The 55,385-nt window shown below is 65.0% G+C and carries 52 protein-coding genes; 27 read left to right on the top strand and 25 right to left on the bottom strand.

Annotated features, from left to right (window positions below; translation table 11 throughout):
• The 3 genes from ACK4SV_RS13730 to ACK4SV_RS13720 form a co-directional block, all read right to left on the bottom strand.
• Positions 1–124, bottom strand: a 124-nt coding sequence (locus ACK4SV_RS13730; RefSeq protein ID WP_409918410.1) for a transposase, incomplete at its 3' end; no start/stop codon positions are given.
• 166 nt (positions 125–290) lie between these two features.
• Complete coding sequence (locus ACK4SV_RS13725; RefSeq protein ID WP_409918407.1) at positions 291–2,246, bottom strand: beta-galactosidase; 1,956 nt, start codon at positions 2,244–2,246, stop codon at positions 291–293.
• A gap of 8 nt (positions 2,247–2,254) precedes the next feature.
• Positions 2,255–4,324, bottom strand: a complete 2,070-nt coding sequence (locus ACK4SV_RS13720; RefSeq protein WP_409918406.1) for an alpha-galactosidase — start codon at positions 4,322–4,324, stop codon at positions 2,255–2,257.
• A 163-nt stretch (positions 4,325–4,487) separates the two neighbouring features.
• Here ACK4SV_RS13720 and ACK4SV_RS13715 point away from each other — a divergent pair, with 163 nt between their 5' ends.
• Complete coding sequence (locus tag ACK4SV_RS13715) at positions 4,488–5,519, top strand: galactose-1-phosphate uridylyltransferase (RefSeq protein ID WP_409918405.1); 1,032 nt, start codon at positions 4,488–4,490, stop codon at positions 5,517–5,519.
• Positions 5,516–6,526, top strand: a complete 1,011-nt coding sequence (gene galK / locus ACK4SV_RS13710; RefSeq protein WP_409918404.1) for a galactokinase — start codon at positions 5,516–5,518, stop codon at positions 6,524–6,526. The genes ACK4SV_RS13715 and galK overlap by 4 nt, the downstream gene beginning before the upstream one ends.
• Positions 6,527–7,108: 582 nt before the next feature.
• Here galK and murC read toward each other — a convergent pair.
• A complete protein-coding gene (murC, locus tag ACK4SV_RS13705; RefSeq protein ID WP_409918403.1) occupies positions 7,109–8,533 on the bottom strand; it encodes a UDP-N-acetylmuramate--L-alanine ligase in 1,425 nt (474 codons plus the stop codon).
• 55 nt (positions 8,534–8,588) lie between these two features.
• Here murC and ACK4SV_RS13700 point away from each other — a divergent pair, with 55 nt between their 5' ends.
• On the top strand, positions 8,589–9,428 hold the full coding sequence (locus ACK4SV_RS13700; protein WP_409918402.1) for an LD-carboxypeptidase: 840 nt from the start codon (positions 8,589–8,591) through the stop codon (positions 9,426–9,428).
• Between the two features lie 6 nt (positions 9,429–9,434).
• Here ACK4SV_RS13700 and ACK4SV_RS13695 read toward each other — a convergent pair whose 3' ends face one another.
• On the bottom strand, positions 9,435–11,036 hold the full coding sequence (locus ACK4SV_RS13695) for a stimulus-sensing domain-containing protein (RefSeq protein WP_409918401.1): 1,602 nt from the start codon (positions 11,034–11,036) through the stop codon (positions 9,435–9,437).
• Positions 11,037–11,077: 41 nt separating this feature from the next.
• On the bottom strand, positions 11,078–11,542 hold the full coding sequence (locus ACK4SV_RS13690; RefSeq protein WP_409918400.1) for a peptidylprolyl isomerase: 465 nt from the start codon (positions 11,540–11,542) through the stop codon (positions 11,078–11,080).
• A 140-nt stretch (positions 11,543–11,682) separates the two neighbouring features.
• Here ACK4SV_RS13690 and ACK4SV_RS13685 point away from each other — a divergent pair, with 140 nt between their 5' ends.
• Positions 11,683–12,162, top strand: coding sequence for a DUF3995 domain-containing protein (locus tag ACK4SV_RS13685; protein ID WP_409918399.1), 480 nt, complete (start codon positions 11,683–11,685; stop codon positions 12,160–12,162).
• On the opposite strand, the gene ACK4SV_RS13680 is transcribed toward ACK4SV_RS13685, so the two are convergent.
• The 6 genes from ACK4SV_RS13680 to purM all read right to left on the bottom strand — a co-directional run bounded on the left by ACK4SV_RS13680 (position 12,147) and on the right by purM (position 16,778).
• Complete coding sequence (locus ACK4SV_RS13680; protein ID WP_409918398.1) at positions 12,147–12,758, bottom strand: hypothetical protein; 612 nt, start codon at positions 12,756–12,758, stop codon at positions 12,147–12,149. The two genes, ACK4SV_RS13685 and ACK4SV_RS13680, sit on opposite strands and share 16 nt — an antisense overlap.
• Positions 12,703–13,395: a response regulator transcription factor gene (locus ACK4SV_RS13675; RefSeq protein ID WP_409918409.1), complete on the bottom strand. Its 693-nt coding sequence runs from the start codon at positions 13,393–13,395 to the stop codon at positions 12,703–12,705. Before ACK4SV_RS13675 ends, ACK4SV_RS13680 begins: the two co-directional genes overlap by 56 nt.
• 211 nt (positions 13,396–13,606) lie before the next feature.
• Positions 13,607–14,620 (bottom strand): NADP-dependent oxidoreductase, encoded by a 1,014-nt coding sequence (locus tag ACK4SV_RS13670; protein ID WP_409918397.1) that lies wholly within the window; start codon positions 14,618–14,620, stop codon positions 13,607–13,609.
• Between the two features lie 14 nt (positions 14,621–14,634).
• Positions 14,635–14,949, bottom strand: coding sequence for a GNAT family N-acetyltransferase (locus ACK4SV_RS13665; RefSeq protein WP_409918396.1), 315 nt, complete (start codon positions 14,947–14,949; stop codon positions 14,635–14,637).
• Positions 14,950–15,168: 219 nt separating this feature from the next.
• Entirely contained in the window at positions 15,169–15,753 is a 585-nt protein-coding gene (gene purN, locus ACK4SV_RS13660; protein WP_409918395.1) for a phosphoribosylglycinamide formyltransferase, read from the bottom strand.
• On the bottom strand, positions 15,750–16,778 hold the full coding sequence (gene purM / locus ACK4SV_RS13655) for a phosphoribosylformylglycinamidine cyclo-ligase (RefSeq protein WP_409918394.1): 1,029 nt from the start codon (positions 16,776–16,778) through the stop codon (positions 15,750–15,752). Before purM ends, purN begins: the two co-directional genes overlap by 4 nt.
• A gap of 206 nt (positions 16,779–16,984) precedes the next feature.
• Between purM and ACK4SV_RS13650 the strand changes: the two genes are divergently transcribed.
• Genes ACK4SV_RS13650 through ACK4SV_RS13630 form a run of 5 tightly spaced genes read left to right on the top strand, consistent with a single transcriptional unit; the run spans position 16,985 to position 22,957 of the window.
• Positions 16,985–18,007, top strand: a complete 1,023-nt coding sequence (locus tag ACK4SV_RS13650; RefSeq protein ID WP_409918393.1) for a hypothetical protein — start codon at positions 16,985–16,987, stop codon at positions 18,005–18,007.
• Positions 18,004–18,747: a chromosomal replication initiator DnaA gene (locus ACK4SV_RS13645; RefSeq protein ID WP_409918392.1), complete on the top strand. Its 744-nt coding sequence runs from the start codon at positions 18,004–18,006 to the stop codon at positions 18,745–18,747. Before ACK4SV_RS13650 ends, ACK4SV_RS13645 begins: the two co-directional genes overlap by 4 nt.
• 32 nt (positions 18,748–18,779) lie before the next feature.
• A complete protein-coding gene (locus ACK4SV_RS13640; protein WP_409918391.1) occupies positions 18,780–20,954 on the top strand; it encodes an RNA degradosome polyphosphate kinase in 2,175 nt (724 codons plus the stop codon).
• Entirely contained in the window at positions 20,951–22,441 is a 1,491-nt protein-coding gene (locus tag ACK4SV_RS13635; RefSeq protein ID WP_409918390.1) for a Ppx/GppA family phosphatase, read from the top strand. Before ACK4SV_RS13640 ends, ACK4SV_RS13635 begins: the two co-directional genes overlap by 4 nt.
• A 48-nt stretch (positions 22,442–22,489) precedes the next feature.
• Positions 22,490–22,957: a cupin domain-containing protein gene (locus ACK4SV_RS13630; protein WP_409918389.1), complete on the top strand. Its 468-nt coding sequence runs from the start codon at positions 22,490–22,492 to the stop codon at positions 22,955–22,957.
• Positions 22,958–22,961: 4 nt separating this feature from the next.
• Here ACK4SV_RS13630 and ACK4SV_RS13625 read toward each other — a convergent pair whose 3' ends face one another.
• A complete protein-coding gene (locus ACK4SV_RS13625; protein WP_409918388.1) occupies positions 22,962–23,780 on the bottom strand; it encodes an SDR family NAD(P)-dependent oxidoreductase in 819 nt (272 codons plus the stop codon).
• 176 nt (positions 23,781–23,956) lie between these two features.
• On the opposite strand from ACK4SV_RS13625, the gene rpsD reads away from it, so the two are divergent.
• Entirely contained in the window at positions 23,957–24,574 is a 618-nt protein-coding gene (gene rpsD, locus ACK4SV_RS13620; RefSeq protein ID WP_409918387.1) for a 30S ribosomal protein S4, read from the top strand.
• A 78-nt stretch (positions 24,575–24,652) separates the two neighbouring features.
• Entirely contained in the window at positions 24,653–25,477 is an 825-nt protein-coding gene (locus tag ACK4SV_RS13615) for a polyphosphate kinase 2 family protein (RefSeq protein WP_409918386.1), read from the top strand.
• A 12-nt stretch (positions 25,478–25,489) separates the two neighbouring features.
• Here ACK4SV_RS13615 and ACK4SV_RS13610 read toward each other — a convergent pair whose 3' ends face one another.
• Positions 25,490–26,431, bottom strand: a complete 942-nt coding sequence (locus ACK4SV_RS13610) for a GIN domain-containing protein (RefSeq protein WP_409918385.1) — start codon at positions 26,429–26,431, stop codon at positions 25,490–25,492.
• Positions 26,432–26,633: 202 nt separating this feature from the next.
• Here ACK4SV_RS13610 and ACK4SV_RS13605 point away from each other — a divergent pair, with 202 nt between their 5' ends.
• Positions 26,634–28,016, top strand: a complete 1,383-nt coding sequence (locus ACK4SV_RS13605) for an alginate export family protein (protein ID WP_409918384.1) — start codon at positions 26,634–26,636, stop codon at positions 28,014–28,016.
• Here ACK4SV_RS13605 and ACK4SV_RS13600 read toward each other — a convergent pair.
• Entirely contained in the window at positions 28,006–28,980 is a 975-nt protein-coding gene (locus ACK4SV_RS13600; RefSeq protein WP_409918383.1) for a GlxA family transcriptional regulator, read from the bottom strand. The two genes, ACK4SV_RS13605 and ACK4SV_RS13600, sit on opposite strands and share 11 nt — an antisense overlap.
• Before the next feature lie 66 nt (positions 28,981–29,046).
• Between ACK4SV_RS13600 and ACK4SV_RS13595 the strand changes: the two genes are divergently transcribed.
• On the top strand, positions 29,047–29,754 hold the full coding sequence (locus tag ACK4SV_RS13595) for a DJ-1/PfpI family protein (RefSeq protein WP_409918382.1): 708 nt from the start codon (positions 29,047–29,049) through the stop codon (positions 29,752–29,754).
• On the opposite strand, the gene rimO is transcribed toward ACK4SV_RS13595, so the two are convergent.
• On the bottom strand, positions 29,736–31,091 hold the full coding sequence (gene rimO, locus ACK4SV_RS13590; RefSeq protein WP_409918381.1) for a 30S ribosomal protein S12 methylthiotransferase RimO: 1,356 nt from the start codon (positions 31,089–31,091) through the stop codon (positions 29,736–29,738). The genes ACK4SV_RS13595 and rimO overlap by 19 nt on opposite strands.
• Positions 31,092–31,135: 44 nt before the next feature.
• Here rimO and ACK4SV_RS13585 point away from each other — a divergent pair, with 44 nt between their 5' ends.
• Positions 31,136–31,537 (top strand): hypothetical protein, encoded by a 402-nt coding sequence (locus ACK4SV_RS13585; RefSeq protein WP_409918380.1) that lies wholly within the window; start codon positions 31,136–31,138, stop codon positions 31,535–31,537.
• Positions 31,538–31,545: 8 nt separating this feature from the next.
• Here the strand turns inward: ACK4SV_RS13585 and grxD are convergent, their stop codons facing one another.
• Complete coding sequence (gene grxD, locus ACK4SV_RS13580; protein WP_409918379.1) at positions 31,546–31,881, bottom strand: Grx4 family monothiol glutaredoxin; 336 nt, start codon at positions 31,879–31,881, stop codon at positions 31,546–31,548.
• Between the two features lie 50 nt (positions 31,882–31,931).
• Positions 31,932–32,162 (bottom strand): BolA/IbaG family iron-sulfur metabolism protein, encoded by a 231-nt coding sequence (locus ACK4SV_RS13575; protein WP_409918378.1) that lies wholly within the window; start codon positions 32,160–32,162, stop codon positions 31,932–31,934.
• Between the two features lie 88 nt (positions 32,163–32,250).
• Between ACK4SV_RS13575 and ACK4SV_RS13570 the strand changes: the two genes are divergently transcribed.
• A complete protein-coding gene (locus tag ACK4SV_RS13570; protein ID WP_409918377.1) occupies positions 32,251–33,300 on the top strand; it encodes a M28 family peptidase in 1,050 nt (349 codons plus the stop codon).
• On the top strand, positions 33,297–33,803 hold the full coding sequence (locus ACK4SV_RS13565; protein WP_409918376.1) for a DUF1993 family protein: 507 nt from the start codon (positions 33,297–33,299) through the stop codon (positions 33,801–33,803). Before ACK4SV_RS13570 ends, ACK4SV_RS13565 begins: the two co-directional genes overlap by 4 nt.
• Positions 33,804–33,823: 20 nt before the next feature.
• Here the strand turns inward: ACK4SV_RS13565 and topA are convergent, their stop codons facing one another.
• The 3 genes from topA to ACK4SV_RS13550 form a co-directional block, all read right to left on the bottom strand.
• On the bottom strand, positions 33,824–36,421 hold the full coding sequence (gene topA, locus ACK4SV_RS13560) for a type I DNA topoisomerase (protein WP_409918375.1): 2,598 nt from the start codon (positions 36,419–36,421) through the stop codon (positions 33,824–33,826).
• A gap of 68 nt (positions 36,422–36,489) precedes the next feature.
• A complete protein-coding gene (lptG, locus tag ACK4SV_RS13555; protein WP_409918374.1) occupies positions 36,490–37,611 on the bottom strand; it encodes an LPS export ABC transporter permease LptG in 1,122 nt (373 codons plus the stop codon).
• Positions 37,611–38,753, bottom strand: coding sequence for an LptF/LptG family permease (locus ACK4SV_RS13550; RefSeq protein WP_409918373.1), 1,143 nt, complete (start codon positions 38,751–38,753; stop codon positions 37,611–37,613). The genes lptG and ACK4SV_RS13550 overlap by 1 nt, the downstream gene beginning before the upstream one ends.
• Positions 38,754–38,852: 99 nt before the next feature.
• Here ACK4SV_RS13550 and ACK4SV_RS13545 point away from each other — a divergent pair, with 99 nt between their 5' ends.
• The 3 genes from ACK4SV_RS13545 (at position 38,853) to ndk (ending at position 41,825) form a co-directional block, all read left to right on the top strand.
• Entirely contained in the window at positions 38,853–40,337 is a 1,485-nt protein-coding gene (locus ACK4SV_RS13545) for a leucyl aminopeptidase (RefSeq protein WP_409918408.1), read from the top strand.
• A 91-nt stretch (positions 40,338–40,428) separates the two neighbouring features.
• Positions 40,429–40,902, top strand: coding sequence for a DNA polymerase III subunit chi (locus ACK4SV_RS13540; RefSeq protein ID WP_409918372.1), 474 nt, complete (start codon positions 40,429–40,431; stop codon positions 40,900–40,902).
• Between the two features lie 500 nt (positions 40,903–41,402).
• Positions 41,403–41,825, top strand: a complete 423-nt coding sequence (gene ndk, locus ACK4SV_RS13535; protein WP_409918371.1) for a nucleoside-diphosphate kinase — start codon at positions 41,403–41,405, stop codon at positions 41,823–41,825.
• A 69-nt stretch (positions 41,826–41,894) separates the two neighbouring features.
• Here the strand turns inward: ndk and polA are convergent, their stop codons facing one another.
• Positions 41,895–44,684, bottom strand: coding sequence for a DNA polymerase I (gene polA, locus ACK4SV_RS13530; RefSeq protein WP_409918370.1), 2,790 nt, complete (start codon positions 44,682–44,684; stop codon positions 41,895–41,897).
• Positions 44,685–44,831: 147 nt separating this feature from the next.
• On the opposite strand from polA, the gene ACK4SV_RS13525 reads away from it, so the two are divergent.
• The 5 genes from ACK4SV_RS13525 (at position 44,832) to ACK4SV_RS13505 (ending at position 48,284) form a co-directional block, all read left to right on the top strand.
• Positions 44,832–45,302, top strand: a complete 471-nt coding sequence (locus ACK4SV_RS13525) for a hypothetical protein (RefSeq protein WP_409918369.1) — start codon at positions 44,832–44,834, stop codon at positions 45,300–45,302.
• 46 nt (positions 45,303–45,348) lie between these two features.
• The gene (locus ACK4SV_RS13520) at positions 45,349–46,371 is read left to right on the top strand and encodes an NADP-dependent oxidoreductase (protein WP_409918368.1); all 1,023 of its coding nucleotides are present in this window, start codon (positions 45,349–45,351) and stop codon (positions 46,369–46,371) included.
• An 82-nt stretch (positions 46,372–46,453) separates the two neighbouring features.
• The gene (locus ACK4SV_RS13515) at positions 46,454–46,828 is read left to right on the top strand and encodes a hypothetical protein (RefSeq protein WP_409918367.1); all 375 of its coding nucleotides are present in this window, start codon (positions 46,454–46,456) and stop codon (positions 46,826–46,828) included.
• 90 nt (positions 46,829–46,918) lie between these two features.
• Positions 46,919–47,746 (top strand): C13 family peptidase, encoded by an 828-nt coding sequence (locus ACK4SV_RS13510; RefSeq protein ID WP_409918366.1) that lies wholly within the window; start codon positions 46,919–46,921, stop codon positions 47,744–47,746.
• A gap of 184 nt (positions 47,747–47,930) precedes the next feature.
• Entirely contained in the window at positions 47,931–48,284 is a 354-nt protein-coding gene (locus ACK4SV_RS13505) for a hypothetical protein (RefSeq protein WP_409918365.1), read from the top strand.
• Here the strand turns inward: ACK4SV_RS13505 and metC are convergent.
• Genes metC through ACK4SV_RS13490 form a run of 3 tightly spaced genes read right to left on the bottom strand, consistent with a single transcriptional unit; the run spans position 48,281 to position 51,307 of the window.
• Positions 48,281–49,456: a cystathionine beta-lyase gene (gene metC, locus ACK4SV_RS13500; protein WP_409918364.1), complete on the bottom strand. Its 1,176-nt coding sequence runs from the start codon at positions 49,454–49,456 to the stop codon at positions 48,281–48,283. The two genes, ACK4SV_RS13505 and metC, sit on opposite strands and share 4 nt — an antisense overlap.
• Positions 49,453–50,301, bottom strand: coding sequence for a sulfurtransferase (locus ACK4SV_RS13495; RefSeq protein WP_409918363.1), 849 nt, complete (start codon positions 50,299–50,301; stop codon positions 49,453–49,455). The genes metC and ACK4SV_RS13495 overlap by 4 nt, the downstream gene beginning before the upstream one ends.
• The gene (locus ACK4SV_RS13490; RefSeq protein WP_409918362.1) at positions 50,294–51,307 is read right to left on the bottom strand and encodes a cysteine synthase A; all 1,014 of its coding nucleotides are present in this window, start codon (positions 51,305–51,307) and stop codon (positions 50,294–50,296) included. Before ACK4SV_RS13490 ends, ACK4SV_RS13495 begins: the two co-directional genes overlap by 8 nt.
• Before the next feature lie 147 nt (positions 51,308–51,454).
• Between ACK4SV_RS13490 and ACK4SV_RS13485 the strand changes: the two genes are divergently transcribed.
• The 3 genes from ACK4SV_RS13485 to ACK4SV_RS13475 form a co-directional block, all read left to right on the top strand.
• Entirely contained in the window at positions 51,455–52,153 is a 699-nt protein-coding gene (locus tag ACK4SV_RS13485; protein ID WP_409918361.1) for a DUF6134 family protein, read from the top strand.
• Between the two features lie 28 nt (positions 52,154–52,181).
• Positions 52,182–53,741: a cryptochrome/photolyase family protein gene (locus tag ACK4SV_RS13480; RefSeq protein ID WP_409918360.1), complete on the top strand. Its 1,560-nt coding sequence runs from the start codon at positions 52,182–52,184 to the stop codon at positions 53,739–53,741.
• A gap of 92 nt (positions 53,742–53,833) precedes the next feature.
• A partial coding sequence (locus ACK4SV_RS13475; RefSeq protein ID WP_409918359.1) for a diguanylate cyclase domain-containing protein occupies positions 53,834–55,385 on the top strand: 1,552 nt, incomplete at its 3' end.

Here is a 55,385-nt window from a genome sequence, read left to right as displayed (position 1 = left end):
TCCAGTTAAAATACGTCGCCTGGCTGATCCCCGCCTTGCGGCATATCTCCGCCACCGGAATCCCAGACTCGCCCTGCTTGATAATGAACGCCTTCTGCGCGTCCGTGAACTTCGATGCTCGTATCCTTCTGTCTCCTCCCAGCCAGGTTCCAGGATACCGGAAACTCCAAGCCGAAACGATCCAGTTTGTTGGGGGCAGAGCAAACCCCGAAAACGCTGCGACGATTCAGAAAATGCGAACATTGACCTGATTCAAGTTGGCGGCCCGGTTTGTAACTCACATCAACTTTTCATGGACCCGAGATCGTCCAGACTGCAACGCCAGCAGCGGGCAGGCACTGAGCCCCAATAATCCACGTCTCGTCCTCCGGCCCGATGCCCCTTGCCCCAAGATCCTCAGTATCCGGACCATAATTGAATGCGAACATCATCTGTCCGGCTTTAACCAGTCTGAGGTCAGGCCCCGTTTCGACATGGTCGATCCCAAGGCTCTCGAAGATCTGCCGGAGCAACGCGATCCAGGAATCCTCATCCAGCCAGAAGGCCAGATAATGGAAGTTCCCTGAGACGGAATAGGCGGGCGCGCGGTCCTCAAACCAGCCGCGGACCTCGGCTATCGTCTCAATGCGTTCTTTCCAGATGTGGCCGGTGAGTTTTGAGTCCGCTGTCTGCACTGCAAATGCAGCTTCCTTTGGCAGGCTTTCGAATGAGAGGACACGCGTCCCCGTGAGGTTTGCCAGCGGTCCCGGGGGCAGGGGCGCTGCCGTCCGGCCGCTTTCATCCCGGGCGCCGGTGAGCGGTGTGGCAAGGATGAGCGCGCCTGAACGCGCGAGCTTATCAGCAAGGGCTTCCGTGAGCACGGTCAGGGCCGGCACAAGGATCAGGTGATAGCCTTCAAACTCCTGGTCGGGGAACAGGATGTCGATCGTCTGGCCAAGCATCCGGCAGGCCTTGTAACAGGTCCGGGCGGGCCATAGGGGGCCCTGCCTGTTTCCCTGCGGCTGAATTTCCAGCTGCCAGAGGCTCGGATAGTCGATGAGAAGTCCGATCCTCGATTGGTCCTTCCGGATCTCCGGAATGCCGCCCAGTTCATCCGTCACCTGACGGATCTCGTCGCATACTGGCTGCGGCGCTCGGTCGTTCGCCAGCAGGCCTGCATGCATCTGTTCCTGCGCAAAGGACGCCTGACGCCACCTGAAATAGCTGACAAAATCTGCCCCATGCGCAAACGCCTCCCAGCTCCAAAGGCGCACCGCGCCCGGTGCGGGCGCGGCATTGTAGCCCGCCCAGTTCACAGGGCCCGGCTGCTGCTCCATGATCCCCCATTTTGGGGCGCAGGCCCTGAAGACATCATGGTTGAAGGCGGCAAAATCCGGATCGCCATATCTCAGCCTGCGGAGTTTTTCTTCCTTCGGCGCTGAACCTTCGCTCAGGAGGCCAATCGGGTAGCTGTCCCAGGAGGCATAGTCGAGATCACGCCCCATCTTCCGGTGATCGAGCCGGGTATAGTCGCCGATGAAATTATGCGTCACGGGACGGTTCGGGCTCAGCCGGCGGATGATGTCGACCTGCTCACGATTGAAGTCGCACATCTGGTCAGAGCAGAAGCGCCGCCAGTCCAGACGGTGCGACGGGTTTGCCTCCGTCACAGTGGCCTGCGGCGGGTCCACTTCGCTGAAGTCTGCGTATTCCTGCGACCAGAACACCGTCCCCCAGGCTGCATTCAGCGCCGCCACCGATCCATACCGCGCCGCCAGCCAGTTGCGGAAAGCCGAAACGGCATCGGCAGAAAAGCTTTCATCACTGCCATGATGGCCATACTCGTTATCGGTCTGCCACATGATGACGGCGGGGTGCTCTCCGTAGCGCCCTGCCACCGCCTCGGTGATCCGGCGGCTCTCGGCGCGGTAGGTGCGCGAGGAGAAACAATAATGGCGCCGCGAGCCGAACCGCCGTGGCCGGCCATGTTCGTCGCAGGGCAGGATGTCCGGCTTCAGGTCAACGAGCCACTTCGGCGGCGTGGCGGTCGGGGTACACATCACGACGCCGAGGCCTGCATCGCCAAGCACTTTGATGGCCCGGTCCAGCCAGCCCCAGTCAAACCCGCCCGGCGCCGGCTCGATCCGGGACCAGGCAAACTCTCCGATCCGCACCATCGACAGGCCGAGGCTGCGCATCCGGCGCGCGTCGTCGGCCCAGTCGGCCTCCGGCCAGTGTTCAGGATAGTAGCAGACGCCGAGCTTCATGACGGGACTCAATCGATGGGAGTGAAGTGGAACAGGCGTCCGTGATGCGGCAGGCGAGGATCCCCGTGAAAGCCGCCCCAGGCGAGTGCCTCGGCTGTATGGACGCCGAGATCCTTTCCGGCAGCGTCGTCGGGCAGAAGTTCCCGCACGTCATAGCGCGCGCCGTGTGGCAAGCCCGGAATGGCGATGCGGGATTGCAACGGCCAGGCGGACATGCCGGTCCTGAGCGTTCTCAGCAGGAAGTCGCCTTTGGCCGGGCGAAACACCGCGGAGACGTGCAGCGCTGGATCCCGGGACTCCAGCACTCTATAGACCCCTGCCTGCAGAACGGGCCGCACCTGTTTGTGCAGCGTGATCATCCTGGCAAGCATCGCACGGTCGTCTTCGCTGAGCTTTGCCGGGTCAAGTTCGACACCAAAATGGCCAAACACTGAAACAAGCCCCCGGAAGGCCATCGGGAAGGCGCGGCCCGTGATGGGATTTGGGGAAGGGCCCACATGGCTCCCGGTCATCTCTGTCGGAACGTGGCGGGACAGGGTGTCCTGGATCCGGATCCGGTCGAGCGCGTCGGTGGCATCGCTTGCCCAGAAGCGCATCACGCGCGGCAGTATCCCGAAATCAATCCGCCCGCCCCCGCTGGCGCAGCTTTCGATGTCGAGATCCGGAAACTCCGCCTGCAGACGGTCGAGAAGAGCATACAGGCCATGGACCTGCGCCGTCGCCCGCATACGGCCGGCATGCGAGGCTGGATAAAGCTCCCGGTTACAGTCCCATTTCAGGTAATCGATATCGCCGGGGCGCAGCAGGGCCGCCAGAGCATCGAACAGGTAGTCGCGAACCTCCGGATTGGACAGATCGAGCACAAGCTGGTTGCGCCCGGTCGGCGCATGCTCATCCGGGTAACCCAGCGCCCAGTCCGGATGAGCGCGGTACAGCCGGCTGTCACGGCTCACCATTTCCGGCTCGACCCAGAGTCCGAAAGACATGCCGAGCCCGTTCACCGCGCGGATCAGCGGGCCAAGCCCATTCGGGAAGCGAACGGGATCCGGCGTCCAGTCGCCCAGCGATGTCGTGTCATTGCGGCGCCCAGCAAACCAGCCATCATCCAGCACGAAACGCTCGATGCCGAGTTCGGCCGCCTGTCCGGCGAGTTCAATCAGGCTCGCTTCATCGAAATCGAAGTAGCGCGCTTCCCAGGTGTTGAAATGCACCGGCCGGTTCGCTGAGCGGGTCCGTGGCCGGACCAGCCTGCGCGCGTGGGCATGCCAGACGTCTCGAAGCCCGTCAAAGCCCCGTCCGGAGACTGCAACAAGCGCTTCGGGGCTCTCGAACTGAGCGCCGGGTTCGAGGATGATTTCTCCTGCTTCATAGAGCGCCTCGGCGCAGAGCTCCGCAGAGCCGTCCCGAAGCCGCTCTGCCCGGATGAGATGGCTGCCGCTCCAGGCAAGCTGGATGCCAAGTGCGCGTCCCGTTTCATCGCGCGTGCCGGCTTCGCAGATCACGAGACCCGGTGGCCCGCCAAATCCGGACCGACCGAGCCGTGCAGCCCTGCCGGTGAAGCCGGATTCAATTGGCCGTCGCGCCTTGTGCCCTTCGCGCGCCCAGGCCCCATGGGCCGAAACGGTTTCGTCCGCCCAGTCGGGCAGGGGCAGGAGCAGCGCCGCGCACCTCAGGAGCAGGAGTGTCTCCTGCCCGTCATTTTGCACCCGCGTACGCATGTGCAGCAGGCCGTGCGCGAGACGGATCTCAACCTCGGCGCCAAGACCAAGCGTGGGATCGGCCGATCGCAGGATCAGGCCCGCGTGCGCAATCTGCTCCATCGTTACCGGTCGCAGCGTGACTGCGCGCCCGTCGCCCATTCGGACGGCTTCGACGAGGGAGGGCCCGTCATACCCATTGCCTCGCTGGGCGAGCAGCAGTGGACCGGGCGGCGCGTCAGGCCCGGCGGGCAGGACCGGCGCCGGCCCCGCCGGATGTGCGGCGGGCGCAGGGCCGAGGAAGCCAAGCCTGAACCCGCCTGGCGAATGAACCACCTCGAGCGCCAGATGGCCGTCGGAAAGAAACGCTCTGTCAGTCATACGCTCCGCACCCGGCCCCTCGCGCCTCGTCATTGCTTCTAGGATCATTCTGGCGGACGCGGTAGCTATCGGGAATCGAATTGATTCAAACGCGCAAGGCAGTTTGCTGGGCCAGATGTCATCCAGAGCGTCAATAATCAGGCTTGAGGGCAGGACCGGCCAGGTGTTCCGCAGGGACCATCTCAAGGCGGATGGCCGCCGCCTTGCCCTCTATGGCTACGCGCCGCATGACGGCCCCGTGCTGGATGAACTGCTGAGGCCAGAGACCGCACCGGGAGAATTGCGCCGGGATCCCTTGCGCAACAGTTGGGCCATCTACGCGCCGCACCGCCAATCCCGCACATTCCTGCCCTCGGCGGCAGACGATCCGCTGGCCCCCGCGCGGCAAGGCGGGCCGCTGACGGAGATTCCCTTCGAGGATTTCGAGCTCGCTGTTTTCGAAAACAGGTTTCCGAGCCTCGCCTCATCCGGGGCGGCCGGGCCGCTCAGCGCCTGGGCATCCGGCCCCGCCCAAGGGCAGTGTGACGTCGTGGTGTTCTCGAAAGAACCGGCCGGAAGCCTCGGCACGCTGACCCATGCACGCCGGGTCCTGCTCATCGAGGCGCTGATTGATCGCTACAGGAGCCTCCACGCGGCGGGCTTCGCCTATGTGATGCCGTTCGAGAACCGCGGCGAGCAGGTCGGTGTCACGCTGCCCCATCCGCATGGGCAGATCTATGCCTTCGGGGATATTCCGGCGCCTCAATTGTCGGCGGCGAAAGCGTTCGAGGCCGGCTTCGACCTCATCGCCGAGCACGCCTCCTGGGATGGTGCCTTTGACGTTACCTCGGACGGCGATCTCACCGCCTTCTGCCCGCCCTTTGCAAGGTTTCCCTATGAAACCTGGATCATGCCGGGGAAACCGTGCGCTGGCCCGTGGGAGATGGACAGCGACAGCATCCACGCCCTCGCGCGCCTCCTCGGCGAAATCCCCCGCCGTCTCGATGCGCTGTTTGCGGAGCCCATGCCCTACATGATGAGTTTCCAGGCCGCGCCGCGCGGGATGACCGAAAAGTTCCAGTTCACCGTCCAGTTCTTTCCCATCCTCAGATCGGCTGGCCGGCTCAAGTTTCTTGCCAGCGTCGAACAGTTCACCGGCGTTTTCACTGTAGACGTTGTCCCTGAGGCCGCGGCCGGAAGGCTGAGATTACTATGACACGTGCAAGGGTTCCCGGCCGCGTCAACCTGATCGGCGAATGGATCGATTTCAATGGCGGCACCGTCCTGCCGATGGCCTTGCCGCAATGCGTCGATCTTGAAATGTGCACCAACGGTCGCGGGTATGACCGGGTGAAGTCAGCAGAATTCCCGGACACTGCGGACTTTGCCATCGACGCGCCCGCATCAGGGCATTGGTCGGACTATGTCCGCGGCGGCCTGCACTATGCGCGCCGAAGGGGCTGGATCAGCGGCGGGCAGGATGTGATGCTGAGCAGCGCTGTTCCGGTCGGGGCTGGCCTGTCTTCATCGGCGGCCACGATCGTCGCAACCCTGAAGGCGGCGAGTGCTCATGTGCCGGGACTTGATCCTGCCGAGATCGCGTTTGCGGCAAAATCTGTCGAGAATGATTTCATCGGCGTGCCCTGCGGTATCATGGATCAGATGGCCGTGGCTGTCGGAACAGCGGGGCACGCTCTGGCGCTCGATACAAGGGACTGCAGTTATCAACTCATCCCCGTTCCGGCAGGCTGGACATTTGCCGTGATCCATTCAGGCATCGCGCGGGCGCTGGCAGACGGGCGGTACAAGGCGCGCCGGGAAGAGTGCCTCAAGGCGGCCGAGGCACTTGGTGTCGCCCATCTCTGCGATGGCGACCCCGGCCTTGCCGAAGCCCTGCCGGGCCCGCTTGCCAGGCGGGCGCGGCATGTCGTCTCCGAAGGGCGCCGCGCGCTGGACGCCGCCGCGGCCCTCCGGTCTGGCGATTTTCTGGCCTTCGGCGCGCTGATGAATGCCAGTCACGCCTCCCTGCGGGAAGATTTCGAAGTGTCGGTGCCCGAGATGGACGCCATGGTTCGCGACGCGGTCGATCTTGGCGCCGCGGGCGCGCGCATCACCGGTGCCGGCTTTGGCGGGTGTTTCGTCTGCCTCATCGAGGCACCGCTGGCAGACGCCTGGTGGCGCGGCCTGCACTCACGTCATCCGGGGACGTCCCGGATCGCCTGAATGGCCTTCAATGATCCTCAGGAATCTCACCTGGACAAACAACGCGCCGACCTCGATGCGATCCGGACGGGCGTATTCGAGGCTGCCCGTGGCGCAATTGGCTCCTGCGACAAACGGATGGCCAGCGTCTCATCGGGGCCAAAGCGTGTCCGCATCGCGCCGCGCTTTTCCGCCTCGTAATCATGGCGCGCATGGACGCCGATGACGCCCGGCACTTTGTGCTGTGTCAGCGCCCGGATATGATTGATCGGGACGCCGCCGCGCCCCCGACAAAAGCCGAGGCAGAAAGCCGCGACACGGCAAGCGCAGACATCGGATACAGCCGGCTCGTCATGCATGCCCTTTCGAATGACAGGTTCAGTGTGCCAAGAATGTGCCAAAGTGTGCCAATTGAGGCGACCGCGAGCGAACATCAGCACGCATGAAAAGTCAAATAAATATGTGTAAAACAATGAGATACCGAACGCCCAAGAAAACCCGCGAACACCGAATTTTATCACTTTTAATCCGTAGGCCGCAGGTTCGAATCCTGCTGGGCACACCAAGTTTCCCGCACCAGACAGCAGTATGTGGCGCACGCCATCAGGCGGGCTCGGCTGCGTCCGGGCGGCGGGCCGCGAGGCGCGCCAGAAGCTCCTCTGCAAAGGTCGTCAGCGTGTCATCCCGCGCGCCCATGACCAGGATGCGGTCGCCGGGCTCCGCCAGTTCCATCAGCCGCGCGCCGCAGGCGGCCCTGTCACCCAATGCTTCAGCATGGCGGCCAAGGGCGCGGATATCGGCGGCAAGGTCTGCGCTGCTGACAGATCGGTCCACCGTGCCGCCGAAATAGGCCGGCTCCGGCATCAGCAGGATATCCTCCGCATCCAGATTTTCCGCGAAGCATTCGGCAAACTCCCGCCGCATGTTGCGCAACGGCCCGAAGCCGTGCGGCTGGAACATCACCAGCACGCGGCCGGGAAACTGGTTCACGGTGCGCAAGGTGGCGGCGATCTTGTCGGGGTTGTGGCCGAAATCGTCGATGACCGTCACGCCGCCTTCCGTGCCGATCACATCGAAGCGGCGCGCAATGCCCGTAAACTCGCGCAGCGCGGCGGCCGCCTCACCCAGACGCACGCCGCAAGCCATCGCGGCGGCAATGGCCGCCAGCGCATTGGAGGCATTGTGAAGTCCCGGCGTCTTCAGGCGGATGTCAGCCTCGGTGTTCGATGTCCGGTCGCATACGGAGAAATTGATGCCATCCGCACCCGGAAAGATACGGCTCGCGAAAAGCTGCGCCTCCGGATGGCTGAGGCTGTAGGTGATCGCCTCGGGAAAGTCCCCGGCCATCCGGGCGGTCTCGTCATTGTCCAGGTTCAGCACCACCGTCTCTGCCCGCGCCGCGAAGCCGCCGAACAGCGCACGCAGCTCGTCCATGGATTTATGGTCGAGCGAGATGTTGGAGACGACCGCCACGCGCGGATTGTATCCCGCAATCGAGCCGTCGCTTTCGTCCACTTCCGACACAAAGATGCCGCTGCTTCCCACGAGCGAGCTGGCAAACAATGCCTCCGGCGTCTGAAAATTCTTCATCACCGCGCCGTTCATCACGGTCGGGCTCTTGCCGGCATGGTGCAGGATCCAGGCGATCATGCCGGTGGTGGTGGATTTCCCGCTCGTGCCCGCCACGCCGATGGCCGTGGGCGCGGCATTGAACAGCGCCGACAGCATCTGCGCCCGGCTCATCCGCTTGGCGCCGACGCGCAGGGCGGCGGCAATATCGGGCACGGTGTCTTCGACTGCTGCCGAGGCGACGACGACCTGTTCGGGGCTGGTCACCCCGCTGCCATCCTGCGGGTAAAGCCGGATGCCGCGTGCGCGCAGATACTCAAACTTCGCCGGCGTCCGCCCCTGATCCAGCGACCGGTCAGAGCCTTCGATAATGTGGCCCTGATCCGCCAGGATCAACGCCAACGGCAACATGCCGGAGCCGCCAATGCCGCAGAAGAAATAACGTTTGGGATCTGTCATGAAACGCACTCTAATTAGGATTCTGTCTGCCCCAATGCATGCCCGGGAGTGAAAGTTGACACAACGCAAAACACGCATCGGCATCGTCGCCCCCGGCCGTGCATTGGACCAGTCCATTGCGGCTCGCGTGACCGCTGTTGCAGGCAACTCCGCCGAGCTCGTCTTCCACCCCCAATGCTTCCTCAGCCACGGCCATTTCGCCGGGCCGGACGGCGCGCGGGCTGACGCTTTCGCGAAGTTCGCAAATGACCCCAGCCTCGATGCGATCTGGTTTGCGCGGGGCGGGTATGGGGCTTGCCGGCTGCTGGACCTTGCCTTTGAGCGCCTCGGCGAGGCGGCGCGGGCGAAGACCTATCTCGGCTACAGCGACACCGGCTTCCTGCTGGCGCAGCTCGCGAAGCGCGGCATTGGCCGGGTGGCGCATGGGCCGATGCCGGCGGACATCCTGCGGGAGGGCGGCGAGGCGGCTGTGCGCCGGGCCATCGGCTTCCTGACAGGCGCGGACAGCGAGGCGGGCGTCGAGCCCTCAACCCGCGCGCCGGGCAAATATGCCGCCTTCAATATCAGCGTGCTGGCGAGCCTCACCGGCACCGTCCATGCACCGGACCTTGCCGGCCATACGCTGCTGATCGAGGATGTCGGCGAGTATCATTACCGGCTCGACCGGCTGATCTTTATACTGACGAACAGCGAGACCGTGCGCAGCGTCGTCGGCATCCGGCTCGGCCGCTGCGGGCCGATCCCGGTGAATGATGTGGACTTCGGCATGACCGAAGCGGAAATCGCGGCATATTGGTGCCAGAAGAATGGCATCCCCTATCTCGGCCGCGCCGATATCGGCCATGATGCGGAGAACAAGATCGTCGTCTTCGGCGACCGGCGCCCCTCTGCCTGAAGCGCCCTAGATGGCCGGCAGGTCCACAGTAAAACGCGCGCCGCCTTCGGGCCGGTTGGTGGCATGGACGCTGCCGCGATGCGTCGCCGCGATCTGGCGGACAATGGAGAGTCCCAGCCCCGAATTGTTGCCAAAGGCGGTGCCCTTGGGGCGATCCGTATAGAAACGGTTGAAGATCGTCTCCAGCTTGTCTTCCGGAATGCCGGGCCCGAAATCCTCGACGATCAGCCGGGCCAGCGTGCGCGGGCCATCGGCGGCCTGTTCAAGGCGCACTTCCACCCGGCCCGAAGCCGGCGAGAAAGAGCGCGCATTGTCAATCAGGTTGCGGAGCACCTGTCCCAGAGGCCCCTCCCGCCCGCGCACCAGAAGGCGCGCGCCCAGCGTGTCATCGACAAAGGCAACCTGCACGCCCTGGCCGCCATCCTCGAGCACTTCATAGGTGTGCACAATGTCCCGCGCGAAGCGGGCAATGTCGATGGCCTCGGTCGGCAGGCGGCTCATCTCCGCTTCGAGGCGCGAGGCGTTCGAGATGTCCGTAATCAGACGGTCGAGGCGTTTGACATCCGAGGCGATCACCTGCCTCAGCCGCGCCGCCGCGTCCGGGTCCTTCACCCGCTCCAGCGTCTCCACGGCGGAGCGGATGGAGGTCAGCGGGTTCTTCAGCTCATGCGCCACATCGGCGGCGAATTGCTCGTTCGCCTCGATCCGCTCGATCAGCGCCTCAGTCATGGACTGGAGCGAGACAGCAAGGTCGCCGATCTCGTCGGTTCGCTTCGTCAGCTGCGGCAGGTCCATCCGCGCCGATGCGCCCGAGCGCACCCGGTCCGCCGCGACCGACAGCCGCCGCATCGGCCGCGCAATCACGAGGGTCAGCAGGATCGAGGTCACAAAAGCCGTCAGCACCGCCACGCCAATGAACGGCACCAGCGCCACCCGCTCGGCCCGGATGATCTCGTCAATATCGCTGCCCTCGACGATCAGCACACCGACGACCGCAGACACTCGCTGCACGGGCAGCGCGACGGAAATGACCCGCTGGCCGCGATCTGAAAAACGCTGGCTGGAAGCGGCGTCGCCCCGCGCCGCGCTCCGAAATTCTTCTTCGAATGTCTGTGCCCGGAGCGCCTCGGCGCTGCGCCGGGGCGAGAAGACATCGAACACTTCGCCCGCCCATTCGGAAAGATCGCGGCCCATCCGGGCGAACCAGTCCGGCTCGCGCAGGGGCGGCAGAGCGCTGACATCAACGGCATCTGACAGGAAGTAACTGTCGGCCACCATCTCGCCGGAGGGCGTAAAGATACGCGCCCGGATCCTGTCCGGCAGGTTCAGCCGCGCAAGTGTCTCGCGGGCGGCTTCCTGGTTCAGCGAGGGTTCCGGCGTGGTGGCAGCATCCGACAGGAGGCTCGAGAACACCTGCGCCTGCGCAATCAGGTCCTGTTTCTTCGAGGCGACGAAGCCGGCGCGCATCTCATTGAGAACCATCGCGCCGGCAATCAGGATGGCGAGGCCGGCAAGGTTTGACGCAAAGATCAGCCGCGCAATGCGCGAGCCGAGGATCGAGGCGCTGCGCCGTCCGTTGGTCCTGCGAGGTGGGCTGGTGCCGGCCATGAATGTTCCCGTTGTCCCTTCGGGGCCGCGCCCTTGCCCGGTCAGACGTCGGCGCCGACCCGCATCGTGATGATCCGGTCCGGATTGCGCGGCGGCTCGCCCTTGGCAAGCTGGTCCACCACCTCCATCCCTTCGGTCACCTGGCCCCAGACCGTGTATTGCCGGTCAAGGAAGCGGGCATCCTTGAAGCAGATGAAGAACTGGCTGTTGGCCGAATGCGGCGCCGAGGTGCGGGCCATCGAACAGGTGCCGCGCACATGCGGCTCGGTGTTGAACTCGGCTTTCAGGTCCGGCTTCTTCGAGCCGCCGGTGCCGGTGCCCTTGGGGCAGCCGGTCTGGGCCATGAAGCCGTCGATCACGCGGTGGAAGACAATCCCGTCATAGAATTTCTCACGGGCGAGTTCCTTGATCCGCGCGACATGGCCGGGCGCTAAGTCCGGGCGCAGGGTAATGGTGACATTTCCCTTGGAGGTTTCAAGCAGGAGCGTGTTTTCTGGATCGGTCATCGTCTTTTGTCGTCTTCCCTTGTCGCGGCGGTCTCTCGCCGTCATTCTGGCTATTCAATCGCGCTTCTGGCGGCAAGCGCGGCCAGCATGTTATATAGGGGCTCGGTAGCCCTGCTGACGAGGATTTCCGATTGTCTGCAATGCTTGGGACCCTTCTGGCAACCATTCTCGCCCTCGCGGGCCTGCTGCATATCGGCTGGGCGGCGGGGCTCAGCTTCCCGTTTGCCAATGAACAGGCCCTGGCCCGCTCGGTCGTCGGCCGGCGGGGCATCACGGTACTGCCCTCACGCGCAGGCACGGGATTTGTCGGTGTCCTGCTGCTGGCCGCTGCGCTGGCGGCATGGATTATGGGGCAGGACCCCGAGGCGCTGCCGCGCGAGGCGAAGCTGCTGCTGCTGCCTTCGGGGCTGCTGCTGACAGCGGTGTTCCTTGTCCGCGCGGTCGCAGGCATCCTGCCGGCCTTTGAGCGCTCGGCGCCGGAGGAGCCCTACCTGACGCTGAACCGGCGGCTCTACTCCCCGCTCTGCGCCTTTATTGCAGCGGGCTTCCTTGTGCTGACATTCCGGCTGCCGAACTGGAACTGGTGGCTGGCACAGATCGGGTTTCAGACGGCGCCCTGAGTATCCAAGGCCGCAAGCCAGTCTTCGGCTGAGCGGCCATCCTCGCCGGGCGCACGCATCATGCCCTCGAAGTTCCAGTGATTGAAGTGTGTGCGGATATGGGCGCCGGCCTGCCGGAAGGCGCGGGGCACGCCGCCGCCGGTGACATATCCCGCCGCCCGCACGAAGTCTGAACGGTCGGGCGCCTCGGCGCGGGCGGTGATGTGGAGGATGCCGCGCGCCGCGCTCTGGCTTCCGCCAAGAGCCAGAAAGGGCAGGGCCGGCTTTGCAACCGGGTCCGCACCGACCAGCCAGAAGGCCTGCCCGTCCAGCTCGCCCGCCACCCGCAGCACTGTATCAGCGCCCCAGCTATGTCCGATCAGGGCCAGCCGGTGGCCGGCCCCGGCAAGGTCCAGCGCCGTGCGCCGGGCGGCGGCGTGCGCATAATGCGGAAAATATTCCACCGGCCGGGCGCCTGCCGCTGCCCGCGCGCGGGCATAGGACAGGACGATCCGCGACACCTCATCGCCCGCCCCGCCGATATAAAGCTCGGCGAGGGGCTTATTCCGTATAGCGGTAGCCGACACCGTAGAGGGTTTCGATGGCATCGAATTCATCGGTCACTTCCCGGAACTTCTTGCGCAGCCGCTTGATATGGCTGTCGATGGTCCGGTCGTCGACATAGATCTGGTCGTCATAGGCGGCGTCCATCAGCTGGTCGCGGCTTTTCACATAGCCGGGCCGGGCGGCGAGCGCCTGCAGGATCAGGAATTCGGTGACCGTCAGGCGCACCGGCTTGCCATCCCAGGTGCAGGCATGGCGGTTGGGGTCCAGCACCAGCTTGCCGCGCACGATGGGCTTCACATCGCCTTCCTCAGGCGTGGAGGACGCACCCCGGCCCCGGCGCAACACGGCTTTCACGCGCTCGGCCAGAAGTCGGTTCGAGCAGGGTTTGCGCACGAAATCATCGGCGCCGATATTGAAGCCGATCACCTCGTCGATCTCCTCATCCTTGGAGGTCAGGAAGATCACCGGCAGTTCGGAGGTCTGGCGCAGGCGGCGCAGCAGCTCCATCCCGTCCATGCGCGGCATCTTGATGTCGAGGATGGCGATATCGGGCGGAGAATCCGTCAGCGCCTGCAGCGCGCTCTCGCCGTCATGATAGGCGCGCACCTGATAGCCCTCGGCCTCGAAAAACATCTTGAGCGACGCCACGATGTTCTCGTCGTCGTCTACAAGCGCCAGCTTCGTCATGCCTTCGTCCTTCATGTCCGTTTTCGCGGCCGCCAGCGGGCCGGCAGCCTTCGTCCATGGGTGTTCAATCACAGCTCGCGTCATAGCAAAAGCCCTCCTGTCCGCCACTCCAGTAAAATCAACGGACTGGGGCGGGGTGAGGCCGGGATTGCGGCAGTTTGACGATGGATTGCGGCGGCGCCTGCCCGAAATGTGAAGGCGCCGGGGCAGGCTACTCCGCGCCGACCTTCACGACGCGCCGCCCGGTATTCTCGCCCCGGAACAGCCCGCAGAACGCCTCCGGCATCGCGGCGATGCCCTCGAAACGCTCCTCCTGCAGCTTCAGGCTGCCGCCCGCGATCATCTTTGCCATGCTGCCGAGCGCTTCTGGGAAGCCGCGCGCAAAGTCGAACACGACGAGGCCCTGCATATTCACCCGGTGGGTAATGAAGGGCTTGGTATTGACGATGCCGGGGGTCTCTTCCGGCGTCAGATTATAGTCTGCCACCTGTCCGGAAATGCAGATCCGGCCGTTCAGCGCCATCAGCGGCAGCACGCGGTTGACCATCGCATTGCCGACATTGTCGAACAGGATGTCGACACCCTTTGGAAACTCGGCAGCAATGGCGGCGGTGAGGTCTTCGGCAGACTTGTAATTGATCGCCGCGTCGAAGCCGGCCACCTCCGTCAGCCAGCGGCATTTCTCGTCCGATCCGGCCACGCCGACGACTTTCGAGGCGCCCCAGCTTTTCGCAAGCTGGCCAGCGGTCGCGCCGACCGGCCCCGCCGCAGAGGTGACGAGCACCGCGTCGCCCTCCTTGAAGCGCGCCACATCCTTCACGCCGAACCAGGCCGTCAGCCCGGGCACACCCAGCACGCCGATCCAGGCCGACAGCGGCACGCCCGGCGCATCCGCGACCTTGCCGATAAACCCCTTGCCGGACTGGAGGGAATGGGTCTTCCAGCCGCCCGCGCAGAACACTTTCGTGCCCACCGGCCAGTCGGGATGGTTCGAGGCGTCGACGATGCCCGCGCTGAAACCGTCAATCGGTTTGCCGAGCGGCAGGGCGGCGGCATAGCTGTCCCCGCCCGACAGGCGCGAACGTGTGCCGGGATCGACCGAGCACCAGGCATGGGCCACGCGGAACTGGCCGTCTTTTGGCTCGGGCAGCGGCAGGGTCTCCAGCCGGAAGTCGGACGGCTTCGGCGCGCCCTCGCAATATTGGGCCAGCACGATCTGTTGCATGATGGGGTCGCTCCTCAGGGATCTTCGCCGGGCTTGGTGGTGAACAGGTCAGCCCATTCGGGATGCTTGGCATACTGGCCGCGCACATAGGGGCAGACCGGAACGATCCTGAAGCCGTTAGTGCGGGCGTCTTCCAGCATGAAATCGAGCAGCGCGCGGGCGACGCCGCGTCCGCCCATAACTTCGGGAACGCGCGTATGTTTGGCGCTTATGATGCCGGGGGCCGGATAGGTGAACTCGATCTCGGCCACCGCATCAATGCCATCGATGCGCGCGGCATACCGGCCTTTAGGGTCGCCATCCTCGCGGGTGATCAGGATGTCGCTCAAGCCGGTCTCCGATGCCGTGTTCCGCAATCCCTTCGGGGATAGCGGCTGGGGGAGGCGGTGTCCACAAGGGCGCGGAACCGCCTCATGCATCCAGACTGAACCAACCTCTCGAACGGCTCATCCTGAGCGAAGTCGAAGGACGAGCTGGGGCGTGGGACAGATTGTCTTGGGCCATCCTTCGACTTCGCTCAGGATGAGCGTTGCGCTGGGTGGCTTTGGTCAGGCCTTCAGCCGCGCGCAGGCAATCGCAAGCGCGCGCGGATACAGCCGGTGCTCCTCCGGCAGCAGGCGCGCGGCGAGGGTATCCGCCGTATCGCCAGGCAGGATCGGGATGGCGGCCTGCGCAATGATCTCGCCCTCATCCACCCCGGCGCTGACCCAGTGAACGGTGCAGCCGGCCTCGCGGTCGCCCGCCTCGATGGCGCGCTGATGGGTGTCGAGGCCCTTGTATTTCGGCAGCAGCGACGGGTGGATATTTACCATCCGGCCTTCCCAGCGCGTCACGAACCACGGCGTCAGCACACGCATGAAACCGGCCAGCGCGATGATCTCGATGCCAGCGTCCGTCAGCGCAGCATCGAGCTCCCGCTCGAAGGCTTCGCGGTCCTTGCCGTAGAGCTTGTGGTCGATCGCGCGGGTGGGGATGCCTGCGGCCGCAGCCGTTTCGAGCCCCTTTGCCTCCGGGCGGTTGGAGAGGACGAGGACAGGCTCCGCCGGATAGGAGGGATCCTCCGCCGCCTTCAGCAGCGCTTCCATATTGGAGCCGCGCCCCGAAATCAGGATCGCAAGGCGGAAGCGGCTCATGCCTGTGCCAGGTCGCCCAGGATGCGCGGGTCTTCCCCGGCGGCAGTCAGCTCAGCCATCACCGAATCCGCGTCTTCCGGCGCCACCGCCAGCACGAGCCCGATGCCCATATTGAAGGTGCGGTGCATCTCTTCGAGGTCGACCTTGCCGGCATCCTGCAGCCATTGGAACACCGGGGGCGGGGTCCAGCCCGCGCGGTCGATGCGGGGGACAAGCTCATCCGGGCACATGCGCGGCGTGTTCTCGGTCAGGCCGCCGCCGGTGATATGGGCGAGGCCCTTGACCTTGCCCGAGCGGATCAGCGGCATCACCATCGGGGCATAGAGCCGTGTCGGCGTCAGCAACGCTTCGCCGAGTGTTTCAGAGTTTGAGAAGGGCGAGGGGCCGCCATAGAACAGGCCCTCGCGCTCGACGATCCGGCGGATCAGCGAATAGCCATTGGAATGGGGGCCGGAGGAAGCGACGCCGATCAGCACATCGCCCGGTTTCATGTCGCCCATGCGGGGCAGCACCTTGTCCCGGTCCACAGCGCCGACGATGAAGCCGGCGAGGTCATAATGGCCGGGGGGGTACATGCCGGGCATTTCGGCGGTTTCCCCGCCTACGAGGGCGCAGCCAGACCGGCGGCAGCCTTCCGCGATGCCGGCAATCACGGCTTCAGCGATGCCGCCCTCCAGCTTTCCGGTGGCGAAATAGTCGAGAAAAAACAGCGGCTCGGCGCCCTGCGCCAGCACATCATTGGCACACATAGCCACCAGGTCGATGCCGACCGTGTTGTGGATACCCGTCTCGAAAGCCAGCATCAGCTTGGTGCCGACCCCGTCCGTGCCGGAAACCAGAATCGGGTCATCATAACCCGCAGCTTTCAGGTCGAACAGCGCGCCGAACCCGCCAAGCCCGCCCATCACGCCAGCGCGGGCGGTGGCCTTGGCCATCGGAGAGATCGCCTCGACGAGGCGTTCGCCGGCATCAATGTCGACCCCGGCATCGCGATAGGACAAGGGCTGTTTCGATGTCTCGGTCATGGCCGCAGGGCCCCTCTCTCCGCCTGGAGCGCGCGTTAGCACGCGCCGGGGCGCACTTCCAGTGACGGTTATGAAGGATTGGGCAGTGGGACTGATGAAGAATTGGGGCGCCTTATTTGCGCCTAACGGGGGATTCACATGAAGCGCGAGGTTTTCGCTGTAACAACGCCTTGTTAGAAGGGCAGCGGACAAGGAGTGCAGGCCCGATGATTCGTTGGATGGTGGTTGCAGCGATGCTGCTGCTCGGCGCGGTGCAGGCCGCCACGGCAGATGTGCGCGATGTGTATACGGTGCGGGGCATCGATGTGAACGAACAGGCCGCCAGCCTGATCGAGGCGCGCGAGCGCGCGATGGCCGCTGCCCGCGTCTCCGCCGCCCGCACCATGATCAACCGCATCACCCTGCCGCGCGACCGCAGCGCCGCCGGCGGGGTGCCGATGGATTCGGCGCTGGCCAGCCGTCTGACGGCTGCCGTCGATGTCGAGGAGGAAGTCGCCGGCGCCGGGCGCTATCGCGGCAAGCTGTCGGTTGTGCTGAACCCGCAGATGGTCCGCGCCCACCTCAACAGTCTCGGCATCCCGTATCTCGACACGCAGGCACCGCTGGCGCTTCTCGTGCCCGTGGCCGCTGATGGCGCAACAGCCGACATGTGGCAGCGCGTCTTCCCGGAACGCTCCAGCGGCGCTCTGGTGCCCTATGTGCGCTCGGCTGCCTTCGGCCACACGGCATTCACCCCCTGGAGCGATCTTTCCGGAGAGGCACTCAGCCAGGGGGCCCGCCGCGCCATCATCGCAGACCTGCAGGGCCGCCCGGGCGCATGGCGCGTGATCCTCAGCGCGGTCACCGCCGGGGGCAGCGAGCCGCTTGGCGCAACCCCGCCCGCCGCCACGATGGAACAGGCCATGGCATCGGTCTCCCTGCTGCTGGATGAAGGCTGGAAGGAAGCCTCCATCATCCGCGACAGCGCGCGCACGGAAGTGAACGCCGCCGTGCGCTACACCTCCCTCGCCGAATGGAACACGCTGCGCTCGGCGCTGGTACGCTCGCCGCTGGTGTCGGATTTGCGCACGCGGGCGGTGGCGCGCGACGGCGCACTGATCACCTTCGCCTATGCCGGGGATGAAGCCCGCCTGAGGCGCGACCTGGCCCAGCGCGGGGTCGCCATCACGCGTGAGGCGGACGGCGCGCTGGCGCTGCGCTCCGCCGCGAGCTTCACCGGCCTGCAGTGAGCGCGGCAGCGGGCGGATCGCCGCCCGGCCAGCCGGCCCCGCCGCTTCTCGGCTTTCCCCCGGCGGCGCCGGATTGGGACCGCCTGATCCGGGGCGCGCCGAACGAAGCCGCCTTTGCCCTCGCAGCCCGCCCGGCGGACTGGGCCACCCCGGCTCTCTGCATCACCGGCCCCGCCCGGTGCGGGCTCAGCTATCTGGGCGAGGCGTGGGCCGCGCGCTTCGGCGGCACCTATCTTCCGGCCGCGACGTTCCGCGCCCTGAAACGTGAGGCGCTCGACGCTCTCTCGGGAATGCCGGTCGCGCTCGATGATGCAGACCTCGCCGTCGTGCGGCGCGACGATCAACTCCTCTCTCTCCTGAACATGGCGGCCAGCCGGGGCGGGCGCCTGCTGCTCCTGTCCCATCGCTCCCCGGCGGGCTGGCGCACCCAGTCGGCAGATCTCCGCTCCCGCCTCAATGCGCTGACGATTGCCGAGATTGCGCCGCCGGATGAAGCGCTGCTCAAGGCGCGGTTGCAGGCCGCAGCCTCGGCGCGCTTCATGAAACTGTCGCGGGAAACGATCAACTATCTGGCCGTCCGGCTCGAACTTTCCTATCAGGCGGGTGAGGAGACTATCGGGCGCCTCAGCGAAGCGGTGAGCCGGACCGGGAAATCGCCGGGCCTGGCGCTCGCACGGCAGGTGCTGGAGGGGACCGAGGGGCCGGATGAGGACGAGGCAAGCGAGGCTGGCGGCGGATGACCCGCACGCCGGCACAGGAGACAGGTGACCCCATGCCAGACGGACAACCGCGCGCAATCCGGCAGCTCATGTCCTCGCCGCAACGCTTCCTGAACCGGGAACTTTCCTGGCTGCAGTTCAACCGGCGTGTGCTGGACGAGGCCAATAACCCCGCCCATCCGCTGCTGGAGCGCCTCCGCTTCCTGTCGATCTCGGCCAGCAATCTCGATGAGTTCGACATGGTGCGCTATGCGGGCCTGCGCGAGCAGGTGCGCGCGGGCCTCTCCCGCCCCGGCCAGGACGGGCTGACCCCCGCCCAGCAGGTCGCCGAAGTCGAAGCCGCCGCGCTGGACCTGATCCGCGCCCAGCTTGCCCAGTGGCACGCCCTGAAAGCGGAAATGGAAGCGCAGGGAATCCACGTGCTTGCGCCGTCCGAGCTTACCCGCAAGGAGCGCAGCGAGCTCGAAGCCTATTTCCACTCCAACATCTTCCCGATCCTGACACCGCTTGCGGTCGATCCGGCCCATCCGTTCCCCTTCATTCCCAATCTGGGCTTCACGGTCGCCTTCGATCTCGAATCCGACGCTGGCGGGGAAGGGCAGGTCGGCATTGTGCCGATGCCGACCTTCGTGCGCCGGTTCATCCGCCTGCAGACGGGCACCAAGCCCGGCATCCGCTTCATTGCGCTGGAAGATGTCATCGGCCTGTTCCTGCCGGAACTGTTCCCCGGCTTCCGCGAGAAGGGCCGCTGCCTGTTCCGCATCGTGCGCGACAGCGATATCGAGATCGAGGAAGAGGCCGAAGACCTTATCCGCGAATTCGAGGTGCTCTTGAAACAGCGCCGCCGGGGCCGGATCGTCCGCCTGCGGATGCAGGCCAGCGCGCCGGAGCACCTGCGCAGCTTCATCCTGCGCGAGATCGGGGCGGAGCCGTCCGACATCGTCCTCTATGATGGAATGCTCGGCATGGCCCGGCTTTCCGAACTCATCGTCGATGACCGGCCGGACCTCCTCTTCCCGGCCTACGAGCCGCGCTATCCCGAGCGTATCCGTGAAATGGGCGGTGACATTCTGGCCTCCATCCGCGCGAAGGACATCCTCGTCCATCACCCCTTCGAGAGTTTCGATGTCGTCGTCCAGTTCGTCCGGCAGGCAGCGGCCGATCCGCAGGTGGTCGCGATCAAGCAGACGCTGTATCGTACGACCAGCAATTCCCCGATTGTCGGCGCGCTGATCGAGGCGGCGGAAGCCGGCAAGACCGTCACCGCGCTGGTCGAGATCAAGGCCCGCTTCGATGAGGAGGCAAACCTGCGCCTTGCGCGCGACCTTGAACGCGCCGGTGTTCAGGTCGTATACGGATTTATCGAATACAAGACCCACGCCAAGGTCTCGCTGGTCGTCCGCCGCGAGGGCAGCGAGCTGCGCACCTACACCCATTACGGCACCGGCAACTACCATCCCGTCAATGCCCGTATCTATACGGATCTTTCCCTCTTCACCGCCGACCCGGCGCTGGGGCGCGATGCCAACCGCCTGTTCAACTATGTGACCGCCTATCGCGAGCCGCCGGAAAACCCGCCGGCCTTCGAGACGATCTCGATGTCGCCTGTCACGCTGAAAGCCCAGCTGATCGAGATGATCGATGCGGAGGCAGCGGCGGCGAAGAAGGGCAAGCCGTCCGGCATCTGGGCGAAGATGAACTCGCTGGTGGATCCCGATGTGATCGACGCACTCTACCGCGCCAGCATGGCGGGGGTGAACATCATGCTCGTCGTGCGCGGCATCTGCTGCCTCAGGCCGGGCCTCCCCGGCATCTCCGAGAACATCACGGTAAAGAGCATCGTCGGACGCTTCCTGGAACATTCCCGCATCGTCTGCTTTGCAAATGGCGAAGCGCTCCCGGCCGCAAACTCGAAAGTGTTCATGTCCTCGGCTGACTGGATGCCGCGCAATCTCACCCGCCGGGTCGAGGTGATGGTCCCGCTTCTGAACCCGACCGTGCACCGTCAGGTGCTGAACCAGATCATGGTCGCAAACCTCAATGATGAATGCCAATCATGGCTCATGCGCCCGGACGGCAGCTATGAGCGGCTTGTCCCGTCTTCGGAGGAAACCGCATTCTCTGCACATGGATACTTCATGGATAATCCCAGCCTCTCCGGCCGCGGCAGCGCGCTGGAAGTCAGCCTGCCGCCGCGCCTGCAACCGCGCGAGATCAAACCGAAATGACCGTGCAGCGCGCCCGTCTCGCCGGAGTGATCGATATTGGCTCCAACTCGGTCCGTCTCGTGATCTGCGAGGTTCTTGGCGGCTCGATCCTGCAGAACTTCAACGAGAAAGTCATGGCCGGCCTCGGCGAAGGTCTGATGAAGACCGGTGAGCTATCGCCCAGGGGCATCGACGCCGCGCTGAATGCGCTCAGCCGCTACCGGGCAATCCTCCGGGCCCTGAATGTCGATACCTATGAAGCCGTCGCCACCGCTGCCGTTCGCGTGGCGGCAGACCGGGACGCGTTCCTCAAAAAGGCCGAACGTATGCTCGGCCGTCCGGTGCGCCTGCTCAGCGGCGCGGATGAAGCGCGCCTCTCTGCGCGCGGGGTCGATCTCAGCATTCACAATCCCATCGGCGTCATCGGCGATCTTGGCGGCTCCAGCCTCGAGCTCAAGCGCATCGGCCTCGCCAGTGGGCAGGGCGAGGAAGGCGACAGCCTGATGCTTGGCCCGCTCGCGCTCAGCGATATTTCCGGCGAGCCAAAGGAACTGCGCCGCCGCGTGCGCGAGGCGCTGAAGGCGAGCGCGGCCTTGCAGGGCGTCTCCGGCCGCTTCTATGCGGTGGGCGGCGCCTGGCGCGCCTTCGGGCGGCTGGTGATGGAGCTCGACCGCTACCCGCTTCAGGTCCTGCAAGGCTTCCAGATGACGGAGGGCCAGATCGCCCGCGCCGCAAAGCTCTGCATCGACTCGCTCGGCAATCCCGGCGCGCGCGCCCAGATCGAGGCGATCGACCGGCGCCGGGCCCGCCATTTCCCGGTGGCCGCTATCCTGATGGAAGAAATCCTGAATGTCAGCGGGCTCGACGGGGTCACCATCTCAGCGGCCGGCGTGCGCGAGGGTGTGGTTCACGAACTTCTGAACATGCCGATCAGCGATCCGCTCACGGATGGTGTCATCGCCTTTGCGCGCCTCGATTCAAACCAGATCGCCTTTGGCCGCGCCCTGCATGAATTCATTGCACCTGCACTTGTTCCGCAGCCGGACCTTTTCGGCTCGCCAGCCGCCGATATCCGCATCGAGAAAGCGGCCTGCATGATGGCCGACAGCGCCGGGCGCTTCCATCCCGATCACCGTGCCGAGATGGCTTATGATCAGGCCCTGCGCGCGCCCTATCTCGGCGTCACCCATGCCGAGCGCGCCATGATCGCGCACGCCATCGGCGCCCGCTATGAGAAGGATTTCCGCCGCCCGCAGGAGCATCTCGCCCTGACCACCGAGCCGCAGGCCGACCGCGCCCGCCAGATCGGCCTGCTGATGCGCCTCGGCGCGGTCTTCTCCGGTCGTTCCGGCCCGATCCTGAAGCGCGCAGAGCTGCGCCGCGAAGGCGAGACGCTGCTCCTGCAGGTCAGCCGCAAGGACGCCAAGCTCCTCTCCGAAACCGTCGAACGCCGCCTCTCCCAGGCCGCCACCCAGCTGCGCCTGAAACCGGCGATGAATGTGCGCTAGCTGGGCCAGCCTGTCCGGATAAGCACTTCAAAAGGAAAGCCAAGACCGATGCCCAGGATCGACATTGCCGAAGCGCCCGAAGGTCAGGGCACCCGCTATCCGGCGCCTTTCGGCGCGCCATGTGCCGGACGGCGCTGGCGGGCGCTGGGCGCGGCGGCGGGGCTGACGCAGTTCGGCGTGAACCTCGTGACGCTGGATGCCGGCGTCTGGTCGTCCCAGCGCCACTGGCATACCGATGAGGACGAGTTCGTCTGGGTGCTGGAAGGCGAAGTGGTGATGGTCACCGATGCCGGCCGTGAGGTGCTGCGCGCGGGCGACTGCGCCGGCTTTCCGGCGGGGCGCGCAGATGGTCACCACTTCATCAATGAAAGCGATGCGCCCGCGCGCCTGCTCGTTGCCGGATCGCGCAGCGAAGCGGACGCCTGCCACTATTCCGACATCGACATGCACCTGCACCCCGGCCGGTATGACGACAGCGCGCCGCGCTACACCCGCAAGGACGGCACGCCGTTCTGATAGCTCACTTCGATGTCAGCCCGCCATCGACGACCAGTTCCTGGCCGGTGATGTAGCTCGACGCGTCCGAGGCGAGGAAGACGATCAGGTTTGCCACTTCCTCCGGCTGGCCGGCGCGCTGCATCGGGGCGGCGCCCATGGCGATCAGGTGCGGGTCGAGTGCGTTGCCGCCCGACGCCTCGGCCATTGCGGCGCGGGCTTCGGGGCGCATCGTCTCGGTCATCCTTGTGATGGATTTCTGCCAGATCGGCGTGTCGATGATGCCGGGATGGACGGAATTGACGCGGATCTTCAGCCCCAGCTGCGCGCATTCCACGGCGGCTGCCTTGCTGAACAGGCGCACCGCGCCCTTGGAGGCGCAATAGGCGCTCGCCCCGGCCGCCCCGCGCAGGCCCGCGACGGAGGAGAGGTTGATGATGGAGCCGCCCGTATCCTTCATCGCCCGCATGGCCGCCCGCGTGCCCAGGAACACGCTATCGGTGTTGACCGCCATCTGCCGCTGCCAGTCGGCGAGGGAGTAGTCCATGAGCGCCCCGGCAATCGCGATTCCGGCATTGTTGACGAGGATCGAGGGCGCCCCCAGCAGGCCCTTCGTGTCGGCGAACACGCTGTCCCACAGCGCCTCATCCACCACATCCTGCGCCATCGCGGCGGCCTTGCCGCCAGCCTTGCCGATCAGCGCAGCGGTCTCTTCGGCGCTCGCCCTGTCGATGTCCGTGGCCATCACGGCGGCCCCCTCGCGCGCCAGCGCAACAGCTGCCCCCCGGCCAATGCCGCTGCCTGCGCCGGTCACGATGGCGACCCGGCCTGATAATTGCCCCATGAATTCCTCCCGTTTTGTCGACCGTTTTGCGGGGCACACTAGCAGCGGCCTCGCTTGACGCGAGCGGTTTATTGGTGTTTTACCCGCCGCTTCATGACGGGATGGTGCGGAGCCGCCGTTGCAATCGTGGGTGCAATGAAGCGCCCACCGGCCCGCGCTGACAATGAGGTACTACAATGTCACGTCGCCATAGCGCGAAGTACAAGATCGATCGCCGCGTCGGTGAAAACATCTGGGGCCGCCCCAAATCCCCCTTCAACAAGCGCAATTACAAGCCGGGCCAGCACGGCCAGAACCGCCGCAACAAGGTCTCCGACTTTGGTATGCAGCTGATGGCGAAGCAGAAGCTGAAGGCTTATTACGGCGACATCACCGAAAAACAGTTCTCCAAGACCTATGAGGACGCCGCCCGGATGAAGGGCAACTCGGCAGAAAACCTCATCGGCCTGCTCGAATCCCGCCTCGATGCCATCGTCTACCGCGCCAAATTCGTGCCGACCGTGTTCGCTGCCCGCCAGTTCGTGAACCACGGCCATGTCATGGTGAACGGCCGCCGCTGCAATATCGGCTCGGCCCGCCTGAAGCCGGGCGATGTGGTGCAGATCCGCGAGAAGTCGCGCAACCTCGCCCTCGTCCTGGAAGCCCTCGGCAGCCCCGAGCGCGATATCCCGGACTATGTCGAAGTCGACCCCAAGGCGATGACCGCCACCTACAAGCGCGTGCCCGCCCTGTCGGATGTGCCTTACCCGGTCAAGATGGAACCGGCCCAGGTGGTCGAGTTCTACTCCTCGTAAGAGACCTGATTTCCTTGAAGTTCTGACAAGGCCGCGCCACACTGGCGCGGCCTTTTCATTTTCCGGAGCCGCGTATCCATGGCCATTCCCTCGATTGCACAGGTCCGCAAGGCCCTGATCGCCCGCCCCGGCAAGCCGTTCGACCTCTCGGCCCGGGACACCGCTGACCGCAGCCTGTTCCCCGACAAGGCCGAAGCCGAGACCAGCCTGCGCAAGGACGCCGCCGTCATCAATGAGCTCAAGGACATGCTCTATGCCGAGGGCAAGCGCGGGCTGATTGTCGTGCTGCAGGGCATGGACACGTCCGGCAAGTCCGGCACGATCAAGGCGGTCTTCTCCGAAACCACTCCGCTCGGCATGGAGGTGAAGGCCTTCAAGGTGCCCAGCAGCGAGGAACTCGCCCGTGATTATCTCTGGCGCGTCCACAATGCCGTGCCCCGGCGCGGCCATGTCGGCATCTTCGACCGCTCGCATTATGAGGATGTGCTGGTCGTGCGCGTGCGCGGCTTTGCGCCGCTGGAGGCGGTCGAGCAGCGCTATGCGCAGATCAATGCCTTCGAGAAACACCTCTGCGAGAATGGCTACACGGTCGTCAAATTCATGCTCAACATCGGCCATGCCGAGCAGGGCGTGCGCCTGAAGGAACGCCTGATGGAGCCGCACAAGCTCTGGAAATTCAATCCCGGCGACCTCGACGACCGGGAACACTGGCCGGACTTCATGAATGCCTACCAGATCGCGGTGGAGCGCTGCTCCACCCGCCATGCGCCCTGGTATGTCATCCCCGCCGACAGCCGCTCGCGCCGCAATGCCATGATCGCCCGCATCGTGCGCGGCGCATTGGAGGACATGGACCTCGCATGGAAAGACCCCGGGCTGGACCCGGGGTCCTACACGATCTGACCGGCGAAAAGCTCAGTCGCGGAAGCTGACGCTTGCGCCGCTGGAGCGGTTGATGTCGCGCACCGGCGGGGCGCCCGCGAAGGTTACGCTGCTGCCGCTCGAGGACGAGGCTTCGGCGAGGTCCCGGGCGGCGACGTTCACCGATGCGCCGCTGGACGAGCGCACATTCGCGCTCTCGCAGGACAGGGTGTCCGCATTGACCGTCGCACCGGACGTTGCGGAGACAGCAATGCTGCGGCAAGGGCCGGTCAGGCTGATGTGCGAGCCGCTGGTGGCGCTGACCTTGAAGGTCGCCGGCGCCGCTGACGTCAGCTCCATCCGCGCCGCCGAGGAGACAGACACGTCATGCGCGCTGGCGCCTGCCGTTGCGACGTTCAGCACCGCACTCGATGAGCCGGATGCCTTCAGCGTTCCGGCGAAGAGCTGGCCGGCATCAATCCGCGCAGCCGAGGAAGCGGTCAGGTCCGCCGTGCCCGGCCGGCCCGCGACGGTCATCCGGCTGCCGGACGAAGCGCGGCCTTCAAACCGCGCCGAGGTGCCAAGGCGAATATCCCCGGTGGAGGACTGGGCAACGGTAAAGCGCTCCAGAGAAGGCGCTGTGATACGCACGGTATAGACCGGCTTGTCGCGGCCATTGACGCGCACGATGCGCCCGTCATTCTTGACCTCGAGCCGCGCATTGTTGCCGAACCAGCCCCGGCGCTTGAGGCTCTCACGCTCGACCGTCAGCACGCCGTTGCGGACCGTGACAACTGCGTCGGAAAAGTCATTCCCGTCGGTCTCGATAATCACTGAGCGCTGCGGCCCTTCCTCGAACACGACATTCATCGCGCCGCGGGTTTCGATCTGGGTAAAGGCGCCGACATTGACGGACTGGGTGCCCGCAAAGGCAGGCAGGGCGGCGAACACAAGGCTGGCAACAAAGGCAGCGGGAATGGCAGCGGGGCGGGTCATGGCAGGCTCCGGTCTGGCGGGTGAAAGGCGTTCCCCCTTATCACTTATCGAAAGACGATATGTCAATCGTTGTTTTTCGATAATTTCTGTCGGTGCGGTCAAGCCCCCCGCAAATTGGCGATCTGTCGCTCGAATTCATTGATCCGAACGGCTTCTTCCATTACGCCCAACACCGGAGAGTGCAGGCATAAGGGATGTCGGGATGAAACGGGCACTGCTCTTCCTGTGCCTCCTCGACGCGGCCGCACTTGCCGATGAGCCGTTGAAGCTGGAGGACGCCGTCAATCCTCCCGCATGGTTCACGTTTCAGGGCGAAACCCGCATCCGCTACGAAACCCTGGACGGCCAGTTCCGGGCCGGCCGGCAGGGGAGCGACCAGCTCTTGCTGTTCCGGACGCTGATGCTGGCAGAGGCCCACGCCGGGCCCGTCTCGATCGGCCTCGAATTGCAGGACAGCCGGACTTACCTTGCCGATGCCGGAACTCCGCTCTCGACCAGCCTGGTCAATCCGCTCGATGTCCTCCAGTTCTATCTGCGGGCAGATGACCTGCCCGGCCTGATCGGCTCCGGCTCGAGCGCTGAGGTCATCCTCGGGCGCCAGACCGTGTCGATTGGCTCGCGGCGCCAGATCGAACGGGTGGATTTTGCGAATGTGATCTTCAGCTATACTGGCGCCCACCTCATCAGCCGGAACCCGCGCGGCGATGCCTTGCACCTGCTGTATGTTGTTCCAACCGCCCGCTTCCCGAACACGCGCCCCGCGCTCGACGACAATGAGCTTTCCGGGGATGAGGAACAATGGGGCCGCCAGATCTGGGGGGTGCATGCCATCCGCGCAAATCTCGCTGGCGACATGGCGCCGGGACTGAGCGGTGAAGCGTTTGTGTATGGACTGGAGGAACGCGACACGCGCCGCTTCCAGACCCCGGACCGGTCATATGTTACGGTCGGAGGCCGGCTGTACCGCGCGCCGCAGCCAGGCCAATGGGACATCGACGTCGAAGCGGCCCGCCGCAAGGGCACGCGCTATGCCACCAGCAGTCCGGCCGATACTCAGAGTCTGTCGGTGGAGGCGGAGATGCTGTTCGCCGCGCTCGGCTACAGTCTTGAAATGGCCTGGCGCCCGCGCCTCGCGCTGGAATATTACTATGCCAGCGGCGACGGCAATCCGGACGATCTGGCGTTTGACCAGTATGAGCGCCTCTTCGGTTCGCGCCGCACCGATCTCAACAACACATCGATCCATGGTCCGCTGACACCCGCCAATATCAGCGCGCCGGGCCTGCGCCTCGAAGTCCGGCCGGATGCGCGCTGGGATGGCTGGGCCCAGTATCATGCGGTCAGCCTTGCCTCCTCCACGGATGCCTGGGTGATTGCCGGCCTCCGGGATCCTGACGGCCAGTCTGGCCGGTTCGTCGGCCACGCCTTTGACACCCGTGCGCGCTACTGGGTGATCCCTGAAAGTCTTCGCCTCGAACTCGGCGCCTCTGTCCTGATATTCGGCGAGTTTGCGAAATCGGTCCCCGGCGGTCCGAACGGCGATCGCACATTGTTCGGATACAGCCAGCTGACGCTCAGCTTCTGACTCCCTGCGCCTGCCTGCGCAGCACCATCGGCGGCTGGCCATAAGCGCGCAGGAAGGCCGTGCGCATTCGCTCGGCCTCGCCGAACCCTGTAGCGGCCGCGATGTCCTGCAGGCTCTGCCGGCTGCCCTCGATGCGGGCGCGGGCCGCTTCCAGCCGCAGCTTCTCGATGAAGCGGGCCGGGGTCGTGCCGGTCTCGGCGCGGAAGAGCCGGGCGAAATTGCGCGGGCTCATCGCCGCTTCCGCCGCCAGCCGCTCGACGCCGAGATCGGCGGCGAGATTTGCCTGCACCCAGCCGATCAGCGCGTCGAACCGCCCGGCGGCGCGGCCAATGTCCTGCATCACCGAGAATTGCGACTGGCCGCCCTGGCGCCGGTGGTAGAGCACCAGCTCCCGCGCAGCCCTGCGGGCCGTTTCCGGACCAAGATCGTCCTCGATCAGGGCGAGGGCGAGATCGATGCCTGCGCTGATACCGGCAGAGGTCCAGAACTTCCCGTCGCGCACATAGATCCGGTCAGCCTCGACCTGTACCTCTGGATAGCGCCCGGCGAGCGCCTCGGCGCGGCGCCAGTGCGTCGTCGCGCGCCGCCCGTCCAGCAGGCCGGCTTCGGCGAGCAGGAAAGCGCCGGAACAGACCGACGCCGTGCGCCGCGCGCGCGCGGAAATGCGCCGGATGGCGTCGATGAGGCGCGCGTCCGCAATCGCCGCGTGCGTGCCTTCGCCGCCGGAGACGATGAGCGTGTCTGGCGCGAGGCTATTGGGCAGGGCTTCGGTGAGCATCGCGGCGCCGGAGGAGGAGCGCACCGCGCCGCCATCGAGGGAGTAGAGCGCCAGCCGGTAGGGCGGCGGCTCCATCCCGCGCATCGGCATCTCGAACGCTGCGACCGGGCCGGAAGCGTCCAGCAGCTGGAAATCCTCAAACAGCAGGATGGCAATTTCCCGGAGCGGCGATTTGGCGGAAATCATGGGAACAATGTCCTTTCTGCCAAACCGGGCTTAAGGCAAGAATGGCACAGCCGCAAGGAGCCCCCGATGAGCCAGCCCGCCTTCACCACCGTCTTCGCGATCTATCCCGATCTCACCCATCTCGATTTCACCGGGCCGCACCAGGTGCTCTGCCGCATCCCGAACTCCGAAACGATCATCGCAAGCCGCGAGGGCGGCGACATCCGCGCCGAAGGCGGGCTGGTGATCGGCCAGACGCGAAAGCTGTCGGAGATCGAGCGGTGCAACCTGATCTGCGTGCCCGGCGGGATGACGGCGACGGAGGTTGCGCTCGATACGGAGTTTGTCGCCGAGCTGCGCCGGCTGGCGCTGGGCGCGCGTTACATCACATCGGTGTGCACCGGTTCGCTGATCCTCGCGGCGGCGGGCCTGCTGGAAGGCAAGCGCGCGGCCTGCCATTGGGGCTGGCGCAGCCTGCTGCCGGAATTCGGCGCGATCCCGGATGACGCGCGGGTCGTCCGTGACGGGAACATCTTCACCGGCGGCGGCGTGACGGCGGGGATCGACTTTGCCTTCACGATGCTCGCCGAAATCGCCGGCGAGGCGTATGCAAAAGCGATCACGCTCGGCCTCGAATACGCGCCCGCGCCGCCCTTCGATTGCGGCCGGCCGGAGCTTGCCGATGGGGAGACTCTGGCGCGGCTTATCGGCACAATGGACAATTCAATGCCCCTGCGCCTCGCGCAGGCGCAGGAGGCTGCCGCGCGCCTCAAGTCTCAGGCAGGAACGGCATAAAGGTCGTAATCGTCCGCGCCGGTGATCTCGGCACGGATGATGTCGCCGGGTTTCAGATGGGCGGCGTTTTCGAGATAGACGACTGCGTCAACTTCCGGAGCATCGGCCTGCGTGCGGGCGATCATCTCGCCCGCCTCGTCGCCCGGCCCGTCGATGATCACGTCCAGTATCCGCCCGACCTGCGCTTCGGCGCGTGCGGCGGAGACTTCCGCCTGTGCCGTCATGAAACGGTGCCAGCGCTCTTCCTTCACCTCTTCGGGAACATGCCCCTCCAGCTTGCCGCTTTCGGCATGGGCGACGTTCTCGTATTTGAAACAGCCCGCCCGGTCGATCTTCGCTTCACGGATGAAGTCGAGCAGGATCTGGAAATCTTCTTCGGTCTCGCCGGGAAAGCCGACGATGAAGGTGGAGCGGATCGCAAGGTCCGGCACAGCTTCCCGCCATTTGGTGATACGGGCGAGCACCTTGTCCTGGTTTCCGGGGCGTTTCATCGCCTTCAGCACCGGCGCGGAGGCGTGCTGGAACGGAATGTCGAGATAGGGCGTGATGAGCCCGTCTGCCATCAGCGGGATGATATTGTCCACATGCGGATAGGGATAGACGTAATGCATCCGTGTCCACACGCCGAGGCTGCCGAGGCCTTTGGCGAGGTCGAGGAAGCGGGTTTCATACTCGCTGCCGCGCCAGGTCTCCGGCTTGTATTTCACATCCAGTCCGTAAGCGGAGGTATCCTGGCTGATGACGAGGAGTTCCTTGACGCCGGCTGCAACCAGCTTCTCCGCTTCCGTCAGCACATGATGGATCGGGCGCGAGACAAGATCGCCGCGCAGCTTCGGGATGATGCAAAAGGAGCAGCGATTGTTGCAGCCTTCGGAAATTTTCAGATACGCATAGTGGCGCGGCGTGAGCCGCAGGCCGCTCTCGGGCACAAGGTCGAGATGCGGATTGTGCGGCGGGGTGAGGTGCGTATGCACCGCGTCCATCACCGCCTCATACTGATGCGGGCCGGTGATCGCGAGCACCTTGGGGTGGGCTTTCTGGATCACATCCGGCTCGGCGCCGAGGCAGCCGGTGACGATCACCTTGCCATTCGCCTCGATCGCCTCGCCGATCGCCGAGAGGCTCTCATCGCGGGCGGAGTCGAGGAAGCCGCAGGTGTTGACCAGCACAAGGTCCGCCCCCGAATAATCCGGCGCGATCTGGTAGCCCTCGGCGCGCAGGCGCGTGATGATCCGCTCGGAATCCACCAGCGCCTTGGGGCAGCCAAGCGAGACGATGCCGACCTTGGGCGTCTTCGCGCCGCGAATGGGGGCAGGGGCAAGGGGTGTCGTGGTCATGCGCGCCCTGCTATAATGAAACCGCTCTTTGGGGAAGCGCGCCTGTGGAAAAGTCATCCGGGAAACCGAACTTCGCCAGGCTGAAAGCGCTGCGCGCAGCGGCGCTGGCGCTGGGCGCGCTCGTTTTTGCCGGCGCTGGCTGGCAGATGGGCGTGTTTACAAGGCCCGAGGTCGCAACGGTCGTGCTGGCCTTCGCCTTCGCTTCGATTGCCTTCAGCGCCTTGTTCTATTTCGGCGCGCTGCTGACCGAAGGTTCCCTGCAGAAATACATCCTGCGCGACGAGACGGTGATCAAGGATGAGACCGTCGACATGGTGACCCATACGGCGCCGTCAGGGGATGACGAGACCGACCGCTGGGTGAAAACCTATGTCTTCGCGCGCAACCTGTTCGGCCTGTCGCTGCTGCCGCTGGCGATCCTGGGGTATCTGTTCTTTTTCAGCTGAAGACGCGATCAGGCCGTCAGCTCGATGCCTTTTTCCGCCATCAGGCCTTTCAGCTCGCCATTCTCGAACATCTCTTTGACGATGTCGCAGCCGCCGATGAACTCGCCCTTCACATAGAGCTGCGGAATGGTCGGCCAGTTGGTGTAGGCCTTGATGCCTTCGCGCAGGGCGGCATCTTCCAGCACATTGGCCGAGACATAATCGACGCCCAGATAGTCCAGGATCTGCACCACAACCGAGGAAAACCCGCATTGCGGGAAGGTCGGCGTGCCCTTCATGAACAAGACAACGTCATTGGTCGTTACGGCCTTTTCGATGGCGTCGAGGGTGGCCTGGTCGGTCATGGGAAGTACTCCGCTGGATGGGTCACATGTGAGACGCCGGGGCGACAGGGTCAAGGGGCGCGTGTCTTCAGGGCGAGGGCGTGCAGGACGCCGCCCATGTTCCCCTTGAGGGCGTCATAGACCATCTGATGCTGGCGCACGCGCGGCACGCCGGCAAACTGCGCGCTGACGATTTCCGCCTGCCAGTGATTGTCGTCTCCGGCGAGGTCAGTCAGCGTGATCTCGGCATCGGGGAAGGCTTCGGTCAGGAATTTCAGAAGCGTGTCGCGGCTCATGCCCATGGCGGCCTCCTGTAACAAGGGAAGACTAGGCACATGCGGCGGCGCGCCTTATGGGTCAAGGCTGGATACAGGCAGGAAAGACAGGCAGATGCAGGCAACAGCGCGGGTTTTCAGGCAAATGGCGGCGGCAGGGGCCGCGCTCCTGCTGGCGGCGGCGTGCAATTCCGGGGTCCGGATGGAAGACCGCTTCCCGGATGTGACCTACCGGGCCCAGTTCATTGAGGCCGGCCCGATGCTGCATATGGCCGAAGTCCTCTCCTCCGACGCCCTCGAAGGCCGGGCCGTCGGCACGCCGGGCAATGAGGCGGCGCGCGGCTTCATACTGAAACGGTTCGAGGAGCTGGGGCTGGAACCTTTCACCGAGGCCGGGTTCGAATATGCCTTCCCGGTGCTGCCCCGGCCGGAGCGCACCTGCAATGCCCCGCCGGAGGAGCGCCGGGGCGTGAACCTGCTCGCCCGCATCCCCGGCCGCACGCCGGGCGAAGGCCCGGTGATGGTGCTGACCGCGCATTACGACCATCTGGGCGCCTGTGACGGCGAGATTTTCAACGGCGCGGACGACAACGCCTCCGGCACGGCGGCGCTGCTGGCGCTCGCCGACTATTTCCGCCGCCGCCCGCCCAGGCATGACATCGTGATCGCCGCGCTGGATGCTGAGGAGCATGGCCTGCTCGGCGCGCGCACCCTTGTGCGGATGCCGGAGCTGGAGATGGAGCGCGTCGCGCTCAACATCAATCTCGACATGGTGAGCCGCTCCGAAGCGGGCGAGCTTTATGCCGCCGGCACCTATCATACGCCCGCGCTGGTCGCCCTGGTCGATGAGGTCGCCGCGCGCGCGCCGGTGACGCTGCTGATGGGGCATGACCGGCCGGAAGACGGCCCGAATGACTGGACGCTGCAATCCGACCACGGGCCGTTCCACCTCTTCGGCGTTCCGTTCCTGTATTTTGGGGTGGAGGATCATCCGGGCTATCACAACCCGACCGACACGTTCGATGCGATCACGCCGGATTTCTATGTTCGCGCCGCTGACACCATCGCCATGGCCGCGCGCGCAGCCGATGCGATGCTGGCCGAGCTTCACGCCCTGAAACGCGACCCTTCAACCCCTGCTGACGCAGAAGGACCTGCCGAATGAGCTTGACTGTCTCCTATATGCTGAAAACCTCCACCCAGCAGACGTTGGGCGCGCTGCGCAGCATTCTCGCGAAGGGCGAGGCCCATGCCCGCGCGCTGAATGTGGAGGACAGCGTGATGCTGTCTTACCGTCTGTATCCGGATATGTTCGCCCTGCCGCGCCAGGTGCAGATCGCCTGCGATACCGCTGCGCGCGGCGCAGCGCGCCTCGCCGGGCACGAGATGCCATCCTTTCCGGATACGGAAGTGACGTTTGCGGAGCTGATGGAGCGCTGCACGAAGGCCATCGCTTATGTGGAGTCGGTTCCGGAAGAAGAGATCGATGCGACCACGACCGAAGTGCTGCAGATCCCGATGGGCCAGATGACCATTCCGATGGAGGGCCGCGCCTACCTGCAGGGCTTCATCCTGACGAATCTGCACTTCCATGCATCCATCGCCTATGGCCTGCTGCGTGCGCAGGGCGTGGCGCTCGGCAAGCGGGACTTCCTCGTGCCGGGCTGAGCCCGTAGGGCGACGAGAGCTTACGCGTCCCCGCCGGCTTCGGTCTTGGCCTTTGCAGGCGCTTTCTTCTTGGCAGCCGGTTTCTTCGCGGCTGCCTTTTTCGGTGCGGCCTTCTTCTTGCCGCTGCCGGCCTTTGCGTTGACGAGTTCGAGCGCCTGTTCCAGCGTCACGGTTTCGGGCGCCATGTCCTTCGGCAGGGTGGCGTTGACCTTTTCCCACTTCACATAAGGCCCGTAGCGCCCGGCGAAGACCTCGATGGCGCCGCCATCTGGATGCTCGCCGAGGGTTTTCAGCGCGGCCACCCCGCCGCGTCCACCGCCGGCGGCTGCCTTCGCGCGCTTGTCGGCGATCAGCGCGACCGCGTGATTGACGCCAATGGTGAAGACGTCGCGCGGGTCCTTCAGGTTCGCATAGGTCTTGCCATGCTGAACATAAGGCCCGAAGCGGCCGAAATTGGCGAGGATCATCTCGCCGTCTTCCGGGTGCGGACCAATCTCGCGCGGCAGGCTGAGCAGTTCCACCGCGCGGGCAAGCGTCAGCTCGGCCGGGTTGTCCGCCTTGGCGAGGCTGGCGCGTTTCGGCTTCTCGCCATTCGCCATCTCGACATAGGGGCCAAAGCGCCCGGATTTGAGATAGATCATCTCGCCCTTTTCAGGGTGCAGGCCGATTTCGTTACCGTCCGGGCTGATGGCGGCACCTTCGCCGCCCTCGGATGAAAACTGGCGGGTATATTTGCAGTCCGGATGGCGCGAGCAGCCGACAAAGGCGCCGAACTTGCCGACCTTGATGGAGAGTTCACCCTCTTTGCAGCTCGGGCAGAGGCGCGGGTTTGCGACCGGATTGCCGTCCGCGTCCTGCGAGGGAAAGACGTGCTTTTCCAGCGCGGTATTCAGCGCGTCGAGCACTTCAGACACGCGCAGATCCTTCGTGCCTTCGATATCGGCGGCAAACTGTTTCCAGAAATCGCGCAGGAAGGCTTTCCAGTCGAGCTTGCCATCGGAGATGACGTCGAGCTGTTCTTCAAGCCCTGCGGTGAAATCATATTCCACATAGCGCTTGAAGAAATTCTCGAGGAAGGCGGTGACAAGCCGGCCTTTATCCTCCGGGATCAGACGTTTCTGGTCGAGGCGGACATATTGGCGGTCCTCCAGCGTCGCGAGCGTCGACGCATAGGTGGACGGCCGGCCGATGCCGAGTTCCTCAAGGCGCTTGACCAGCGAGGCCTCGGTAAAGCGCGGCGGCGGCTCGGTGAAATGCTGCGAGCTGACGGCCTTGATCAGGTCCGTATGCTGACCTTCATTCAGTTTGGGCAGGCGCTTGCCTGAGTCGTCATCGTCGCCGTCAACGGGGTCGTCCCGGTCTTCGGTGTAGAGCCGGATGAAGCCATCGAACACGACCACCTGGCCGGAGGCCCGCAGTCCTGCGCGGCGATCCTTCGAGGTGAGGTCGATCGTCGTGCGCTCAAACACGGCCGCTTCCATCTGCGAGGCAACGGCCCGGCGCCAGACGAGGGTGTAGAGTTTCTTCAGGTCGCCGTCGCCATGATAGGCCTCGGGCGGCAGGTTGAAGTCGGTCGGGCGGATCGCCTCGTGCGCTTCCTGCGCGTTCTTCGCCTTGGAGGAATAGCGGCGCGTGTTTTCCGGCAGGTAGCGCGCGCCATAGTTCGACTGGATCATGGAGCGGGCGGCGGCATAGGCCTCCTCAGCCATGTTGACGCCGTCGGTCCGCATATAGGTGATGCGGCCTTCCTCGTAGAGTTTCTGGGCGGCCTGCATGGTGCGCTTGGCGGTGAAGCCGAGCTTGCGGCTGGCTTCCTGCTGCAGGGTGGAGGTGATGAAGGGCGGCGGCGGGTTGCGCTTCACGGGCTTGGCCTCAACCCCGGTAACCGAATAGCCGCCCGTGCGGACAATCTCCAGCGCGCGATCAGCGTCGCCCTTGTTGCCGAGGGTGAATTTCTTCAGCGTCTCGCCGTCGAGGCTGGTGAGGCGCGCTTCGAACGGACTGCCATCAGGCGCGCGCAGCTCGGCGGTGACGTTCCAGTATTCCTGCGCCCGGAAGCTCTCGATCTCGTTCTCGCGCTCGCAGATCAGCCGCAGCGCCACTGACTGCACGCGGCCCGCCGAACGCGAGCCCGGCAGCTTGCGCCAGAGCACCGGCGAGAGGTTGAAGCCGACGAGATAGTCCAGCGCCCGGCGGGCGAGATAGGCGTCCACCAGTTCGGCGTCGATCGCCCGGGGCTGCTGCATCGCCTGGGTGACGGCATTCTTGGTGATGGCGTTGAACACGACGCGCTCGATCGCGACATCCTTCTTCAGCGCCCGGCGCTTCTTCAGCGCCTCGATCAGGTGCCAGCTGATCGCCTCGCCCTCGCGGTCCGGGTCGGTCGCGAGGATCAGCGTGTCGGCGTCCTTGAGGGCGGCGGCAATCTCTGAGATGCGCTTGGCGGACTTGGCGTCGGCCTCCCAGACCATCTCGAAATCATTGTCGGTATCGACCGAGCCATTCTTCGAGGGCAGGTCCCTGATGTGGCCGTAGGAGGCGAGGACCTTGTAGTCCTTTCCGAGATACTTGTTGATCGTTTTGGCCTTCGCGGGCGACTCGACGACGACAAGTTTCATGAATGGCACCTCTTCAAGGGCGGCCAGATGGTCCGGCGCGCACCGGCCTGTCAAGGGCCGGGCCTGCCTCAGCCATCCTCCCGGTAGGCGATAAAGGCGAAACAGGCGAACAGCACGAAGAGCGGCGGGCTCCACGCGGCGACAACCGGCGGGGCAGCGCCGGTGGCCCCCAGGCTGGAAGAAAATTGCGTGAAGAAATAAAGCCCTATCGCCGCGAGGACCCCGGTTGCGAGCAGGCGCGACGTGCCGCCGAGGCGCTGCAGGCGCAGGCAGGCGAGCGCCCCGATCAGCGCCATTGCCACAAACAGCGCCGGCGTCGCCGTCAGCCCGTACCAGCGCATCGTGTAGCGCGACGTATCAAGGCCGGCGTCACGGGTTTCGCGGATGAACCGGGGCAGGCCCCAGAAGCCGATCGTGTTGGGCGAGGCGAATTCGTCCAGCAGGGTGGCAGCGTCCAGCGAGGTGGGAATGGCGAGGGTCTCGCGCCGCTCCGGCATCTGGTTGGGCAGGTTCTCGACCAGGTTTTCCAGCTGCCAGAAGCCATTGTTCAGCACCGCGCGTTCGGCATCGATGCGGCGCACGAAGGCGAAATCATTGGTCGGCTGGCGGCCCAGATAGAGGCGCTGTTCCTCGATCATCTTGACGTTGAGCAGCGTGCGCCCGCCATCCTCGACCCGGCGGGCATGGATGACGAACTGGCTGGCATCATCGCCCTGGCGCAGCCAGACGCCGCTGTCGGCCACCGCCATCGGCGTGCGCCCGACATTCAGGATCCGCGCCCGCTCGGCCTCGAAGGACTGGTTGAGCCGGGTGGCAAAGGGATTGAGCAGCATGGCCGAAAACAGGCCGAGGGCAAGGCCGAGCAGCATCACCGGCATCAGGAACCGCCAGGCCGAAAGCCCGCTGGCGCGGATGATCGAGAGCTCCGAACGCCGGTTCAGCCGGGTGAACGCCATCATCGAGGCGGCGAGCAGCGCGAAGGGCAGGGTCTGTTCCAGCAGCAGGGGCAGCTTCATCAGCGACAGCCGCAGCGCCCCGCCGAGCGTCAGGTTCACATCCCCCCCGACCGTGCGCAGCTGTTCCACAATGTCGATCATCAGGATCGCCAGCAGGAAGATGCCCAGCACAATGGCAAGGCCGGACAGGCATTCCCGCAGGATGTAGCGCTGGATGCGGGAGGGCCAGAACATCAGGAGGGTCTCCGCCGCAGCAGGAGCGGGCGCCGCTCGACCCTTGGGCTCGCCCGGCCGATGCGGGCGCCCCGCCCGAAATACACCCAGGCCAGCGTCCCGCTTGTCAGGACCGGGATCAGCCAGAGCGCGATATTGACAGCCGGATCGGAGGCAGCCCCGGACTGGACGGCAATCTGCACGACCAGGATCAGGATGGCGCCCGCCATGGCCATGCCGATTCGCTTGCCGTAGCCCTGCCGGCTGAAATCGCCCCCGAGCACCGCAACAATCGCCAGCAGCGCCATCACGATGTTCAGCAGGGGCGCGCTGAGGCGCGAATGCGCCTCCGCCAGCGAGCTGTCGGCATCACGGGCCTCGAAATAATTCTTCCGGTCGATGAACAGGAGCTCGAACAGGAAACGGTCAGACGGCTTCAGGGCCAGCTGGGAGTCTTCCTTCATGAATTCGGTCAGGTCGAACATGTACTGGTCGAATTCCAGCACAGAGAGCTGCTGGTTGGTGTCCAGCTGCTGGCTCAGCGCATCGCGCAGCAAGAGGGTTGGCCGTCCCTCGACCGAGACGAGCGCCGCCGAGCGGGCGAGAATGTCGGTCGGGAATTCCGGATCGGTCATGTCCGAGATCAGCACGCCGCGCAGCTCCCCGCCCACCTGGTCGCGGGCATAGAAGGTCAGACGGTCGCCATTGGTGGTGAACTGGCCGACGCGGAAGAGGGCGGCCGCAAGGTCCGCGCGGGCCTCCGCGACGGCAGAGCGCATCTCGCGCTGGGCCAAGGGCTGGACCCAGAGGTTCACGCTGAGATGCACCACAAGGCACATCACGGCGAGCCGCATGATCGGCGAGGCAACCTGCCAGCGGGTCATGCCGGCGGCCTGGGCGACGACGATCTCGGAATCCTTATGGATGCGGTTCAGCGCCCAGACCCCGGCCACGAACAATGCCAGCGGCAGGAGGAGGGCAATCACCTGCGGCGCGCCCAGCAGCACGATGTAGAAATAGGTCATCGCGGACTGGCGATTCTCGAGGATCAGGTCCGTGCGCGACAGGCCCTGCGCAAGCAGCGCAATCATCACGAGGCCGCCGACGATGATCAGCACAGCCTGCAGGATCTGCCGGAACAGGTGGGCCTGGATCTTCGTCATGGCTTGAGGTGCGTCACTCTAGCGTCCGGTTTTGAGCATCCAACAACAGCAAAGCCCTAGCTAACGAGTTGCGCTTGGCGCGTCGATGCTTAGTTTCCGCTGCAAACGGAGTTTCAACACATGAAAATAACTTTCGCAGAGGCCGCCAAAGCCGACATTGCCGCTTTTGTTGCCGATGAAGGTGCGGGCCTGCCTGCAGCCGCAGCAGCGCTGGATACCGCCAGTGGCGGGCTGATCACCGAGGCCGTCAGCGCCGGCCGGTTCGATGGTAAACCCGGCCAGCACGTTACGGTTGTGCTGCCGAAGGGGCTCGACGCGCGCCGGGCGGTGGTCGCCGGCGGCGGCAAGCCGAAGAAGCGCGATGCCCGCGCGCAGGAAGCCATCGGCGCCAATTTCATCAAGGCGTTCGCGATGAGCGGTTTCAAGACCGCCTCGATCACCGCGGTTTCCGCCGAGGAAGCTGCCCGGATCGCTGTCGGCGCGAAGCTTGCCTCCTACCGGTTCGATACCTATTTCACCAAGCTGAAGCCCGACCAGAAGCCGAGCCTCTCCGGCTTGACTGTGGTCTGCGACGATCCCAAAGCCGCCAAGGCCGCCTTCGCCCCGCTCGATGCTGCGACAGACGGGACGTATCTTGCGCGCGACCTCGTCAACATGCCCCCGAACGACCTGCATCCGGAGAGCTTTGCCGAGAAGATCAAGGAACTTTCCGCCCTCGGCCTCGACGTTGAAGTGCTCGGCGAGAAGGCGATGGCAAAACTCGGAATGCACGCGCTGCTCGGCGTCGGGCAGGGCTCGGTCCGCGAAAGCCAGATGGGCATTATGAAATGGAATGGCGGCAAGCCGGGGGAGGATCCTGTGATCCTCGTCGGCAAGGGCGTCTGCTTCGACACCGGCGGCATCTCGCTGAAGCCCGGCCCCGGCATGGAAGACATGCGCGGCGATATGGGCGGGGCCGCCGCTGTCACCGGTACAATGCGCGCGATTGCGCAGGCGAAGCTGAAAGTGAACGTCGTCGGCCTCGTCGGCCTTGTCGAGAACATGCCCGATGGCAATGCCCAGCGCCCCGGCGATATCGTGAAGTCTGCCTCCGGCCAGACCATCGAGATCCAGAATACCGATGCCGAAGGCCGGCTCGTCCTCTGCGATGTGCTCTGGTACGCGCAGGAACATTACAAGCCGAAAGCCATCGTGGACCTGGCGACCCTGACAGGCGCCATCGTCATCTCGCTCGGCCACCATCATGCGGGCCTGTTCACCAACAGTGATGACCTGGCAGACGAGCTGACCAGGGCCGGCCTTGCCGAGGGCGAGCGCGTCTGGCGCCTGCCGATGGGCCCGGAATATGACTCGCTGATCAAGTCGAAATTCGCCGACATGCGCAATATTGGCGGCCGGGCCGCCGGCTCGATCACGGCGGCGCAGTTCCTGAAGCGGTTCGTCAAGGATGAGGTCCGCTGGGCGCATATCGACATCGCCGGCACCGCCTGGGTGGAAGGGGAGAAAGCCCCGACCGACCCCAGCTGGGCCTCCGGCTACGGCCCGCGCCTGCTGACACGCTGGATCGCGGATAATTATGAGTGATCTCGATCCTCCGCGCACCCCCGCTCAGGCGGGGCGCGCGCGGGGGTAACAACCAGATCCCCGCCAGCGCGGGGATGAGCGGAGACAGAGGGTGACCGCGCCAGCGCCTCCCGAATGGTGGTTCTACCATCTCTCGCGCACGCCGCTGGAGACGGCGGCGCCGCCGCTGATGCAGAAATGTCTGGAGGCTGGCTGGCGGGTGCTGGCGGTGTCGGGAAGCGAGGACCGGCTGGCGAAGCTCGATATGGCGCTCTGGACCTTCGAGGATGGCGCGTTCCTGCCGCATGGCCAGGCGAAGGCGCCGGGGCTGAACCCTGCGCGCCAGCCGGTGCTGCTGGCCGGCGAACTTGCCAACGCCAATGGCGCCGAAGCGCTGTTCCTGATGGACGGGGTGGAGGCGCCGGTCGATGCCGCGTTCCGGCGCTGCATGGTGATGTTCGAGGACGCCGACACCGCCGCCCGCGGCCGCGCGCGCGCCCAGTTCAAGGCCGCTAAGGATGCCGGGCTCGGGACCCGGTATTTCCAGCAGACGCCGAAGGGCGGATGGCAGGAAGCGGGCGTTTGAGGATGCGCCGAAGGCCGGACAGGGCTCCGCCCTTCCGGTTTTGCGTCAGGTGTAGCGCGCGGAGACAGAATCAGGCCGCAGGCATCAAGGGTTAGTGTTGAAACAAGCAGTCGCGACCTGCCCGTCTCCGCCGCCGGGACTCTCGTCCCCGCCCGCCAGTGCATACCCTGCACGGGCGACAGGGGGATGATACCATGGCTCCGCAGGGGTAGGATAAGATTCCTGCATTTTCCTGCGATGTGGTGTGGTTGCAGGGGGTGGGTGAGTGAAAGGTGTGGGATAGAGGCGGGGTCCGGACGGTGCTCCTCCACCGGCTCTGCCGGTTTCGCTGCACCCTACGAGAGGGGCATCCCGTAGGGTGCAGCGAGCGCAGCGAGGTGCACCAGCCCGGTTCGAGGCGGCGTCCGCCGGGGGTGACGCCATCTCCGCTTGCCCCGGCGGGCGGGCGCCGCTATAGGCCGCGCAAATCCCGAAAACCCCCGGAACTACAGGAAGCCCCCATGGCCGTGCAGCGTACCTTTTCCATCATCAAGCCCGACGCCACCGAGCGTAACCTGACCGGCGCCATCAATGCCGTGATCGAGAAAGCCGGCCTGCGCATCGTTGGCCAGCGCCGCATCCAGATGACGCGCGGCCAGGCCGAGCGCTTCTACTCGGTCCACTCCGCGCGCCCCTTCTTTGGCGAGCTCGTGGACTTCATGACCTCCGGCCCGGTGGTCGTGCAGGTGCTGGAAGGCGAAGACGCCGTCGCGAAATACCGCGAAGTGATGGGCGCCACGAACCCGGCCGACGCCGCTGACGGCACGATCCGCAAGCTGTTCGCCAAATCCATCGGCGAGAATTCGGTGCACGGCTCGGACTCGGCCGAGAACGCCGCCATCGAGATCGCGCAGTTCTTCTCCGAAGCCGACATCACCGCCTGAACGCTTCGGCCAGACTGAAATAAAGAGAGCCCCGCCGGGAAACTGGCGGGGTTTTTTCTTTGGCCGGGTTCAGTGCGCCGCCGCCCAGTTGTCTGCCGCGCGGGCGTCGACCACCAGCGGCACGGAGAGCTTGAGGGCCGGACCATTGGCGGCTGACATGGTCCTGCGCGCCACTGCGATGAGCTTTTCGGCTTCCGTCTCAGGGCATTCGAAGATGAGTTCGTCATGCACCTGCAGCAGCATCCGGGCCTTCAGGCCAGCCGCCTCAAGGGCATAGGGCATACGGATCATCGCGCGCTTGATGATGTCAGCGGCAGAGCCCTGAATGGGCGCGTTGATGGCCTGGCGCTCAGCAAAGGCACGGGCGGGGCCCTTGGTCTTGATTTCCGGCAGGTGGATCTTGCGGCCAAACGCTGTGCGCACGTAACCGGCCTCGCGGGCGAAGGCCTTGGTTTCGTCCATATACTGACGAATGCCGGGGAAGCGCTTGAAATAGGTCTGGATATAGTCGTTCGCCTCGGATTGCGCGATGCCCAGCTGGCGGGCAAGGCCGAAGCCGGAGATGCCATAGATGATGCCGAAATTGATCGCCTTGGCCTGACGGCGCACCATCGGGTCCATGCCTTCAATGGGCACACCGAACATCTCACTCGCCGTCATCGCATGGATGTCGAGGCCCTTGTGGAAAGCCTCCTTCAGGGCGGGAATGTCGGCCATATGGGCAAGAATGCGCAGCTCGATCTGCGAATAGTCGGCGGCGACGAGGACATTGCCTTCCTCAGCGATAAAGGCCTGCCGGATCTTGCGGCCTTCTTCGGTCCGTACCGGGATGTTCTGCAGGTTCGGGTCGGTGGAGGAAAGCCGTCCGGTCTGCGCGCCGGCCATCATGAAGCTCGTATGCACACGGCCGGTTTTCGGGTTGATCGCGGCCTGCAAGGCCTCGGTATAGGTGGAGCGCAGCTTGGACAGCATCCGCCAGTCGAGGATCGTGCGGGGCAGGGCGTGGCCCTGTGCGGCAAGGTCTTCCAGCACGTCGGAGTCGGTTGCGCGTGCGCCGGTCTTGGTTTTCTTTCCGCCCTCAAGGCCCATCTCGTCGAACAGGATTTCGCCAAGCTGTTTGGGCGAGCCCATATTGAACTCGCGGCCCGCCTGTTCATGGGCCTCGGCCTCCAGCGCGGCCATGCGCTGGTTGAAGTCTGCCGAGAGGCGCGACAGCAGCTGGCGGTCGACCTTGATGCCGGCATGTTCCATCGCCGCCAGCACAGGAACGAGCGGGCGTTCCAGCGTTTCATAGACGGTGGTGACTTCCTCCGTACGCAGACGGGGCTTCAGCGCCTGCCAGAGGCGCAGCGTCACATCGGCGTCCTCGGCGGCATACTCCGTGGCCTTGTCGAGGGCGATCTGCGCGAAGGTTTTCTGCGCCTTGCCGGTGCCGGCGACTTCCTTGAAGCTGATGGTCTTGTGGCCGAGATAGCGCTCTGACAGCTCGTCCATGCCATGGCTGTGGATGCCGGCATTGAGGACGAAGGAGAGCAGCATCGTGTCATCAATCGGATGCACACGGATATTGTGCTGCGCGAAGACGCCGAGATCGTATTTAATGTTCTGGCCGATCTTCAGGACAGCGGGGTCTTCCAGCATGGGCTTCAGCAGCTTCAGCGCCTCGCTCATCTTGATCTGGCGGGGCGGGTCTGCGCCGAACATGTCGCCGTCGCCCTTGGCATCGGGATCGACATGGGCAAGCGGGATGTAGCAGGCGTCGCCGGGCGCAAGGGCAAGCGAGACGCCGACCAGTCCTCCACTCACGGAATCCAGCGCATCTGTTTCGGTATCCACGGCGACCCAGCCCTGCGCCGTGGCGCGGGCGATCCAGTCCTCGAGTGTCTTGAGGTCGCGGACACAGGCATAGGCGCTGACATCGAAGGGCTGGGCGTCCGGCGCTTCGCTTTCGAGGGCGCCGTCCTTCTCCATCTGTTCGCGCACGCGGCGGGTGATGGTGCGGAACTCCATCTCTTCGAGGAAGCCGATGAGCTCCTTCGGGTCGGGATCCTGCACGGCGAGGTCTTCGAGCGGCACAATGACCGGCACGTCTTCCTTCAGGCTGACGAGCTGTTTGGAGATGCGCACCTGGTCGGCGAAGTTGATGAGCGTTTCGCGGCGCTTGGGCTGTTTGATCTCGCCCGCGCGTTCCAGCAGCGTTTCGAGATTGCCATATTCATTGATCAGCTGAGCCGCCGTCTTCACGCCGATGCCGGGCGCGCCGGGCACATTGTCCACGCTGTCGCCGGCCAGCGACTGGACATCGACGACGCCTTCCGGGCCAACGCCGAATTTCTCGAACACATCCTCCCGGCCAAGCAGCTTGTTCTTCATCGGGTCGAGCATCAGCACCCTGTCCGATATCAGCTGCATGAGGTCCTTGTCGGAGGAGACGATGGTGACGCGCGCGCCTTTGGTTTCGGCGAGTTTTGCATAGGTGGCGATCAGGTCATCGGCCTCGAAGCCGCCCTGTTCGATGGCATGGGCGGCGAAGGCGACGGCCGCTCGCCGCACGAGGGGAAACTGGGGGACGAGTTCTTCGGGCGTCTCGGAGCGGTTGGCCTTGTAAGCGGGGAAAATTTCATTGCGGAAGGTGACTTCGGAGGCGTCGAAAATGCAGGCGAAATGCGTCGGGCGTTCGGGACCTTTGAGATCTTCGAGCAGCTTGAACAGCATGTTGCAGAAGCCCGCGACCGCGCCCACGGGAAGGCCATCGGAGGACCGCGTCAGCGGCGGCAGCGCATGAAACGCGCGGAACACATAGGCGCTCGCATCAATGAGATAAAGATGGCTGTCCGGGGTGACGGGCGCTGTCGCCATGGGGTGAGTCCTTGTGCTGTGGCGGCAGGTTTAGCCCGGGGGCGGCGCCTGTGCCACCCGTTGCGGCGCGCATCCTTGCGCACTCGTAATCGGCGGGAAGTCCGATTCTGCTTTCCCCAACGGCGAGAGCTGTGTTATTTCTGCAACATGGACCGTGAACTTGACTTCAAAGAAGCCTCGGCCCTCTTCCCGGCGGTGCAGAAGCCCCTGCCGAAGGCGCCCTGGCACCTCTACGCCCTGGGAAGCGCAGCCTTCGTGTGGAGCCTGCTGGCCCTGTTTGATTTCACCGCGATCCTGCTGCGCTTCGGGCCCTACACGCAGCAGATGTCCGAAATGGCGCTGGCGTTTGTGCATGAAACCCCGGCCTGGGTGATGGCGCTGCGGGGGCTGTCGATTGTCGCCTCCATGGCGGGCGCGCTGCTGCTGATCCGGCGCCGGGCGCACGCTACCGGCGTGATGGCGCTGGCAGCGACCCTGACGATCCTCTCGGTCGGTTTCAGCTTTGCCCGGCCTGTTCCGGAGGACAGCATGGCGGTGTTTGCGGTCTGCGTTGTGGTCGTCTCGGTGCTGCTGCTCCACTACACCCAGACGATGGCCCGGCGCGGCGTCTTGCGCTGAAGCCGAAACGGACTAGCCTCCCGGTCAGACAGGGAGGAAAAGAAACATGATCAATGAAAAGAACCTGACCTGGGTGCTGCGCAAGCGCCCGGTGGGTGAGATCGCGGAGGGCGACCTGGAGCTGGTCGAAAGCCCGCTGGAGCCCCTGAACGAGGGCGAGGTGCGCGCGAAGACGATCTATCTCTCGCTAGACCCCACGAACCGTATCTGGATGAGCGATATGGACGCTTATCTGCCGCCTGTGCAGATCGGCGATGCGATGCGCGGCGGCGGGCTGAGCGTCATCGTGGAAAGCCGGTTCGACGGGCTCGCCCCCGGCGATATCGTCAATACCGGGCTTGCCGGCTGGGCGGTCTACAACACGCTGCCGGGCGCGAGCCTCGCCAAGCTGCCACAGCTGCCGGGCGTCCCGCTGACGGCCTATATGGGCCCGCTCGGCGCCACCGGCATGACGGCCTATTTCGGGCTGATGGACATTGCCAAGCCCAAGGCGGGCGAGACGGTGGTGGTTTCGGCGGCAGCCGGCGCGGTCGGCTCGATGGTGGGGCAGATCGCGAAGATCCAGGGCTGCCGCGTGGTCGGCATTGCGGGCGGCAAGGCGAAATGCGACTGGCTGGTCAATGTCGCCGGTTTCGATGCGGCGATCGATTACAAGTCAGAGGATGTCGGCGCGGCCCTCGACAAGCACTGCCCGAACGGCATCGACATCAATTTCGAGAATGTCGGCGGCCGGATCATGGACGAGGTGATGGGCCGGCTGAATGATTTCTCGCGGATGCCGCTGTGCGGGCTGATCTCGACCTATAATGCCACAACGCCGGTGCCGGGCCCGTATAATTTCGCCAACCTGCTGATGCGGCGCACGCTGGTGAAGGGCTTCATCGTCATCGACTATTTCCCGCGCTTCCCCGAAGGCATCCAGCAGATGGCCATGTGGCTGATGGCGGGCAAGCTGAAATTCGAGACCGACATTGTGGAAGGCTTCGAGAACGCGCCTTCGAGCCTGTCGCGCCTGTTCGAGGGCAAGAATCTGGGCAAACTTGTCGTGCAGGTCAGCCCGGAGCCCTGATAAGGGGCGGGCTTCAGGCAGGTTCAGGCGGCGTTCATCTGGCGGGAAATCATAATCCCGCCAGCATGTTGGGGAGAGGGAAATGAAAAAACGCCGGACGAAGGCGATGACGTTCATGCTCGCGGCGGCCGGGGCGCTGGGGGTGTCTGCCTGCACGCACGCAGACTGGGAGGGCATCGCGATGGGCCTCAACATGGTGGCCGCGGAAACGGCGGTGACGCTGACGCAGGTGCCGCCCTATGGCTGCGGCTTCAATGCCAACCGCGATCCTGTCTGCGATGATACCGGTGACGGCTTTGCCGACCGCTATGCCGACCCGGCCTGGGACTATATCCCCGGCTACAGCTATGGGAACGCGCCGCTCATCCGCGTCAATGATTATGGCGAGGTGTTCCGGTATTATGGAAATTGCGATTGCTGGCGGCGCGAACCGTCGCTCGATACTTACCCGAAATAGCGCCTGCCGGAGCCTCTGTCGCCCGCTGCTCTTGCCAGACCGGGATTGGCGGAGTGAGATACAGGCTCGGCTTTGCGTCGGGAGAGGATGATGGCCCTGCGGTCTCTGGCGGCTTTGTTGGTTTCGGTGATTTGGCTGTGCGGTCCTGCCCTGGCAGAGCCGGAGCCGGAGGCGCCAAAGGGACCGTTCAGCGACTGGGCGGTGGGCATCCTCGCCGCCGACTGGCGCGATGGCAGCGGCGCGCCGATTGCCGCCTTTGACAATGCGGCGCGCGACCTTGCATCCGCCTTCACCACGATCGGCTTCCGTCCGGAGAATATCGCCTCGCTGTCGCTGCGGCCGATGCGGTTTGGCGGGGATTCGCTGATGTCCGAGGACGTGTTCGCGCTCTTCGAGTCGCAGGCGAAATCGGCGACAGCCGGGTGCCTGTTCTACTTCACCTCGCACGGGATGCGGGAGGGATTGCTGCTGGGCAATGAAGGTTTCCTGTCGCCGGCGCGGCTGAACGGGCTGATCGGGGAATGGTGCGGCGAGCGCCCGACCGTGGTGGTGGTCTCGGCCTGTCATTCGGGCGTGTTCGTTCCGGCCCTGTCGGCGCCCAACCGGATGATCATGACAGCGGCGCGGCCCGACCGGGTGTCGTTCGGGTGCAGCGCCGATGCGCGCTATCCCTATTTCGATGGCTGTATCCTCGAATCCCTTCCGGCGGCGGAGGATTTTGTGCATCTCGCCTCGCTGGCCGGCCGCTGCGTCGCAGGCAAGGAATGGGCGCAGCGCCTCTCACCGGCCTCCGAACCGATGACGCGGGTGGGCGCGGATGTCGAAGACCTGTTCGTGTTCATGAATTTCGAGCGTGCCGTTGTGCCTGAAGAGGCCGCTACGGGCGCAGGCGCAGGGATGGAAACTGCTGCAGAGTAAACAGGTTGTTGATTCCGGCGGTGCAAATTCACCGGCTGGCTGAACGCGGCATCAACACCCCTCATGGGACGGTCATAGGGGCAGGCGGGCCGACAGCGGCTTGCCTGCCGGGCGAAGTTGCGGCCTAGTGTCAGTGCCGCCTGGCCGTGGATGGGCGCAGGCGCGCAGGTGAGGGAGGGTTAGAATGCTCAGAGTCCTGATCATGATGAGTGCTGCGATGGTTTTCCTGGCCGCTTCGGCGCTGGCGCAGGGCAACACGGCGCGGGTTGCCCCGGCCAATATCCCGGCAACCTACACGCTGGACCTGCCGGGCGTCGCGGCGCGGCAGATGGTGTGCACCGCCACTTCGGCGACGACCCCGCGCACGGCGACCTGCGCCGAGGAGGTGATCACAAGCTGTCCTATGACAGAGGTTCAGTTCCGCGTGCGGCCGGGCGCCGTGGCGCGCACCTGCAAGGTTTCCTGCGTGCCGATGCGCTCGGTTACCTCGGCGACGATGGACTGTTCCTGCACGCTGAAGGAAACCGACTGCCGCTAGGTTGTTGAAACCATCGCGGCGAAGGCGGATTCCAGATCTGCCTTCAGGTCGCTGACGGCTTCGAGGCCGACATGCAGGCGCAGGAGGGGCCCGGCCTTGGCGCTGGTCCAGCAGCCCGGCCGGCGGGTCAGCTGTTCGTCGCAGGGGATGATGAGGCTCTCAAAGCCGCCCCATGAGAAACCCATGCCGAACAGCTGCAGCGCGTCGAAGAAACGCTCGAGTCCGCCTTCCGGAACGGGTTTGAGGACAATCGAAAAGAGGCCGTTCGCGCCGGTGAAATCCCGCTGCCAGAGGGCGTGATCGGGGTGCGAGGGCAGGGCGGGGTGAAGCACATGGTCGACTTCCGGGCGCTGGCCAAGCCAGTGGGCGAGGTCGAGGCCCGCCGCTTCATGCGCTTTCAGGCGGGTGGCGAGGGTGCGGATGCCGCGGATGGCGAGCCAGGCATCATCGGGCGCCAGCGCAATGCCCCAGTCTTCCGAGCAATTGGCGATGCGCCGCTCGAGGCCCGGATCATTCGTCATGACCGCACCGCCAAAGGCATCGGAATGTCCGACCACGTATTTTGTCAGCGCCTGGGCCGAGATGTCGGCGCCGAGGGCGAGGGGCTGGTGGTGTAGGCCTGCGCCCCAGGTATTGTCGCAGATGATCCGTATACCGCGCGGGCGCGCCTCTGCGGCGATGGCGGGCAGGTCTGCAATCTCGAATGTCAGCGAGCCGGGGGATTCCAGCAGGATGGCCTGTGTGTTGTCGCGGAACAGGGCGGCGATGCCGGCGCCGATGCGGGGGTCGAACCGCTCGGCCTCGACGCCCATGGCTTTCAGGCGGCGTTCGCAGAAGCGCGCGGTCGGGCCATAGGCGCTGTCGGAGAGAAGGAGGTGTCCGCCCGCCTCGACCAAGCTGGCGATGGCGAGGGCGCAGGCCTGCAGGCCGTTGGCCGCAAGGCGTGTGGACCGGGCGCCTTCGAGGGCGCACATCGCCGCTTCGAGTTCGCGGTGCACGGCGAGGCCCATGCGGCCATAGGTGGGCTTGGCGCCATAAAGGCCGGCTTCGGTGCGGAAAAGGACCGTCGAGGCACGCTCGACCGGCGGGTTCACCGTGACGCGGGAGAGACGCTCGCCGCGCGTATGGATCAGCCGGGTGGGCAGCTCCCGGCGGGCGTCGTCCTCGCTCATCCGTCGGCCCGGGCGATGGGGCGGGACGGGTCGGACGCCCACTCCGTCCAGGACCCATCATAGACCGCGACATCCCAGTTGCCGAGGCGGGCGAGGGCGAGCGCGGTGATCGCCGCCGTGACGCCGGAGCCACAGGTGGTGACGGTGGGCGTGCCTGCCTCGCCGAAGAGTTTCTGCAGTTCTTCAGCGGGTTTCATCAGGCCGGTTTCGGTCAAGAGGCGGCTGCCGGGGATGTTGATGCTGCCGGGGATGTGGCCGGAGGGCAGGTCTGCGCGCGGCTCCGGCTCGCGGCCGAAGAAGCGGCCATCGGGGCGGGCGTCGATGATGCGGACCTTGGCCGAGCCGGCGAGCTGTTCCATCGCGCGCGCGTCCATCACGAGGTCGGAGCGTACACGGGGCGTGAAGTGGCGCTCGCGCGGCGGGGAGGGCAGGTCATCGAGTGCGCCGCCGGCTTCGGTCCATGCATGAAGGCCGCCATCCAGCACCTTCACATCCTGATGGCCCATGACGCGCAGCATCCACCAGACGCGGGCTGCGGCAAAGAACCGGTTCTGGTCGTAAACGATCACCCGGCTGCCATCGCCGATGCCGAGCTTCCGGACGCGGGCGGAGAATTTCACGGCGTCCGGCAGCATATGGGGCAGGGAGGTTGTAGTGTCGGCAATCTCGTCGATGTCGAAATGCACCGCACCCGGAATGTGCCCGCGCGCCCAGGCCTCCCGGCCCGTTTCCGGCGGGTTGGTGAAGGGTGCAAACCACGTGGCATCCACGATGCGCAGGTCCGGCGCTGCGGCGATCGCAAGCAGCCATTCGGCGGTGACGAGGGGATCGCCAGTTTCAGACATGGGCTGTCTCCATCCAGGGCGGGACGGGCAGGCCTTTGCCCCGCAGGAATTCGGGATTGTAGAGCTTCGATTGATAGCGGTTGCCATAGTCGCACAGGATCGTCACGACCGTGTGGCCCGGGCCGAGATCGCGGGCCAGCCGGATCGCGCCGGCGACATTGATGCCGGCTGAGCCACCAAGGCAGAGGCCTTCATGCTCGACGAGATCGAACAGGATTTTCAGCGCCTCATCATCCGGGATGCGGTAGGCTTTGTCGACCTGGATGCCTTCGAGATTGGCCGTGATGCGGCCTTGTCCGATGCCCTCGGTGATGGAGGTGCCTTCGGATTTGAGCTCGCCGCTGGTGTAGTAGTCATACAGGGCCGCGCCGCCGGGATCGGCGAGGCCGATGGTGATTTTCGGGTTCTTTTCCTTCAGCGCGAGCGAGACGCCGCCCAGCGTGCCGCCGGAGCCGACCGCGCAGATGAAGCCATCGAGCTTGCCATCGGTCTGCTGCCAGATTTCCTGGCCGGTGGTGCTGTAATGGGCGCGGCGGTTGGCCTGGTTGTCGAACTGGTTAGCCCAGATTGCGCCGTTCTTCTCGCTTGCGGCCAGCTCCTCGGCGAGGCGGCCGGAATAGCGGACATAATTGTTCGGGTTGGCATAGGGGACAGCGTCCACCTCGATCAGCTCGGCGCCGAGCAGGCGGATGGCGTCTTTCTTCTCCTGGCTCTGCGTGCGCGGCATGACGATGACCACACGGTATCCGAGTGCCTTGCCGACGAGGGCAAGCCCGATGCCGGTATTGCCGGCGGTGCCCTCAACAATCGTGCCGCCGGGTTTCAGGAGGCCCGCCGCCTCAGCCTCGCGCACGATGCCGAGGGCCGGGCGGTCCTTCACCGACTGGCCGGGGTTCAGGAATTCGCACTTGCCGAGAATCTCGCATCCTGTCGCCTCCGATGCAGCCTTCAGGCGCAGCAGGGGCGTGTTTCCGATGAGGTCGACGACGGACCGGTGGATGGTCATGGAACAGGATGCTCTCAGATGAGTTATTATGTTGAGGGCAGGCTACGACTGCCAGCCCCGCGGTTCAATCCGGGGTGCGTCACAAACTGATCCGCACCTCAGGCCTGAGCGTAGAATTGGAAGCGTTTGTGGACAGGTTCAACTCACATGACCCTTAAGCACTGGATCATCCTGACGTTTTTTGCGGTCGCAGCTGCCTTTGCGGGGGCGCGGGCCGATGATGCGCCGCTGCCCCGGATCGGGGCCAGCGAGCGGGGCTGGACGCCGCAACCGGGCGACGAAATCCGCTTCAACGTGCTGCGCCAGAGCAATGCCTTTGGCAGCCATGTCGTGCGATTTGCCGAGGCCCCCGGCGGCGGGCTGAAGGCGCAGACGGAAGTTTCCCTGCGCGCCGGCCTCGGGCCGGTGACGCTGTTCCGGTACGAGCTGAACGCCGAGGAAATCTGGCGGCGGGGTGAGCTTGTCTCGGTCACCGGCCGCGTCAACGATGACGGAAAGCGCGGAAATGTGTCCGCCAAGCGCGAGAATGGGCGCCTCAGCGTGCAGGGCACGGCCTTCAGCGGCGCGGCGCCCGATGTGGCGGTGCCCGCCAGCCACTGGAATTATGCGCAGACGAAGACGCGCCAGCTGCTCTCGACCGAGGATGGCGAGATCATCTCTGTCAATATCGTGCCCAGGGGCCGCGAGACGATCCGCGCTGCCGGCCGAGAGATCGAGGCGAACCGCTACCTGCTGGAGTCCGACATCAATGTGGACCTCTGGTATGATGATGAGGGCCGCTGGGTGAAGCTGGCCTTCCAGGCGCGCGGCCAGCAGATCGAATACGTGCTCGACCGGATGTATTGAGGCCGGGCGACCGGGTCGGGGGACTTGCATGGCGCAGCTGAGGCTGATCCTGGGCGACCAGCTGTCGCCGGGCATATCGTCGCTTCGCGATGCGACGGTGGGCGAGGATGTCATCCTGATCGCCGAGGTGCAGGAAGAGGCGACCTATGTGCGCCATCACCGCAAGAAGATCGCCTTCCTGTTCGCCGCGATGCGCCATTTTGCGCGGGAGCTGGAATCGGCTGGCCACCGGGTGCGCTATGTGCGGCTGGATGATCCCGCCAATCAGGGCTCGCTGAGGGCGGAGGTTGCCCGCGCGCTGGAGGCGGAACCGTCGCTTGAGGGCGTTGTCGCGACGAAGCCCGGCGAATGGCGGCTGATGCAGGATATGGAGACCTGGCGGGACCTGTTCCCGGTGCCGGTGGAGCTGCGCGAGGATGACCGCTTCATCGTCTCCACGGCGGAGTTTGCCGCCTGGGCGAAGGGGCGGCGGCAGCTGCGGATGGAGTATTTCTACCGCGAGGTACGCCGCCGAACGGGCCTCCTGATGGACGGCGAGGAGCCGGCGGGCGGGCAGTGGAATTACGATGCGGAAAACCGCAAGCGCCTGCCGGCTGGCCTCGCCCCGCCGCCGCGATACCTGCCGGAGCCCGACGCGCTGACGCGCGAGGTGATCGAGCTGGTAGGGGAGCGCTTTCCCGATCATTTCGGGGATCTCGCGCCCTGGGTGTTCGCGACGACGCGGGACGGCGCTGAGGCGGCGCGGGACCACTTTATCGCGGACATCCTGCCGGGCTTTGGCGACTGGCAGGATGCGATGGCGCGCGGCGAGCCCTGGATGTGGCACTCGCTGCTCTCGCTCTACATCAATTGCGGGCTGCTGGACCCTCTCGATGTCTGCAAGCGCGCGGAAGCTGCCTGGCGGGACGGGAGCGCGCCGCTGAACGCGGTGGAAGGCTTCATCCGGCAGATCATCGGCTGGCGGGAATATGTGCGCGGCATCTACTGGCTGAAGATGCCGGGCTATGCGGAGATGAACGCGCTTGGCGCGCACCGGCGCCTGCCGGAGTTCTACTGGACGGGCGAGACGCCGATGCGTTGCATGGCCGAGGCGATCGGCCAGACGAAACGCCATGCCTATGCCCATCACATCCAGCGGCTGATGGTGACGGGGAACTTTGCGCTGCTGGCCGGCATCGACCCGGCTGAGGTGAATGAATGGTACCTTGCCGTGTATGCAGACGCCTATGAATGGGTCGAGTTGCCCAACACGCATGGCATGGCGCTCTATGCCGATGGCGGGATGATGGCCTCCAAGCCCTATGCGGCGAGCGGCAATTATATCTCTAAGATGTCGGATTATTGCGGTAGCTGCCAATACAGCGTGAAAGAGAAAACCGGGCCGCGCGCCTGCCCGTTCAACTACCTTTACTGGGACTTCATCGCCCGCAACCGCGAGGCCCTGAAAGGCAATCCGCGCATGGCGCTGATCGTGAGAGCGCTCGACCGCCTGCCGCAGGCGGAGCTTGCCGCCATGCAGGACGAGGCTGGGGCATATCTGAACAAGGTCGCCGGGCGTTCGGAACCAGAAATCAAAATGAAGTCTTAACTCGCCGGCGAAACTTGGCGGCAGGAGATGCCACCTTTCTTCACCTCGATCCGCTATCAACCGGGAACATCCGGATAAGCAAGATCGACGCCATGAAACCAGCCTGGCCCTCTTCACCTGTTTTGAGGTCTCTGAAGGGGTTCCTGCAACCTGTTGAGGTGCCCCCAGAGCATCTGGACGGCCTGCGGTCCCGCCAGGTGCAATCGATACGGCACCTGGTATCGATCATGTTGCTGGTGGGGCTCCTGAACACCGCAATCGTGGTGATCATGCTGAACAGCATCGGAACATCCGCCATCGCGCTCGTCTGGGGCTTCAGCCTCATCATGGTCAACGGACTGTCATTGCTACATTACTTCCGGAGCCGGAAGCACCAGCATCGTCCGGAATATGCGGATCGTAAAATCCGTGGGCTAAGGAAAAGCTCAGCGATACACGGGACCTACTGGGGGATGTTGCCACTGCTGGTGACCATCGGCAGCACCGACGACCAGTTCATGATGATAGCGACAATCACGGCTGGTATGCTGTTTGGGGGGACATTCCTCCTGTCGCGCGTTCCGAGCGCAGCGCTCTGCTTCCTCGCGCCAGTTGCCGTCGGGATTGTCTCGGCAGCGTTTTTCAGAAGCAGCCTTGCGAGTGATCTTCTGGGCGTGCTCGCGCTCGTCTATGTCTTTGTGCTGACTTATGCGGTCAGATGGGCGCATCGCCAGTTCGTGCAGCAATATCTGAGCCAGGTATCGCTCCACGAACAATCGCAGCTGATTGCGTTGTTGCTGCGGGACTTTGGTGAGAACTCCTCCGACTGGCTCTGGCAGACCGACAAGGACTTCTACATCGAGCCCATGCCATGCAGCCAGCAGGCCGAAAGCAAGTGGCATTCATACCTTGTCAGTGGGCGGAGCTTGTTTTCTCTCTTCGAAGGAGGGGAGGGATATCGGGCCCTGAAATCAGCCTTGCTCTCAGGACAACCGTTCAAGGACATTGAACTTTCATTGAGGGGCCATGCCCCGGAAAGTGTCTGGATCTCCCTGACAGGCAAGCCAGTGTTTTCTGGCGGCCAACTGCGCGGGTATCGCGGGGTTGCGCAGGACATCACCCTTGCCCGGAACACTGAAAAGCGCGTCGAGAAACTCGCGCATTTCGACGAACTGACCGGCTTGCCCAACCGCGCAAACCTTCTCTCGCACCTCGACAGGATTCTCGCCAACCCGCCGAAAGAAGGCATTGAGCGCGCCTTGCTCGTGATGGACCTCGACAAGTTCAAGGTCGTGAACGACACGCTGGGCCATCAGGCAGCGGACCATCTTCTCCGGCAAGTGACCAACCGGTTGACGGAGTCGTCATTGTCGACAGATTTTGTCGCCCGGATCGCCAGCGATGGGTTCGCAATGGTGGTGGACCGTTCGACAGGCCGCGGGCTGGACGCCTTCCTCGACAACCTCGTCCGGTATCTGGCCGAACCATATTCCGTTTGGGATGCGACCATTGTCTGTAGCGCCTCAATCGGTGTCCAGAGGATCGATGCTCTGAGACCCAAGTCTGGACCACTACCGGCTAGAGTTTTCCGGCCTTTTTCACACTGGCGGACTGGTGACGCCAGCATGATTGATCAGCGCCGCCGGGGGTTTGTTCCCGATGGCG

It is taken from the genome of Hyphomonas sp., from assembly GCF_046313735.1.
Taxonomy (GTDB): Bacteria; Pseudomonadota; Alphaproteobacteria; order Caulobacterales; family Hyphomonadaceae; genus Hyphomonas.
The sequence above is the reverse complement of the archived record's forward strand: the minus strand, read 5'-3'. Positions and strand labels throughout refer to the sequence as shown.

Bases quoted from the DNA above. Each gene is read 5' to 3' on its own strand.
- ACK4SV_RS13725 (WP_409918407.1), bottom strand. From the start codon at position 2,246: ATGAAGCTCGGCGTCTGCTACTATCCTGAACACTGGCCGGAGGCCGAC.
- ACK4SV_RS13720 (WP_409918406.1), bottom strand. From the start codon at position 4,324: ATGACTGACAGAGCGTTTCTTTCCGACGGCCATCTGGCGCTCGAGGTG.
- galK (WP_409918404.1), top strand. From the start codon at position 5,516: ATGACACGTGCAAGGGTTCCCGGCCGCGTCAACCTGATCGGCGAATGG.
- murC (WP_409918403.1), bottom strand. From the start codon at position 8,533: ATGACAGATCCCAAACGTTATTTCTTCTGCGGCATTGGCGGCTCCGGC.
- ACK4SV_RS13695 (WP_409918401.1), bottom strand. From the start codon at position 11,036: ATGGCCGGCACCAGCCCACCTCGCAGGACCAACGGACGGCGCAGCGCC.
- ACK4SV_RS13690 (WP_409918400.1), bottom strand. From the start codon at position 11,542: ATGACCGATCCAGAAAACACGCTCCTGCTTGAAACCTCCAAGGGAAAT.
- ACK4SV_RS13685 (WP_409918399.1), top strand. From the start codon at position 11,683: ATGCTTGGGACCCTTCTGGCAACCATTCTCGCCCTCGCGGGCCTGCTG.
- ACK4SV_RS13680 (WP_409918398.1), bottom strand. From the start codon at position 12,758: ATGAATTCGATGCCATCGAAACCCTCTACGGTGTCGGCTACCGCTATA.
- ACK4SV_RS13675 (WP_409918409.1), bottom strand. From the start codon at position 13,395: ATGACGAAGCTGGCGCTTGTAGACGACGACGAGAACATCGTGGCGTCG.
- ACK4SV_RS13670 (WP_409918397.1), bottom strand. From the start codon at position 14,620: ATGCAACAGATCGTGCTGGCCCAATATTGCGAGGGCGCGCCGAAGCCG.
- purN (WP_409918395.1), bottom strand. From the start codon at position 15,753: ATGAGCCGCTTCCGCCTTGCGATCCTGATTTCGGGGCGCGGCTCCAAT.
- purM (WP_409918394.1), bottom strand. From the start codon at position 16,778: ATGACCGAGACATCGAAACAGCCCTTGTCCTATCGCGATGCCGGGGTC.
- ACK4SV_RS13650 (WP_409918393.1), top strand. From the start codon at position 16,985: ATGATTCGTTGGATGGTGGTTGCAGCGATGCTGCTGCTCGGCGCGGTG.
- ACK4SV_RS13640 (WP_409918391.1), top strand. From the start codon at position 18,780: ATGCCAGACGGACAACCGCGCGCAATCCGGCAGCTCATGTCCTCGCCG.
- ACK4SV_RS13635 (WP_409918390.1), top strand. From the start codon at position 20,951: ATGACCGTGCAGCGCGCCCGTCTCGCCGGAGTGATCGATATTGGCTCC.
- ACK4SV_RS13630 (WP_409918389.1), top strand. From the start codon at position 22,490: ATGCCCAGGATCGACATTGCCGAAGCGCCCGAAGGTCAGGGCACCCGC.
- ACK4SV_RS13625 (WP_409918388.1), bottom strand. From the start codon at position 23,780: ATGGGGCAATTATCAGGCCGGGTCGCCATCGTGACCGGCGCAGGCAGC.
- rpsD (WP_409918387.1), top strand. From the start codon at position 23,957: ATGTCACGTCGCCATAGCGCGAAGTACAAGATCGATCGCCGCGTCGGT.
- ACK4SV_RS13615 (WP_409918386.1), top strand. From the start codon at position 24,653: ATGGCCATTCCCTCGATTGCACAGGTCCGCAAGGCCCTGATCGCCCGC.
- ACK4SV_RS13610 (WP_409918385.1), bottom strand. From the start codon at position 26,431: ATGACCCGCCCCGCTGCCATTCCCGCTGCCTTTGTTGCCAGCCTTGTG.
- ACK4SV_RS13605 (WP_409918384.1), top strand. From the start codon at position 26,634: ATGAAACGGGCACTGCTCTTCCTGTGCCTCCTCGACGCGGCCGCACTT.
- ACK4SV_RS13600 (WP_409918383.1), bottom strand. From the start codon at position 28,980: ATGATTTCCGCCAAATCGCCGCTCCGGGAAATTGCCATCCTGCTGTTT.
- ACK4SV_RS13595 (WP_409918382.1), top strand. From the start codon at position 29,047: ATGAGCCAGCCCGCCTTCACCACCGTCTTCGCGATCTATCCCGATCTC.
- rimO (WP_409918381.1), bottom strand. From the start codon at position 31,091: ATGACCACGACACCCCTTGCCCCTGCCCCCATTCGCGGCGCGAAGACG.
- grxD (WP_409918379.1), bottom strand. From the start codon at position 31,881: ATGACCGACCAGGCCACCCTCGACGCCATCGAAAAGGCCGTAACGACC.
- ACK4SV_RS13575 (WP_409918378.1), bottom strand. From the start codon at position 32,162: ATGGGCATGAGCCGCGACACGCTTCTGAAATTCCTGACCGAAGCCTTC.
- ACK4SV_RS13570 (WP_409918377.1), top strand. From the start codon at position 32,251: ATGCAGGCAACAGCGCGGGTTTTCAGGCAAATGGCGGCGGCAGGGGCC.
- ACK4SV_RS13565 (WP_409918376.1), top strand. From the start codon at position 33,297: ATGAGCTTGACTGTCTCCTATATGCTGAAAACCTCCACCCAGCAGACG.
- topA (WP_409918375.1), bottom strand. From the start codon at position 36,421: ATGAAACTTGTCGTCGTCGAGTCGCCCGCGAAGGCCAAAACGATCAAC.
- lptG (WP_409918374.1), bottom strand. From the start codon at position 37,611: ATGTTCTGGCCCTCCCGCATCCAGCGCTACATCCTGCGGGAATGCCTG.
- ACK4SV_RS13550 (WP_409918373.1), bottom strand. From the start codon at position 38,753: ATGACGAAGATCCAGGCCCACCTGTTCCGGCAGATCCTGCAGGCTGTG.
- ndk (WP_409918371.1), top strand. From the start codon at position 41,403: ATGGCCGTGCAGCGTACCTTTTCCATCATCAAGCCCGACGCCACCGAG.
- polA (WP_409918370.1), bottom strand. From the start codon at position 44,684: ATGGCGACAGCGCCCGTCACCCCGGACAGCCATCTTTATCTCATTGAT.
- ACK4SV_RS13525 (WP_409918369.1), top strand. From the start codon at position 44,832: ATGGACCGTGAACTTGACTTCAAAGAAGCCTCGGCCCTCTTCCCGGCG.
- ACK4SV_RS13520 (WP_409918368.1), top strand. From the start codon at position 45,349: ATGATCAATGAAAAGAACCTGACCTGGGTGCTGCGCAAGCGCCCGGTG.
- ACK4SV_RS13515 (WP_409918367.1), top strand. From the start codon at position 46,454: ATGAAAAAACGCCGGACGAAGGCGATGACGTTCATGCTCGCGGCGGCC.
- ACK4SV_RS13510 (WP_409918366.1), top strand. From the start codon at position 46,919: ATGGCCCTGCGGTCTCTGGCGGCTTTGTTGGTTTCGGTGATTTGGCTG.
- ACK4SV_RS13505 (WP_409918365.1), top strand. From the start codon at position 47,931: ATGCTCAGAGTCCTGATCATGATGAGTGCTGCGATGGTTTTCCTGGCC.
- metC (WP_409918364.1), bottom strand. From the start codon at position 49,456: ATGAGCGAGGACGACGCCCGCCGGGAGCTGCCCACCCGGCTGATCCAT.
- ACK4SV_RS13495 (WP_409918363.1), bottom strand. From the start codon at position 50,301: ATGTCTGAAACTGGCGATCCCCTCGTCACCGCCGAATGGCTGCTTGCG.
- ACK4SV_RS13490 (WP_409918362.1), bottom strand. From the start codon at position 51,307: ATGACCATCCACCGGTCCGTCGTCGACCTCATCGGAAACACGCCCCTG.
- ACK4SV_RS13485 (WP_409918361.1), top strand. From the start codon at position 51,455: ATGACCCTTAAGCACTGGATCATCCTGACGTTTTTTGCGGTCGCAGCT.
- ACK4SV_RS13480 (WP_409918360.1), top strand. From the start codon at position 52,182: ATGGCGCAGCTGAGGCTGATCCTGGGCGACCAGCTGTCGCCGGGCATA.